Origin of the sequence: Corynebacterium sp., from assembly GCF_052107835.1 — a bacterium.
Classification (GTDB): Bacteria; Actinomycetota; Actinomycetes; order Mycobacteriales; family Mycobacteriaceae; genus Corynebacterium.
On the sequence record NZ_JBQEDF010000005.1, the window covers coordinates 1 to 55,866 of the forward strand.

The 55,866-nt window shown below is 67.1% G+C and carries 54 protein-coding genes (1 of these 54 only partly in view); 34 read left to right on the forward strand and 20 right to left on the reverse strand.

Annotated elements, in window-relative coordinates:
• Positions 1-113: 113 nt before the first annotated feature.
• A complete protein-coding gene (locus tag ACTIL2_RS02000) occupies positions 114-1,343 on the reverse strand; it encodes an MFS transporter (RefSeq protein ID WP_442335777.1) in 1,230 nt (409 codons plus the stop codon).
• A 174-nt stretch (positions 1,344-1,517) separates the two neighbouring features.
• Here ACTIL2_RS02000 and ACTIL2_RS02005 point away from each other — a divergent pair, with 174 nt between their 5' ends.
• Positions 1,518-2,813, forward strand: coding sequence for an acid phosphatase (locus tag ACTIL2_RS02005; protein WP_442335778.1), 1,296 nt, complete (start codon positions 1,518-1,520; stop codon positions 2,811-2,813).
• Positions 2,814-2,909: 96 nt separating this feature from the next.
• On the opposite strand, the gene ACTIL2_RS02010 is transcribed toward ACTIL2_RS02005, so the two are convergent.
• The 3 genes from ACTIL2_RS02010 to ACTIL2_RS02020 are packed head-to-tail and all read right to left on the reverse strand — an operon-like array spanning position 2,910 to position 6,852.
• Positions 2,910-5,051, reverse strand: coding sequence for a PTS fructose transporter subunit IIABC (locus ACTIL2_RS02010; RefSeq protein ID WP_442335779.1), 2,142 nt, complete (start codon positions 5,049-5,051; stop codon positions 2,910-2,912).
• Between the two features lie 2 nt (positions 5,052-5,053).
• Positions 5,054-6,076, reverse strand: coding sequence for a 1-phosphofructokinase family hexose kinase (locus tag ACTIL2_RS02015; protein ID WP_442335780.1), 1,023 nt, complete (start codon positions 6,074-6,076; stop codon positions 5,054-5,056).
• Entirely contained in the window at positions 6,073-6,852 is a 780-nt protein-coding gene (locus tag ACTIL2_RS02020) for a DeoR/GlpR family DNA-binding transcription regulator (protein ID WP_442335781.1), read from the reverse strand. The genes ACTIL2_RS02015 and ACTIL2_RS02020 overlap by 4 nt, the downstream gene beginning before the upstream one ends.
• 196 nt (positions 6,853-7,048) lie before the next feature.
• Here ACTIL2_RS02020 and ACTIL2_RS02025 point away from each other — a divergent pair, with 196 nt between their 5' ends.
• A complete protein-coding gene (locus tag ACTIL2_RS02025) occupies positions 7,049-7,897 on the forward strand; it encodes a S1 family peptidase (RefSeq protein WP_442335782.1) in 849 nt (282 codons plus the stop codon).
• A gap of 22 nt (positions 7,898-7,919) precedes the next feature.
• Here the strand turns inward: ACTIL2_RS02025 and ACTIL2_RS02030 are convergent, their stop codons facing one another.
• Positions 7,920-8,210, reverse strand: coding sequence for a chorismate mutase (locus ACTIL2_RS02030; RefSeq protein ID WP_442335783.1), 291 nt, complete (start codon positions 8,208-8,210; stop codon positions 7,920-7,922).
• Positions 8,211-8,556: 346 nt separating this feature from the next.
• On the opposite strand from ACTIL2_RS02030, the gene ACTIL2_RS02035 reads away from it, so the two are divergent.
• The 6 genes from ACTIL2_RS02035 (at position 8,557) to ACTIL2_RS02060 (ending at position 17,509) form a co-directional block, all read left to right on the forward strand.
• The gene (locus ACTIL2_RS02035; protein WP_442335861.1) at positions 8,557-11,001 is read left to right on the forward strand and encodes a UvrD-helicase domain-containing protein; all 2,445 of its coding nucleotides are present in this window, start codon (positions 8,557-8,559) and stop codon (positions 10,999-11,001) included.
• Positions 11,002-11,224: 223 nt separating this feature from the next.
• Positions 11,225-12,208 (forward strand): ABC transporter permease, encoded by a 984-nt coding sequence (locus tag ACTIL2_RS02040; RefSeq protein WP_442335784.1) that lies wholly within the window; start codon positions 11,225-11,227, stop codon positions 12,206-12,208.
• A gap of 1 nt (position 12,209) precedes the next feature.
• Positions 12,210-13,172 (forward strand): ABC transporter permease, encoded by a 963-nt coding sequence (locus tag ACTIL2_RS02045; protein ID WP_442335785.1) that lies wholly within the window; start codon positions 12,210-12,212, stop codon positions 13,170-13,172.
• Positions 13,169-15,103: a dipeptide ABC transporter ATP-binding protein gene (locus tag ACTIL2_RS02050; protein ID WP_442335786.1), complete on the forward strand. Its 1,935-nt coding sequence runs from the start codon at positions 13,169-13,171 to the stop codon at positions 15,101-15,103. Before ACTIL2_RS02045 ends, ACTIL2_RS02050 begins: the two co-directional genes overlap by 4 nt.
• 170 nt (positions 15,104-15,273) lie before the next feature.
• Positions 15,274-16,953, forward strand: a complete 1,680-nt coding sequence (locus ACTIL2_RS02055; protein WP_442335787.1) for an ABC transporter family substrate-binding protein — start codon at positions 15,274-15,276, stop codon at positions 16,951-16,953.
• 202 nt (positions 16,954-17,155) lie between these two features.
• Complete coding sequence (locus tag ACTIL2_RS02060) at positions 17,156-17,509, forward strand: VOC family protein (protein ID WP_442335788.1); 354 nt, start codon at positions 17,156-17,158, stop codon at positions 17,507-17,509.
• A 112-nt stretch (positions 17,510-17,621) separates the two neighbouring features.
• Here the strand turns inward: ACTIL2_RS02060 and ACTIL2_RS02065 are convergent, their stop codons facing one another.
• The gene (locus ACTIL2_RS02065; protein ID WP_442335789.1) at positions 17,622-18,371 is read right to left on the reverse strand and encodes a M23 family metallopeptidase; all 750 of its coding nucleotides are present in this window, start codon (positions 18,369-18,371) and stop codon (positions 17,622-17,624) included.
• 291 nt (positions 18,372-18,662) lie between these two features.
• On the opposite strand from ACTIL2_RS02065, the gene ACTIL2_RS02070 reads away from it, so the two are divergent.
• The 4 genes from ACTIL2_RS02070 (at position 18,663) to ACTIL2_RS02085 (ending at position 23,533) form a co-directional block, all read left to right on the forward strand.
• Positions 18,663-20,498, forward strand: coding sequence for a cell division protein PerM (locus tag ACTIL2_RS02070; protein WP_442335790.1), 1,836 nt, complete (start codon positions 18,663-18,665; stop codon positions 20,496-20,498).
• A gap of 134 nt (positions 20,499-20,632) precedes the next feature.
• Positions 20,633-21,262: a phosphoribosylglycinamide formyltransferase gene (gene purN / locus ACTIL2_RS02075; RefSeq protein ID WP_442335862.1), complete on the forward strand. Its 630-nt coding sequence runs from the start codon at positions 20,633-20,635 to the stop codon at positions 21,260-21,262.
• Positions 21,255-22,835 carry a bifunctional phosphoribosylaminoimidazolecarboxamide formyltransferase/IMP cyclohydrolase gene (gene purH / locus ACTIL2_RS02080; RefSeq protein WP_442335791.1) on the forward strand — a complete coding sequence of 527 codons (1,581 nt, stop codon included), beginning with the start codon at positions 21,255-21,257 and terminating at the stop codon, positions 22,833-22,835. The genes purN and purH overlap by 8 nt, the downstream gene beginning before the upstream one ends.
• 134 nt (positions 22,836-22,969) lie before the next feature.
• Entirely contained in the window at positions 22,970-23,533 is a 564-nt protein-coding gene (locus ACTIL2_RS02085) for a DUF4334 domain-containing protein (RefSeq protein WP_442335792.1), read from the forward strand.
• Here ACTIL2_RS02085 and ACTIL2_RS02090 read toward each other — a convergent pair.
• Positions 23,508-24,488, reverse strand: a complete 981-nt coding sequence (locus tag ACTIL2_RS02090; RefSeq protein WP_442335793.1) for a helix-turn-helix domain-containing protein — start codon at positions 24,486-24,488, stop codon at positions 23,508-23,510. The two genes, ACTIL2_RS02085 and ACTIL2_RS02090, sit on opposite strands and share 26 nt — an antisense overlap.
• Positions 24,485-25,057 (reverse strand): dihydrofolate reductase family protein, encoded by a 573-nt coding sequence (locus ACTIL2_RS02095; RefSeq protein ID WP_442335794.1) that lies wholly within the window; start codon positions 25,055-25,057, stop codon positions 24,485-24,487. Before ACTIL2_RS02095 ends, ACTIL2_RS02090 begins: the two co-directional genes overlap by 4 nt.
• 86 nt (positions 25,058-25,143) lie before the next feature.
• On the opposite strand from ACTIL2_RS02095, the gene ACTIL2_RS02100 reads away from it, so the two are divergent.
• Entirely contained in the window at positions 25,144-25,656 is a 513-nt protein-coding gene (locus ACTIL2_RS02100; protein WP_442335795.1) for a DUF3995 domain-containing protein, read from the forward strand.
• On the opposite strand, the gene ACTIL2_RS02105 is transcribed toward ACTIL2_RS02100, so the two are convergent.
• Positions 25,610-27,061, reverse strand: a complete 1,452-nt coding sequence (locus ACTIL2_RS02105) for a phytoene desaturase family protein (RefSeq protein ID WP_442335796.1) — start codon at positions 27,059-27,061, stop codon at positions 25,610-25,612. The genes ACTIL2_RS02100 and ACTIL2_RS02105 overlap by 47 nt on opposite strands.
• Positions 27,062-27,138: 77 nt before the next feature.
• Positions 27,139-27,747: a TetR/AcrR family transcriptional regulator gene (locus ACTIL2_RS02110; protein WP_442335797.1), complete on the reverse strand. Its 609-nt coding sequence runs from the start codon at positions 27,745-27,747 to the stop codon at positions 27,139-27,141.
• A 201-nt stretch (positions 27,748-27,948) separates the two neighbouring features.
• On the opposite strand from ACTIL2_RS02110, the gene ACTIL2_RS02115 reads away from it, so the two are divergent.
• From ACTIL2_RS02115 to ACTIL2_RS02160, 10 genes are all read left to right on the forward strand, one after another.
• Positions 27,949-29,598, forward strand: coding sequence for a carboxyl transferase domain-containing protein (locus tag ACTIL2_RS02115; protein ID WP_442335798.1), 1,650 nt, complete (start codon positions 27,949-27,951; stop codon positions 29,596-29,598).
• A 17-nt stretch (positions 29,599-29,615) separates the two neighbouring features.
• Positions 29,616-31,691 (forward strand): ATP-binding protein, encoded by a 2,076-nt coding sequence (locus tag ACTIL2_RS02120; protein ID WP_442335799.1) that lies wholly within the window; start codon positions 29,616-29,618, stop codon positions 31,689-31,691.
• 36 nt (positions 31,692-31,727) lie between these two features.
• The gene (locus ACTIL2_RS02125) at positions 31,728-32,918 is read left to right on the forward strand and encodes an acyl-CoA dehydrogenase family protein (protein WP_442335800.1); all 1,191 of its coding nucleotides are present in this window, start codon (positions 31,728-31,730) and stop codon (positions 32,916-32,918) included.
• Between the two features lie 6 nt (positions 32,919-32,924).
• Positions 32,925-33,422 (forward strand): MaoC family dehydratase, encoded by a 498-nt coding sequence (locus ACTIL2_RS02130; protein WP_442335801.1) that lies wholly within the window; start codon positions 32,925-32,927, stop codon positions 33,420-33,422.
• Positions 33,419-34,333, forward strand: a complete 915-nt coding sequence (locus tag ACTIL2_RS02135; protein WP_442335802.1) for an HpcH/HpaI aldolase/citrate lyase family protein — start codon at positions 33,419-33,421, stop codon at positions 34,331-34,333. Before ACTIL2_RS02130 ends, ACTIL2_RS02135 begins: the two co-directional genes overlap by 4 nt.
• Positions 34,334-34,339: 6 nt before the next feature.
• On the forward strand, positions 34,340-36,052 hold the full coding sequence (locus ACTIL2_RS02140; RefSeq protein WP_442335803.1) for an AMP-binding protein: 1,713 nt from the start codon (positions 34,340-34,342) through the stop codon (positions 36,050-36,052).
• Positions 36,052-36,816 carry a CoA transferase subunit A gene (locus tag ACTIL2_RS02145; protein WP_442335804.1) on the forward strand — a complete coding sequence of 255 codons (765 nt, stop codon included), beginning with the start codon at positions 36,052-36,054 and terminating at the stop codon, positions 36,814-36,816. Before ACTIL2_RS02140 ends, ACTIL2_RS02145 begins: the two co-directional genes overlap by 1 nt.
• Entirely contained in the window at positions 36,813-37,445 is a 633-nt protein-coding gene (locus ACTIL2_RS02150; protein WP_442335805.1) for a 3-oxoacid CoA-transferase subunit B, read from the forward strand. The genes ACTIL2_RS02145 and ACTIL2_RS02150 overlap by 4 nt, the downstream gene beginning before the upstream one ends.
• Positions 37,446-37,534: 89 nt before the next feature.
• Positions 37,535-38,737, forward strand: a complete 1,203-nt coding sequence (locus ACTIL2_RS02155; RefSeq protein ID WP_442335806.1) for an acetyl-CoA C-acetyltransferase — start codon at positions 37,535-37,537, stop codon at positions 38,735-38,737.
• Positions 38,738-38,774: 37 nt separating this feature from the next.
• Positions 38,775-39,143, forward strand: a complete 369-nt coding sequence (locus tag ACTIL2_RS02160; RefSeq protein ID WP_442335807.1) for a hypothetical protein — start codon at positions 38,775-38,777, stop codon at positions 39,141-39,143.
• A gap of 13 nt (positions 39,144-39,156) precedes the next feature.
• On the opposite strand, the gene ACTIL2_RS02165 is transcribed toward ACTIL2_RS02160, so the two are convergent.
• The 7 genes from ACTIL2_RS02165 to rpmB form a co-directional block, all read right to left on the reverse strand.
• Positions 39,157-40,137, reverse strand: coding sequence for an AEC family transporter (locus tag ACTIL2_RS02165; protein WP_442335808.1), 981 nt, complete (start codon positions 40,135-40,137; stop codon positions 39,157-39,159).
• A gap of 100 nt (positions 40,138-40,237) precedes the next feature.
• The gene (locus ACTIL2_RS02170) at positions 40,238-40,786 is read right to left on the reverse strand and encodes an RDD family protein (RefSeq protein WP_442335809.1); all 549 of its coding nucleotides are present in this window, start codon (positions 40,784-40,786) and stop codon (positions 40,238-40,240) included.
• A gap of 109 nt (positions 40,787-40,895) precedes the next feature.
• Positions 40,896-41,564: an RDD family protein gene (locus ACTIL2_RS02175; RefSeq protein WP_442335810.1), complete on the reverse strand. Its 669-nt coding sequence runs from the start codon at positions 41,562-41,564 to the stop codon at positions 40,896-40,898.
• Between the two features lie 251 nt (positions 41,565-41,815).
• Entirely contained in the window at positions 41,816-42,064 is a 249-nt protein-coding gene (rpsR, locus tag ACTIL2_RS02180; RefSeq protein ID WP_442335811.1) for a 30S ribosomal protein S18, read from the reverse strand.
• A 15-nt stretch (positions 42,065-42,079) separates the two neighbouring features.
• Complete coding sequence (rpsN, locus tag ACTIL2_RS02185) at positions 42,080-42,385, reverse strand: 30S ribosomal protein S14 (RefSeq protein ID WP_442335812.1); 306 nt, start codon at positions 42,383-42,385, stop codon at positions 42,080-42,082.
• A 3-nt stretch (positions 42,386-42,388) separates the two neighbouring features.
• On the reverse strand, positions 42,389-42,553 hold the full coding sequence (gene rpmG, locus ACTIL2_RS02190; RefSeq protein ID WP_442335813.1) for a 50S ribosomal protein L33: 165 nt from the start codon (positions 42,551-42,553) through the stop codon (positions 42,389-42,391).
• Positions 42,553-42,789, reverse strand: a complete 237-nt coding sequence (gene rpmB, locus ACTIL2_RS02195; protein ID WP_442335814.1) for a 50S ribosomal protein L28 — start codon at positions 42,787-42,789, stop codon at positions 42,553-42,555. Before rpmB ends, rpmG begins: the two co-directional genes overlap by 1 nt.
• A gap of 417 nt (positions 42,790-43,206) precedes the next feature.
• Between rpmB and ACTIL2_RS02200 the strand changes: the two genes are divergently transcribed.
• From ACTIL2_RS02200 to ACTIL2_RS02220, 5 genes are all read left to right on the forward strand, one after another.
• On the forward strand, positions 43,207-43,482 hold the full coding sequence (locus tag ACTIL2_RS02200) for a type B 50S ribosomal protein L31 (protein WP_442335815.1): 276 nt from the start codon (positions 43,207-43,209) through the stop codon (positions 43,480-43,482).
• A gap of 6 nt (positions 43,483-43,488) precedes the next feature.
• Positions 43,489-43,656, forward strand: coding sequence for a 50S ribosomal protein L32 (gene rpmF, locus ACTIL2_RS02205; protein ID WP_442335816.1), 168 nt, complete (start codon positions 43,489-43,491; stop codon positions 43,654-43,656).
• A gap of 123 nt (positions 43,657-43,779) precedes the next feature.
• Positions 43,780-44,475 carry a response regulator transcription factor gene (locus tag ACTIL2_RS02210; RefSeq protein WP_442335817.1) on the forward strand — a complete coding sequence of 232 codons (696 nt, stop codon included), beginning with the start codon at positions 43,780-43,782 and terminating at the stop codon, positions 44,473-44,475.
• A gap of 245 nt (positions 44,476-44,720) precedes the next feature.
• Positions 44,721-46,106 (forward strand): S1C family serine protease, encoded by a 1,386-nt coding sequence (locus ACTIL2_RS02215; protein WP_442335818.1) that lies wholly within the window; start codon positions 44,721-44,723, stop codon positions 46,104-46,106.
• A 96-nt stretch (positions 46,107-46,202) separates the two neighbouring features.
• Positions 46,203-46,871 (forward strand): MogA/MoaB family molybdenum cofactor biosynthesis protein, encoded by a 669-nt coding sequence (locus ACTIL2_RS02220; protein ID WP_442335819.1) that lies wholly within the window; start codon positions 46,203-46,205, stop codon positions 46,869-46,871.
• 253 nt (positions 46,872-47,124) lie between these two features.
• Here ACTIL2_RS02220 and ACTIL2_RS02225 read toward each other — a convergent pair whose 3' ends face one another.
• The 3 genes from ACTIL2_RS02225 to ACTIL2_RS02235 all read right to left on the reverse strand — a co-directional run bounded on the left by ACTIL2_RS02225 (position 47,125) and on the right by ACTIL2_RS02235 (position 50,786).
• Complete coding sequence (locus ACTIL2_RS02225) at positions 47,125-49,179, reverse strand: glucose PTS transporter subunit IIA (protein ID WP_442335820.1); 2,055 nt, start codon at positions 49,177-49,179, stop codon at positions 47,125-47,127.
• A gap of 440 nt (positions 49,180-49,619) precedes the next feature.
• The gene (gene mscL / locus ACTIL2_RS02230; RefSeq protein ID WP_442335821.1) at positions 49,620-50,096 is read right to left on the reverse strand and encodes a large conductance mechanosensitive channel protein MscL; all 477 of its coding nucleotides are present in this window, start codon (positions 50,094-50,096) and stop codon (positions 49,620-49,622) included.
• Between the two features lie 39 nt (positions 50,097-50,135).
• The gene (locus tag ACTIL2_RS02235; RefSeq protein WP_442335822.1) at positions 50,136-50,786 is read right to left on the reverse strand and encodes a 5-formyltetrahydrofolate cyclo-ligase; all 651 of its coding nucleotides are present in this window, start codon (positions 50,784-50,786) and stop codon (positions 50,136-50,138) included.
• Positions 50,787-50,886: 100 nt separating this feature from the next.
• Here ACTIL2_RS02235 and ACTIL2_RS02240 point away from each other — a divergent pair, with 100 nt between their 5' ends.
• The 6 genes from ACTIL2_RS02240 to ACTIL2_RS02265 form a co-directional block, all read left to right on the forward strand.
• A complete protein-coding gene (locus ACTIL2_RS02240; protein WP_442335823.1) occupies positions 50,887-51,843 on the forward strand; it encodes a UTP--glucose-1-phosphate uridylyltransferase in 957 nt (318 codons plus the stop codon).
• A gap of 117 nt (positions 51,844-51,960) precedes the next feature.
• Positions 51,961-53,211, forward strand: coding sequence for a molybdotransferase-like divisome protein Glp (gene glp / locus ACTIL2_RS02245; RefSeq protein ID WP_442335824.1), 1,251 nt, complete (start codon positions 51,961-51,963; stop codon positions 53,209-53,211).
• Complete coding sequence (locus ACTIL2_RS02250) at positions 53,208-53,882, forward strand: GNAT family N-acetyltransferase (RefSeq protein WP_442335825.1); 675 nt, start codon at positions 53,208-53,210, stop codon at positions 53,880-53,882. The genes glp and ACTIL2_RS02250 overlap by 4 nt, the downstream gene beginning before the upstream one ends.
• Positions 53,883-54,000: 118 nt before the next feature.
• Positions 54,001-55,401 carry a divisome protein SepX/GlpR gene (gene sepX, locus ACTIL2_RS02255; RefSeq protein ID WP_442335826.1) on the forward strand — a complete coding sequence of 467 codons (1,401 nt, stop codon included), beginning with the start codon at positions 54,001-54,003 and terminating at the stop codon, positions 55,399-55,401.
• 32 nt (positions 55,402-55,433) lie between these two features.
• Positions 55,434-55,844 (forward strand): DoxX family protein, encoded by a 411-nt coding sequence (locus tag ACTIL2_RS02260; protein WP_442335827.1) that lies wholly within the window; start codon positions 55,434-55,436, stop codon positions 55,842-55,844.
• An 8-nt stretch (positions 55,845-55,852) separates the two neighbouring features.
• On the forward strand, positions 55,853-55,866 hold the 5' end (the start) of the coding sequence (locus ACTIL2_RS02265) for a zf-HC2 domain-containing protein (protein WP_442335828.1). Its footprint extends 823 nt past the window's final position; only the first 14 of its 837 coding nucleotides appear in the window; it begins with the start codon at positions 55,853-55,855; its stop codon lies beyond the right edge, outside the window.

Genomic DNA, 55,866 nt, shown 5'->3' on the forward strand with positions numbered 1-55,866 from the left:
GGGGTGGCCTGCTGTGTAGTGCCGAACCCGGACACGCATTCTGACCATTAACCCCACTTCGCCACCCACTACGGTGCCCTTCCGCAGTCATCGCACCGCCGGGAATGTCCGTGCTACCCCTGCTCCCGTCCCCGCAGCACCCCAGAGAAGGCGAACACGGCGATACCGGCCACAGGGATCAGGAGCAGCCCGGCACGGAGACTGGTGGCGTCCGCGACCGCACCAATGATGGGTGGGGAGGCCAGGAATCCTATGCGCATCAGCCAGGACACCACCGCCAACCCCGTCCCGGGACGCAGGCCCGGCAGATTGCTCGCTTCCTGCATGGCGGAGGGGACGAGGGTCGCCACGCCGAACCCGGCCGCGGCCAGTCCCAGGACGGTCCCCGGCACGGAGGGGAATGCCAGTGCCAGCCCCATCCCCACGGCCAGCACCGCACCACCGGCACGGGCGACGGTGCGTCGGCCGTAGCGGTCGACGAGAGTGTCCCCGACGAGCCGTCCCACGAACTGCGCCGCCACAAGTGTGATGAACCCCGTGGCCGCTACCGCACCGGGAGCGCCGAGCGAGGAGAGGTAGAGCGTTGCCCAGGAGTTCCCGGCGTCCTCCACCACGGTGCCGGCAACCGCGACCACGACAAGTGCGGCGAGGATGAACGGAATGCGTGCGCCTGTTGTCCGGGGCTGGTCCGTCCCCGCCGCGTGGGTAGCAGGGTCGGTAGCGTGGTCGGCTCCGGAATCCGCTGTGGACACGTCCGCCTGTTCAGGACCCGGCAGACAGAACCGGTACGCCACGAGAGCGACCGCGGAGAACGCCACACCCGAGATCGCCAGGTGCACCCCCACACTGAGACCCGCCGCGATCGCACCCGCGGACATGGTGCCACCCAGCACGGCACCGAGGGACCATACCGCGTGGAAGGAGTTGATGATGGAGCGTCCGTAGCGGTCCTGGACCCGGAGAGCGTGGTGGTTCTGCGCCACGTCGGTGAAGGCGTCCATCGCGCCGGCCACGAAGAGCCCGGCGATGAGCAGGGGGAGTACCGGGGCGAGCCCAGCGGAGAACAGCCCGACGCTGGTCAGGACCGTCCCGAGCACGGCCACGCGTGCGGACCCGAACGTCCTGATGAGCGGCGCCGCGGCGAGCCCGGAGACGATGGCACCGATGGGGAAGGCTGTCACCGCGAGGCCGTAGATGGCGTTGTCCAGTCCCAGGTCCGCCTTGATGTCCGGGAAGCGGGGGACGATGTTGGCGAAGAGGGCACCATTGGTCAGGAAAAGTACGCAGACCGCGGCCCTGGCGCGCCTCTCGGTGGGGGACGCGGGGGACGGGGTGGCGGGCATGGGGACAGTCTAGTGACGGGAACCGGCGCCGGGACCGGCACCGCACCCCGAAACGGCCCCGGTCTGTTCTCCACCGGGATACGCTGTGTTCATGTGATGTACACCACGGTCGGTTAGCGTGAACGCGTCTGTGCAGTGACGATTCTGACGATTCTCCAGGAGACGAAACGCCCCATGAACATCAAGCTGTCCCGCCGCGCCGGATTCCGGTCCCTGATCCCGGTGACGGTCCTGGCACTGGTCCCCGCGCTCGCGGCGGGGACCGTCGTGGCCCCGGCCCAGGCACAGGTCCAGCCCCCGGAGATCGTGGGGGAGTACCTGCCCGCCACCCTGCCCCCGGTGCAGCATGACGGTGCCCCGGCCCCGCGGCCCTTCGGCCCGCAGGAGTACAACTGGTACCTCTCCGACCTGAGCTCCTACCAGGGCGGTATCTACTACGGTGTCGTCAGCGGTTTCGAGGACCTGCGGGCCAACCACCCCGGGGTCATGGACCAGAACCTCGACACGGTGGTGGAGGTTAACAACACCGCGGACCCGCAGACCGTCGGGCGCGCGCAGGTCGACGCCGCCGCCGATGACGCGGACCTGCTCACCGCGCTCTCCGATGCCTTCGGGGAGACCCTGGGGGACGAACTGCGCACTACCCTGGCGGAGAACCGCCTGCCGAAGACCCGCATGCTCCTCGACTCCGGCTACCTCTCCCGTGCCGGGGGCGTGGCGAGCTCCACCTTGATCGAGAAGGAGATCTTCGATTACGCGCGCCCCTTCGAGGCCGCGCCGGACCGCATCACCAAGCACACCGGAGGTGGGAACGAGGACCTCTACGAGTTGGGCAATGCGTCCTTCCCCTCCGGCCACACCAACCAGGCCACCTGGACCACCACGCTTCTGGCGGTGCTGCTGCCCGAGCTCGCTCCCCAGCTGATCGCCCGCGGTTCGGAGGCAGGGTACAACCGCATGGTCATGGGTGTCCACTACCCGCTGGACGTCATCGGTGGCCGGATGACGGGTCAGGCTGCCGCCGGTGACCGGTGGAACGATCCCCGGATGCGGAGCGTCCTGACGCAGGCGGGTGACGAGATCCGGAAGGAACTCGAGTGGCGCACGGGCACGCCGTTGGACGAGGCGATCGCGGGGGACTCCCCGTACCGCTCCACCGAGGCGGCGGTCGCCGAGTACACCGAGCGGATGACCTACAGTTTCGACACGGTCGGGGATCCGGACGCCCGGCTGACCGTCCCCCAGGGAGCACCGGAGCTGCTGTCCACCGCTTTCCCGGATCTGGACTGGGGGCAGCGCGCCCGGGTGCTCGCCGCAACGGCACTTCCGGCCGGTTACCCCCTGGACGACCAGTCCGCCGCCGGACGCGAGGCCGGGAACTGGCAGCGCATCAACCTCGCCGCCGCCTTCGCCGCGGACGTCACGGTCGGCGACGGTGGGATGTTGACCGTCAACGGCTCGCCCGCGTAGGCGTCAAAGATCTGAGTCCTCCCCCAGAACGATTCCCGGGTCAGAATCGTTCTGGGGGAGGACTCAGATCTGACTGGGCTCACACTGACGACGCGATTACGCCGCCGCCGTCTCCTTCGCGGCATCGGAGGACGGGTCGCCGGCGGAACCGGCCGCGGTCTCCGGCTTCTTCGCGGTCACCTGCTTGACGATGGTCACGGTGATCGCCGAGACGATCATGCCCGCGATCACCGCGATGATGAAGCCCCACCAGTTCTCCATCAGCGGCATCACGAAGATACCGCCGTGGGGAGCGCGGCTCTCCACCTCGAACAGCATGGTCAGCGCGCCGGCCACACCGCCACCGACCATCATCGAGGGGATGATGCGTAGCGGGTCGGCGGCCATGAACGGGATCGCACCCTCGGAGATGAAGGACGCGCCGAGCAGCCAGGCAGCCTTGCCGTTCTCGCGCTCCTCCTTGCTCCAGATCTTCGGGCGCAGGGCTGTGGACAGGGCCAGGGCCAGTGGCGGGACCATCCCGGCGGCCAGCACGGTGGCCATGATCTGGAAGGACGCGGCGTCGCCGGTGGACAGGCCTGCGGTGGCGAAGAGGTAGGCGGATTTGTTGACCGGTCCACCCAGGTCGAAGCACATCATCAGGCCGATGATCAGGCCCAGAAGCATGGCGGAGGACCCGGACATGTCGGTCAGCCAGTTCTGGAGGCCGTCCATGGCGGCGGCCAGGGGCCTGCCGAGGAGGAGGAACATCGACCCGGTGGTGATCAGTGTGGCCACCAGCGGAATGATGACCACCGGCATCAGGGAACCCAGCCAGCGCGGGACGTTCCAGGACTGGATCCACATGGCGACCAGCCCGGCGAGGATACCGGTGACCAGACCGCCGATGAAGCCGGCGCCGACCAACACGGCGACAGCGCCACCGACCATGCCGGGGACGATGCCCGGGCGGTCGGCCAGAGCGTAGGCGGTGTAACCCGACAGTGCCAGGACCAGGAAGTCCATCGCTGTTGTACCGCCACCGTAGAACACGGCGCCTAGGTAGAGAAGCAGTCCGGATCTGTCGGTGGTCTCTTCGCCGGCCCCGATGTCATAGGGAAGGCTGCCGGGCAGGTCCCACATGGAGTAGTCCGTGACGACCGTCTCCCAGACTTCGGAGACGTTGTAGCTTCCGATGATGAACCCGAGGGCCATGAGAAGCCCGCCGGCCGCCACGAAGGGCACCATGTAGGACACACCGGTCATCACGGCCTGTTGGATGCGGCGTCCCCAGCCGAGGCTGCCTTCGTCGTCGTCATCGTCGTCTCCGCCGGATTCCGCTCCGGAGCCGGACACCCGCTTGGGGTTGTCGGCCTTGGACGCGGCGACCGCCCGGTCGATCAGGGAGTCCGCCTCGGAGATCCCCTTGGCGACGGGCACATCGACCACCGGCTTGCCGGCGAAGCGGGCGATGTCACGGACACCGACCCCGTGGGCGAAGATGACCGCGTCGGCCTCCTCGATCTGGGACTTCTTCAGCTTGTCGCCGCCGGAGGAGCCCTGGGTCTCGATCGCGATCTCGACGTCGTCGCGTGCGTCCGCGGCGGCGACCAGGGCGTCGGCGGCCATGTAGGTGTGGGCGATGCCGGTGGGGCAGGACGTGATGCCCACCAGCTTCACGACACCGGCCGACTCCTCGGGTTCGGCGGCCGGCTCGGCCTCCGGCTCGCTGGCGGACGCAGCGGCGGGCGCGGCGGCGGTTGCGGCCGCGGGCTTCTTCGTCTTCTTCTTGTCCAGGATGTCGGTGACGAGGGTGACGATCTCCTCCTCGGACTCCGCCGACCGCAGTGCCGCCACGAAGTCCTTCTTCACCAGGGAACGGGCGAGGGTGCTCAGCACCTTCATGTGCTCGCTGCCGCCGCCCTCGGGTGCCAGGATCATGAAGACCAGGTCAGTCCCGTCGTCACCGGATCCGGCGCCGAAGTCGGTGGGTGTCCTGAGCCGGGCGAAGCCGAGCGACGGGGCGCTGACCGCGGTTGTCCGGCAGTGGGGGATGGCGATGCCGCCGGGCAGTCCGGTGGCAGCCTCCTCTTCTCGGGCGTGGATGTCGGCCAACAGTTGGGTGGTTTCGCTGGCGCGTCCGGCCTTGACCTGCAGTTCGGCAAGTTCGGTGAGGACGGCCTCCTTCTCTGCGGGGAGGTCTGCGTCGAGCGAGACCAGGTCGGTGGTGATCACCGGTCCGGTGTCTGGGCTGGTCATGATCATGCTCTCCTAGATTGTGGTGAAACGTCGGGAAGATCGTGTGGGGTGGGAAGTGTGGTTCCCGGGAGGGTGACCGCGGTCGACCCGTGTGTCACGGCGAGTGCGAGGCGGTCCGGGTCGGAGAGTCCCCGGACCGCGCCGATGACGTAGCCGGCCAGCGTGGAGTCGCCGGCTCCGACGGTGGAGACAGCCGTCACCGACGGACTGGGGCAGAACCAGGCGTCCGGGGCGTTGCCTGCGGACGTGCCGTCGTCGGCGCCCCCGTCATCCCTGGCGACCAGCAGGGCACCGGCCGCACCAAGGCTCACCAGGGCCGCCCCGAAACCCCGGCTGAGGAGCGCGGTGGCGGCGTCGACCACCGCGGCGAGGTCACCGTCGGCGGCCGCGTCCTCCATGGCGTCGCCGTTTCCGCCGACTATCTGCGCCAGCTCGTGGGAGTTCGGCTTGACCAGGTCGGGCGCGGCCGCGGGATTGCGGTCGGACAGGTCGACGAGGGCGGCGAGTGCCGCGTCCGAGGTGTCCACTGCCACGCGGAAGCCCAGCTCGTGGGCGGTGGCGGTGGTGCGGGCGTACCAGTCGTCGGGGAATCCGGGGGGAAGCGATCCGGCGAGCACCAGCCAGTGGGGTCCGGGGATCTTCTGGGCGGTGACGTCGGCCAGCGTGCGGGCGACGGCGTCGGACAGGTCGCGTCCGGTGGCCGCGGTGTCCCCGGGGGAGTTGATCTTGGTGGTCACCCCGTCCGGGTCGGTGATGGTGAGGTTGACGCGAACCGCGGCACCGCCGACGAAGCGTGCGGGAATGTCCCCGGCCCGCACCAGGTCGGCGAAGTCGCTGGACGCGTCGGCGGGGGCGATGGCCAGGACGTCCTCCCCGGCGTTGTGGACGACGGTGGCCACGTTCACGCCTTTGCCGCCGGCCTGGTCGGTCCCGGAGACGACCCGGTTGACACCCCCGACGTCCAGTGGTCCGGGCAGGTGCTGGGACCGGTCGATGCTGGGGTTCGGTGTGACGGTGATGATCACGCCTGGATCACGTCCATTCCTTGGTCTCGGAGTTCACGGAGGACCGGGTGGTCCGGTGACGCGTCAGTGATGAGCAGGTCGATGTCGGCCGCGGTGGCGAAGGAGCACAGCAGCTCCTCGCCGACCTTCGACTCGTCCACCAGGGCGATCCTGACCCGTGCGGCGCGGGTCATGGCCGTTTTGGCCTGGGCCTCCTGCGGATCGGGGGTGGAGAAGCCGAAGTCGGCGGTGATGCCGTTGGCACCCAGGAAGGCGACGTCGGCACGCATCCGCAGGAATTCCCCGACGGTTTCCGCGCCGACGACGGACTGGGTGATGCCGCGGACCTGACCGCCGACCAGGCGGATCCGGCGGTCGACGGCGGTCGGCGGCTGGACGGACAGCTGGTAGGACAGCAGGACCGAGTTGGTGACCACCGTGAGGTCGGGGCGGGCGAGCAGGTCGTCGCACAGCATCGCGGTGGTGGTCCCGGAATCGACGATGACCGAGCCGCCCGAGGCGGGCAGGTGTTCGACGGCGGCGTTGGCGATGCGGGACTTGGCGTCCCGCGCGGCCGTGGAGCGTACGGCCACGGGATTCTCCTCGCCGCTGTGCGCGCGGTGGGGGACGGCCCCGCCGTGGACCCGGGTGATCCGTTGCTGGCGCTCGAGGACGTCGAGGTCCCGGCGGATCGTCTCCGCGGACACCCGGTGAAGGTCGGCGAGGTCGGTCACCGACATGCCGCCGCGGGTGAGGATCTCCTCGGCGATGACGTCCTGCCGTTGTGGCGCGTACATACCCCCATTGTCTGTGGGAATGTGTGGTTGGTCAACGGTTATATCGTGATGTTTATGTGGTTCAGGCGTAAAACGGTCACAATCAGGCAGGGGTGCGGAAGTGCTGTCGTGCGCGAGAGCCCCTTTCAGGGGTGATGGCGGACTGTCCCCGTCGATTGTCCGGGGCGGACGGACAGTGGCAGCTAGGGTGAGGGCCATGTTGCGTCGCCGTCTCCCCGTTGCCGTTGCCGCTCTCGCCGCCATCGTGGTCGGCGCCTTCTCCGCTCCGGTGGCGACCGCGGCCCCCGGGGTTCCGGGCCTCCCGGACGCCGGGCAGGTGCAGCAGCAGGCGGAGCACGCCGTCGACACCGTTGTCGACGGCGCCCTCAACGCCACCGGCGAACCGGGCCCGCACCGCGTCCCGGGCCACTACTTCACCTCCCCGGGCGTCCCCCAGGAGGCGCAGGACGCCCGTCCGTCCGTGGTCGTCGGGCCGTCCACCCCGCTGATCGTCGGGCCGTCTGTGTGCACGGCCACCGCCGCCGGCTACGATGCCGCGGGCAATGCGGTGGCTGTCACCGCCGGGCACTGCGGTGCCCCCGGTGACCAGGTCAGCTCCGCCGATGACCCGGACGGCACCGTCATCGGCACCTACGAGCGCTCGGGGTCGGTGGACAACGGGATCATCCTGCTCAACGAGAATGCCCGGGTCACCAACACCTACAATGATGTCTCCCTCAGCGAGCTGGGTGGTCCGTTGCCCGGTGATTTCGGCGACGTCTGCAAGACGGGGATCACCACGGGGACGTCCTGCGGGCCGGTGTTCGCCACCGCCGACACCCAGTTCGCGATGCACCTCTGCGCGTCCCACGGGGACTCCGGTGCGCCGGTGTACGTCGGCGGCCGCCTGGTGGGCGTCCTCAGCGGCGGACTCGCGGACCTGCCCTCCTGCCAGCACCCCGCCCAGGGGCCCGTGCACTCCCCGGTGACGGGCGTGGGCTGGGACGTGGTCACCGCCGAGATGGACTACGCCGGCGGTGTCGGCGCCGGGTTCCACCTGGCGTAGGGCCGCGGGTGATCCGGCCCTTCTACCCCAGCCGGCCCCGGCCGAGCTGCAGCAGCGAGTTCGCGATGGCGATGCCCTCGGGCCCGAGTTCGTCGCGGAACTGGTTGAGGATCGCGGTTTCCCGCGAGTAGACCAGTTTCGTCCCGCCTGAGGCGGTGCGCGTCTTGCCGATCAGCCGCGAGATCTCCGTCCGGCGTTTCGCGGCGTCGATGATCGTGCGGTCGAGTTCGTTGATCTCCCTGCGGTAGCGCTGGATCTCGGCGTCCGACAACGGGTCATCGGTTCCGCTGGAGAACTCCTGCTCATTAGTCATGGTGAGGATTCTACGTCCGGACGGCGTTGTAGGGTGAACATGTCCCCACACCGATGAAGGAGAACACCCCACTGTGAGCACCGTGACGCACGACGAGATCCCCTTCCCGGAGGAGCCGTTCGAGCCGCCACCGGAGGAGGACGACGTCCCACCGGAGGACGCGGCGGCGGTGCTCGCGGACATGTCCGCGACCGCGTCCCACCTGGCACCTCTGCCGGACGTTACGGCTGCGGCGTCGACGTCGCCGTTCCACACGCGGGACGCTGCGGAAGGTGCGGGTGCCTCGGAAACTGCCCACGATGCCGCCGCCGCGGAGGAGTCCGTCGGCCCGGTCCCGGGCCGGGTGATGAGCACCCAGACCCGCGACCAGTTGCTCGAGGGGCTCAACCCCGCACAGCAGGAGGCGGTGAAGCACAGTGGCTCCCCGCTGCTCATCGTCGCTGGCGCAGGATCCGGCAAGACCAGTGTGCTCACCCGTCGGATCGCATGGCTGCTCGCCGGTGGGGTCGCACCGTGGCAGGTACTGGCGATCACCTTCACCAACAAGGCCGCCGCCGAGATGCGCGAGCGCATCGGTGAGCTCGTCGGCCCGGTCGCCGAGCGGATGTGGATCTCCACCTTCCACTCGGTGTGCGTGCGCATCCTCCGGGCGAATGCGGCCCTGGTCGAGGGGTTGAACTCCAACTTCACGATCTACGACTCCGACGACATGAAGCGCCTGGTCACCATGATCCTGCGTGACCGTGAGCTCGATGCCAAGGAGTTTGCGCCGCGGGCCGTGCTGTCGGTGATCTCGAACTGGAAGAATGAACTGCAGAGCCCCGCGGAGGCCCTGGCCGAGGCTCAGCAGGACGGTAACCACCACCGGGAGACGATCGCGCAGGTCTTCCGGGACTACCAGACCCGCCTGCGCCAGGCGAACGCCGTGGACTTCGACGACCTCATCGGGGAGGTCGTGGGACTGCTGCGCAACAACCCGGGGGTCGCCGACCACTACCGCCGCCGGTTCCGCCACATCCTCGTCGACGAGTACCAGGACACCAACCACGCCCAGTACGTGCTGGTGTCCACGCTGGTGGGGGAGGGGACCGCCGCCGCCGAACTGTGCGTGGTCGGTGATGCCGACCAGTCCATCTACGCCTTCCGCGGGGCGACGGTGCGCAATATCGAGGAGTTCGAGCGTGACTACCCGCACGCCCGCACGATCCTGCTGGAGCAGAACTACCGCTCCACCCAGAACATCCTGTCGGCGGCGAACGCGGTGATCTCGCGGAATTCGGGACGCCGCGACAAGAACCTCTGGACCGACTCCGGCGACGGATCCCTGATCGGTGGTTACGTCGCCGACAACGAGCACGACGAGGCACGCTTCATCGCCCAGACCATCGATGAGCTGGTCGACCACGGCGACGCCCGCTACGGCGACATCGCGGTGATGTACCGGACGAACAACTCCTCGCGCGTGGTCGAGGATATCCTGGTGCGCTCTGGCCTTCCGTACAAGGTCGTCGGCGGCACGCGTTTCTACGAGCGCCGCGAGATCCGCGACATCGTGGCCTACCTGAAGGTCCTCGACAACCCGGAGGACACGATGGGCCTGCGCCGGATCATCAACACCCCGCGCCGCGGCATCGGTGACCGTGCGCTGTCGCAGGTCACCGTGCACGCGCAGAACACCGGGGTGAGTTTCGCCCAGGGGCTGGTTGCGGCGGGACGTTCGGAGGTCCCGGGGCTGAGTTCGCGCGGACGCAACGCGATCGCCGGTTTCCTGGAGATGATGGATGGCCTGCGTGAGGAGACCGCGGGTGCGCTGATGCGGACCTCCGACGGGGAGTCCCTGGGCATCCCGGATGTCGGTGCGGTGGTGCGCGCGGTGCTGGATTTCACCGGCTACACCGCCGAGCTGGAGAAATCGAATGATCCGCAGGACGGATCCCGCCTGGACAATCTCAATGAGCTGGTGTCCGTCGGCCACGAGTTCTCGCAGGAGGCGGCGAACGTGGCCGCGTACGAGGCGATGCCGGGTGATGACGGGGCCGGCGGCGACGGTGCGTCCGACGCCGTTCTCGCCGAGGGCGAGCCGGAACCGGGCAGCCTGCAGGCGTTCCTGGAGCGGGTGAGCCTGGTCGCCGACGCCGACCAGATCCCCGCCGAGGAGCAGGACATGGTCACACTGATGACCCTGCACACCGCCAAGGGACTGGAATTCCCGGTGGTGTTCCTGGTCGGCTGGGAGGACGGCCAGTTCCCGCACATGCGGGCCCTGGGCGATCCGACGGAGCTGTCGGAGGAACGGCGTCTGGCGTACGTGGGGATCACCCGTGCCCGCGACCGGCTGTACCTGTCACGGGCGATGACCCGGTCAAACTGGGGGACACCGCAGAACAACCCGCCGTCGCGGTTCCTCGGTGAGATCCCGGACGACCTGGTCGACTGGATCCGGGAGGAGCCTGCCCCGGCGTGGGCCGGTGGCTCCGGCTCCTGGGCGGACGGGACGAGCTTCGGTGGCGGGTGGTCGTCCGGTTCGTCCTCCCCGTCCGCGCAGGGTTCGCAGCGGTCGCAGCGGTCCACGAAGAGCCCGGGTCCGTCGGCGTCCTCCGGGGCGCTGCGGAAGAACACGCAGCAGCTGGAACTGGAGGTCGGTGACCGCGTCAACCACGACAAATACGGCCTGGGCACGGTGAAGAGCGCGGACGGCAAGGGGGTCCGTGCCACCGTCACAATCGACTTCGGTGCCAACGGGACGGTGCGGCTGATGCTGATCGGCGGGATCCCGATGGAGAAGCTGTAGGGGGACGGGTAGGGGACAACCCCGGGGAATGTACTCCCGTCGGCAAAACAAGGGAGTATGGTTCACTGCAAGTTGATTGTGAACTGGGTCACGACACGTATTAGTAACCTAATCTTCACGCTCGGCACATCAGCCGCCGCTGTCGGGCTGGTACAAGTGAATCCATAACGAATCCCACACTGCGGGCGGTTGACCACCGCTCTGGAAAGACGTCCCTCTCCGAATGCTCAAGTACATAGCCAAGAAGACCGCAACATGGCTGGCGGTGATTTTCCTTGCGACGAATCTCGCGTACTTCCTGGCCGCTATCTTCCTGGACCCGAGATCGAATTACTTCGGCCGACGACCGCCGATGTCCGGGGAACAGATCGACAACATCCTCGAACCGCTCAATCTGAGCCGGAACACCCCTCTGCTGGAACGCTGGTGGAACTGGCTCTCCGGCATACTCCTCCACTGGGACTGGGGTGCCTCGCCGCTGGGGGACAGCGTCAACGAACAAGTCTCCTACCGCATCTGGGTTTCCGCCCAGCTGCTGCTGCTCGCCACCATCCTGTCGGTCATCATCGGGGTCGCCATCGGCGTGTACACCGCCTCGCGGCAGTACAAGCTCGGCGACCGGCTTTGGCAGGGGATCTCGATCGTCACCCTGAACACCCACGTCGTGGTTGCCTCACTGGCGGTCGTCGCCGTCGGGCTCTGGGTCAACGACCTGGCAGGGACCAGGGTCTTCTGGGTGACAGGGTCATCCAACCCGGACGTGGAGGGCTTCTTCCCACGGCTCGTGGACATAGCCCAGCACCTGGCGCTGCCCACGGCGTCCATCGTGATCATCTCCTACGCGAGCTACCACCTGCTGCAGCGCACACTGCTGCTGGACAACCTCAACGCGGACTACGTGCGCACCGCCCGTGCCAAGGGGCTGACCCGCAACCAGGCCGTCCGCAAGCACGCCCTGCGTACCTCGATGATCCCGGTGGCCACCAACGTGGCGTTCTCCATCCCGGCGATCTTCACCGGCGCGATCCTCACCGAGCAGATCTTCGCCTGGAACGGCATGGGCCAGTACTTCCTGCAGACCATGCAACGCAATGACGTCCACGGGGCCGTGGCCATCGCCGCCTTCGGTGCGGCGGTCACTGCGGTCTCGGCGGTCATCTCCGACATCGTCGTCGTCGCACTGGACCCGAGAGTGAGGGTGAACTGACATGACCATCCCGAACATGCAGGATGCGGCAGGTGCCGCTGAGCCGGTCGAGCCCGGTGTCGAGGAACTGGAGACCACCGCACCAACCGGCCGAGGGAAGAAGAAGGCGGGGACCAGCAAGCTCGGACTGTACTGGCGACGCTTCGCCCGCAACCGGATGGCCCTGGTGGGGCTGGTCATCTTCGTCCTGCTGACCCTGGCGGCCTTCATCGGGCCGACCTTCGTGCCCTGGGAGTACGACGAACCCGACTTCCTGAACCTGTCGAGCCCGCCCTCCCCGGAGCATTGGTTCGGCACGACGGACGTCGGCAACGACCTTTTCGCCCAGACCCTCCACGGACTCGGCCGGTCGCTGATGATCTCGGTCATCGCGGCGGTGTTCATCACGGTGATCTCCGCCATCCTCGGCGCCGCCGCAGCACTCTACGGGGGTTGGGCGGAGAGGATCATCCTGGGGCTGATCCACTTCCTGCTGGCCGTTCCCTCCCTGCTCCTGATTGCACTGCTGGTCAACGGATCGGGTGGCGACTGGAAACTCCTGACCTTCATGCTGGTCCTCTTCGGCTGGATGTTCACCGCCCGCGTGATCTGGTCGCTGGCGATGTCCGTCCGGGAGAACGACTACATCCGGGCCGCCCGCTACATGGGGGTCGGCAGGTTCACCATCGTGATGCGTCACATCATCCCGAACATCGGCTCGCTGATCATCATCCAGTTCGCCCTGGCCATCCCGTCCACCGTCGCGACCGAGACGGGCCTGTCCTTCATCGGTCTCGGCGTGAAACTGCCGGACGTCAGCCTCGGAACGCTGTTGTCCATCGGCTCGGCCACCACCACGTCCGCCCCCTGGCAGTTCTGGTTCCCCGCCGCTGCCCTCACCCTGCTCACCGTGTCCCTGGCCTTCATCGGCGACGGCCTGCGGGACGCCCTCGACCCCACCTCGAACGCTGGAGGACGCGCATGACCACCGCACACACTGGCATCACCGAACCGGTGCTCTCCGTCAAGGACCTCACCGTCTCCTTCCCGTCCGAGGCAGGTACCGTCTCCGCGGTCCGAGGTGTGGACTTCGATCTGCACCCGGGCAGGACGCTCTGCATTGTCGGTGAGTCCGGGTCCGGCAAGTCCGTGACCTCCATGGCCGTGATGGGACTGCTGCCGGATTACGCGAAGGTGGAGGGCTCCGTAATGCTGCAGGACCGCGAACTCCTGGGGCTGAGTGACAGGCAGATGTCCGGCATCCGTGGCCGGGACATCGGCATGATCTTCCAGGATCCGCTGACCGCCCTGACACCGGTCTTCACGATCGGCGACCAGATCGTCGAGGCGATCCTGTGCCACCAGAAGGTCTCGAAGAAGGCCGCCTGGAAACAGGCTGTGGAACTGCTGGACCTGGTGGGCATCCCCGAGCCCCACAAGCGGGTGAAGTCCTTCCCCCACGAGTTCTCGGGTGGCATGCGCCAACGCGCGGTCATCGCGATCGCGATCGCCAACAATCCCCGCGTCCTGATCGCGGACGAACCAACGACGGCCCTGGATGTGACGATCCAGGCCCAGGTGCTCGACGTCATCCGCCTCGCCCAGCGGGAGACCGGTGCGGCCACCATCCTGATCACCCACGACATGGGGGTCGTCGCCGGTATGGCGGACGATGTGATGGTGATGTACGCGGGACGCCCGGTGGAACGGGCTGAAGCGTCCGAGCTCTTCAGCACACCACGGATGCCCTACACGGTGGGCCTGCTGGGGTCGACACCACGCGTGGACCGGCCGTCCCGGGAGCCGTTGATCCCCATCGCCGGTACCCCGCCGCTGCTGGTGGACCTGCCACCGGGGTGCCCCTTCGCCGACCGCTGCCCCGCGGTCATCGACGACTGCCGTGTGGAGGAGCCGCGCCTGGAGATCGTCCCGGGGACCTCACCGGAGACCGGGACGCACCGGGCGTCCTGCATCCGCTCAGGGGAGATCGCGGACTCCCGGATCGACGGGGCCGAGCTGTACCCGGTCCCGGAGCTCGCCGAGGACGTCTACGCGGGCGTTCCACGGGAGGAGCGAGAGACGACGCTCGAGGTCACGAACCTGCACAAGGAGTTCCCGCTGACGAAGGGTTCGGTGATCAAACGCCGGATTGGCACGGTGGAGGCGGTCAAGGGACTGACCTTCGACATCCGGGCGGGGGAGTGCATGGCGATCGTCGGCGAGTCCGGTTCCGGCAAGACCACCACGCTGCTGGAGATCATGGAGCTCGAGCCGCAGGACGATACGACGATCACGCTCACCGGCCGTGACGCCGGATCGATGAGCAACCGCGAGCGGTTGACCGCGCGCCGGGACATCCAGATCGTGTTCCAGGATCCCATGGGGTCACTCGACCCACGCCAGACGGTGCGTGAGGTGATCTCCGAGCCGCTGAAGTCGCTCGGCTACGACGGTGACATCAGTGACCGTGTTGCTGAGCTGATGGACCTGGTCGGCCTGAACCCCAGCCACATCGACCGCTTCCCGGGACATTTCTCCGGGGGTCAACGCCAGCGCATCGGTCTGGCACGTGCGCTGGCCACGAACCCCAAACTCATCGTCCTCGATGAACCCGTGTCCGCGCTGGACGTCTCCATCCAGGCCGGCGTGATCAACCTGCTGGACGATCTGAAGCGTCGCCTGGGCATCTCCTACCTCTTCGTCGCCCACGACCTGTCGGTCATCCGGCACCTCTCGGACAAGGTCGCCGTGATGTACAAGGGGGATTTCGTGGAGCAGGGGGACACCGACGAGATCTTCGACAACCCGCGGCACGAGTACACGAAGAAACTACTGTCCGCGATCCCCGTCCCCGACCCGGCGGTTGAACGTGCCCGCCAGCAGCAGCGTGACAATGATGCGCGCCTGTCGTCCTGAATCCCGTCCATCCCACGAAGGGAACCACCGATGAATGACGGAACACTGACCCGCACTCCCGGACGTGGCCCGCCCCGTGCGCCAGTCCGGTGAGACCCCTCACGGTCCCGGTAGTTCATCTCCACCCCACTCTCCACTCTCCAGCCCCTGACGACATGAGGAGTAAGCCCATGAGAATCACGAAGCGAAGGAGCGCCCTGGCCGTGGTCACCACCGCCGCCCTGGTGCTCGCCGCCTGCTCGAGCGACGAGGACGGTGGCGGCGAAAGCTCGACCGCGGCCGACGCCAACGCCTCCGATATCAATGACACCGAACGCGATGAGATCGAGGACGGGGGTGAACTGACGCTGCCGATTACTGAGGTCGCGGAGCAGCAGAATACCTTCCACGCGGACGGCACCCTGTACACCCGTGATATCTGGAAGTGGTACAACCCCCAGATCGCTCTGTTCGATGCCGAGGGTGAGTTCCAGCCGAACCCGGACTACCTCGAGGACGTCTCCGAGGAAGAGGTGGACGGTAAGACCCAGGTGACCTACACGATCAACGAGGAGGCCGAGTACAACGATGGCACCCCGATCAACTGGGAGACCTTCGAGCACACCTGGAAGTTCAACAACGGTGAGGACGAGGAGCTGAACGTCAGCTCCACCGATGGTTACTCGCTCATCGAGTCGGTGGAGGAGGGCGAGAACGATAAGCAGGCCGTGGTGACCTTCACTCAGCCCTACGCCTGGTGGGAGGGGCTGTTCAACTACCTGTTGCCCACCCAGGTGGACACTCCGGAGAAGTTCAACGAGGGCTACTTGAAGGAGACGCCCAATGACTGGGGCGCCGGACCGTACAAGATTGAGTCCTCGGACTTCAACCGGCAGACCGTGACCTTTGTTCCGAACGAGAACTGGTGGGGGGAGGAGCCGAAGCTGGACACGTTCACCTACCGCCAGATGGAGGCCCAGGCCGCCATCAACGCTTTCGAGGCCGGGGAGATCGATGCCACCAGTGCCGCGACGGCGGACCGGCTCGCTACCGTGAGAGCGATGGGGGACGACGCGGATATCCGCACTGCGATGCGACCGGACAGCTTCCTGATCACCTTGAACTCTGAGGCACCCCTGTTGGAGGACGACGCAGTCCGCGAGGCGATCATGACCGGTGTTGACCGTGATCAGTTGGCTGAGATCCGCTTCAATGGGCTGGATTACACCGAGGACCTGCCCGGCTCCTTCATCCAGTTCCCGACCCAGGAGGGCTACGAGGACAACCTCGGCGAGGTCCTGGAGTACGACCCGGAGAAGGCGAAGTCGCTTCTGAACGAGGCTGGATGGGAAGAGGGCTCCGACGGCGTCCGCGAGAAGGACGGGGAGAAGCTCGCGCCGCGGTACGTGCTTACCGGGGATGATCCGCAGACGAAGGCCGAAGCCTCAGCTTTCCAGGCGATGATGCGAGATATCGGTGTTGATATGACGATCGATGAGCGCCCCTCTTCAGAGTTCGCGAACATTACTTCCCAGCGTGATTTCGACATCTTCCAAAGTGGCTTCAGTTCCTCGGATCCCTTCGGTGTCGCCTACTTCGACCAGATGTTCGGCTCGGATTCCGAGCTGAACAAGTCCGGTACGGGTACCGAAGAGTTCGACGAGAAGATCGCCGAACTGCAGAAGATCGGTGACGGCGATGAACAGATCGCCGAGGCCAATGAGCTGGAGAAGGAGATCCTGGGCACCTACGGCATCATGCCGACATACAATGGTCCGGATATTCAGGCCACCAAGCCCGGTCTCGCCAACTACGGCGCCTACGGCTTCGCCGACGTGCCGGTCGAGAACATCGGCTGGGAAGCCGAGTAATGGGCCCGTCTGGAACATCCGTGTAGAAACCGGCGTTCATTGACCTACCCACGAACCCGCGTTCTGCCCCTCCACCGAGGAGGGGCAGAACGCGGGTTCGTCCTGTTCTGTTCCTGCCGAATCGAGCGCCACCGGAGGTGTGTTGGCCCGGAGTAGCGTCGAAAGCAGTAACCACACCGCACGAGAAAAGGAGCACCCCACCATGAGCGAGCACCAGGTCCGGCAGGTCATCCTGTCCACGGAGAACCTCGACGAATCCATCAGGTTCTACACCGAGACACTCGGATTCCCCCTGAAGTTCCGCGACGGTGACCACTATGCCGCCATCGACGGCGGCAGCATCACGATCGCCCTGGCCACCGAGATCGACCACCCGATCCCGGGCAAGGTCGTGGTCGGCGTCAAGACTGACGACGTGGACGGTGACGCCAAGAAGGCGGAGGCGGATGGTGGCGGGTTCGTCACCGACCCCTACAACGACGCCCACGAGCGCCGTGCCGTGGTCTACGACAGCCAGGGCAACGGCATCGTGTTCTACTCCCCACTGCCGCAGTAGCCACAACACACGGGAAAAGCATTCACCCGGGCACGCTCTGAGAGGTTAGAGCGTACCCGGGTGAATGCTTTTTTCCACCGGAGTGGGCCGGAGGGCGATGCTGGCGGCTGTTCTAGAGCTCGATGCCACGCTCGCGGAGCCACGGCACCGGATCCACGGCCTGGTCCTCGGTGGGGTAGACCTCGAAGTGGACGTGGGAGCCGGTGGAGAAGCCCTCGGAGCCCATGCCGGCGATCTTCTGGCCGGCGTGGACCGGCTGGCCGACGGTCACGTCGATGGTGGACATGTGGCCGTAGACGGTGATGGTGCCGTCGGAGTGCTTGACGCGGACCCAGTTGCCGAAGCCGGAGGCCGGGCCGGCGTCGATCACGGTGCCGGACTGTGCGGCGAGGATCGGGGTGCCGATGGCGTTGGCGATGTCGATGCCGTTGTGCATGCTGCCCCAGCGCATCGCGAAGGGGGAGGTGTAGGAGCCCTCGGCCGGCTTGACGGTGCTGGGGGTGCGGTTCAGCAGGTCCTCGGCGGCGCGGGCGGCGTCGAACTCCAGTGCGCTGGACAGCTGCCCGGAGAGATCGTCGATCTGGGTGGACTGCGGCAGATCCAGGATCTGTGCCGCGGACCCGTCGACATCGCTGCCGGCGGCGCTTCCGTCGGACCCCTGGGCCAGCACCTCGGTGTTGGAGGTCAGGGCGATGTCGTTGTCGCCACCGCTCTGCTCGGAGGACTGGTGGACGGTGGCGGCACCGGCACCCGTGGCGCCAGCGGTGGCAACTCCGGTTGCTGCGATCGCGACAAACGCCATGCGGCGCTTGGCAGCTGTGTCGAGCTTGCGGTGTGCTCCGCCTCTCCGTGCCTCAGTCATCCTGTGTAACCCTCTCCGTTATCAATCTGTCATCCGACCGGTCGCTGTTTGTGACCGTATCGTTATCAACGAGTCGCAACTTTATAGGTCGGTAGGGCACTGGGCAAGCCAAATGGCGAAAAGATCACGATTTTGTATCGACGGAGTTGGAGGCGTAGGGGGTACTGAAATGGTATCGATTTGATAACGGGCAGGTCAAGGTGGGTGTGTTACTGGTGTGACGGGGGTGGGGGATATGTAACGCCGGGCCCCGGCGTGGCCTACAGATCACGACGTCCGACGTTGTGCACAATGGGACAGGTGAGTAACGAATCCCAGCGCCCCACCTCGAGACGACAGCGGACCCGCCGTGCTCCCGAGGCGCGCCGTCGCGAAGCGAGGGCGGCCGCGGAGTCCCGCCGCGCCGCCCGCAACAACCCCCGGAGTGCCGGTGAGGGTGCCGAGCGCTTCGTGGCCGGGGAACACGGAACCGCAGCGTCGCGCGACACCGGTGCAGCGAAGCGTCCGGCAACGGACGCCCCCCGACCCGGTTCCGGTGCGCGCAGCGGAGGGAGGCTCTCCCGTGTCTGGCACGGGTGGTGGTCGACCTGGGGTGAGCACATTCGCCGCTTCGCCCCCGTCGTCCTCGTCAACCATGCGGTCACGCTGGCCGTGACGATCGCCGTCGCGGTCATCATCGGTATCGGGGAGACCTTCACGGCGGTTCCGGCGATGGTCGGGTCGTTCTGGATGTTCGCCAACCTCGCGCCGGTCGGGTTCGCCGGGGCGGAGCTGGGTGTGGCCCCGCTCCTGCCCGCCGCATTGATTGTCCTGGCGCATTCGAGGCGTGTCCGGGCCGCCTGCGGTTCGCAGATCACCGTCCGTAATATCCGCGTCTTCGCGACACTCGCCGTGCTGGTCCCTGTGGTCCTCACGTGTCTGGCGTGGCTTGTGCTGTGGGATGCCTCTAAGGTCTTCGACATCGCCCCGCCCAACATCCTCGTCGCCGTCGCCTCCACGGCGGTGGTGAACGGATTGGCGTTCGTGGTGGGACTGGGGCCCAAGGTCTGGCGGGCGCTGCTGCTGCGCCGTGGGTGGCCGACGTGGCCGGTGGAGGGGGCCCGGCTCGCCGGACGCTTCGTGCGCTGGATGCTGCTCGCCGGTCTGCTGGCGGTTGTTGTCCAACTCCTCCTTAATATCGGTGCGCTGTCGGATGCCTACTCCATCGCCCCGGACGCCTGGGGACGCATCGGACTGACGGTGCTGAGCCTTCTGTACCTGCCGAACCTGGCTGTCGGGGCCAGCGGTGTGCTGATGGGCAGCGAGATGCACATCGGTGACGCATCGGCGTCACTGTTCGCCGTCACGAACGCGAACCTCCCGCCGATGCCCATTCTCGCCGCGATGCCGAACACGGACCTCCCGTACGGTGAGGCGCTGCTGGTGATTCCGGTAGCGGTCGCGGTGTTCACGGTGTACCGGTTCTTCGTCACCCGCTCCTTCATGGAGGCTCCGGTGTTCACCGCGTTGGCTGCGGGCGCGTTCGCCGCGGTGGCGGGACTGCTGGTGGCCTGGGCCGCCGGCGGCACACTGGGTCTCTACGGCTCGACCGGGCCGCTGTTGTGGCTGACGCCCCTGCTGTTCGCGTGCTGGATGGTGGTCCCGGCCCTGGTCGTCTTCATCTGGCTTGCCAGAGCGGGGCAGCGCGTCACGGAAACGGCGCAGGACGTTGAGGACTCCGGGTCCATCGACCCGGAGGCGGACGCTGAGGTGGAGTCCGACCAGGAATCCGATGCCGAGACCGACGCTGAGGCCGGTGCCGATGCAGGTGCCGAGGGGGAGGCTGACGCTGAGGACGAGTCCGAGGCGGATGGTGCGGCCGGGGAACCGGGTGACGATCCGGACTCTGAACCTGGTCCCGGGCCGGAGGGCGAACCAGTCCCGGCCGACGACACGGACGTCACTGACCCCGAGGAACCGGAGGCCCCGGAGGCGCCCGAGGAACCTGAGGACCCCGTGGAACCTGAGGACCCCGAGGAGACGGACGAGGTCGAACCCGATGAAGATCCTGGGGTCGATCCCGGGGATGGCACGGACCCTTCTGGAGCGGAAGAGGATGAACCCGGCACTGATGAGTCCCGTGCCTGAGCCCGGGGGCCGGACAGCTACCGCGTAGACAACCCCTCCGACGGCACCGGGGGAGGGGCGAGGAAGTAAGCTGGGGTGCCGTGAGTGACTCTGCAACCCCCGCGTCGACCCCGACGGCCCCGGCACCTGCACAGGTGGGTGTCGGACGCACAGGTGAGGCACTGCGTGTCGTGATCCTGGCGTCCGGCGAGGGGACCCTGCTGCAGTCGATGATCGACGGTCTCGGTCCGTCGGTGGATGTCGTCGCCGTCGGATCGGACCGCCCGTGCCGGGCGCTGGACCGGGCCGCGGACGCGCACCGTCCCACCTTCCTCGTCGAGTACAACCCCGACCGGGTCGAGGGCTACGACAGGGACGGCTGGAATGCCCTCCTCGCCGACGAGATCGGCCACCACGCCCCGGACGTCATCGTCAGCGCAGGCTTCATGCGCATCCTGGGGCATGCGGTGACCTCCCGGTTCGCCGGACGGATCATCAACACCCACCCCGCACTTCTCCCGTCCTTCGCCGGCGCCCATGCCGTGGAGGACGCCCTGGCGTACGGGGTCACGCTCACCGGATCCACCGTCCACATCGTCGATGACGGCGTGGACACCGGTCCGATTCTCGCGCAGCGCGCGGTCCCGGTGATCCGCGGGGACACGCGGGACACCCTCCACGAACGGATCAAGACGGTGGAAAGGGCACTGATCGTCGACGTGCTCCACCGCACGGCCGAACACGGCTACACCATCGAAGGACGAAAGGCCTGGATCAATGACTGAAACCACCCGACCCATCCGCCGCGCGCTGATCAGCGTCTACGACAAGACCGGTCTCGAGGAGCTCGCGACGGGCCTGGACAAGGCGGGGGTGGAGATCGTCTCCACCGGATCCACCGCAGCGAAGATCGCCGGCACCGGCATCCCGGTCACCCGTGTCGAGGAGCTCACCGGATTCCCGGAGTGTCTCGAGGGCCGTGTGAAGACCCTGCACCCGCGCGTCCACGCCGGCATCCTCGCCGACACCCGCAAGGACGACCATCTGCTGCAGCTGCGCGACCTCGGGGTGGAGCCCTTCGAGCTGGTCGTGGTGAACCTGTACCCGTTCACCGACACCGTCGCGTCCGGTGCGGACTACGACGCCTGCGTGGAGCAGATCGACATCGGCGGGCCCTCGATGGTGCGCGCCGCGGCGAAGAACCACCCGTCCGTCGCCGTGGTCACCGACCCGGGCGAGTACGGCAACGTCATCACCAAGGTGGCCGACGGTGGTTTCACCCTGCGTGAGCGGGCACTGCTGGCCACCCAGGCTTTCCGTCACACCGCGTCCTACGACGTTGCGGTGGCCAGCTGGTTGACCGGGCAGACCGCCGAAGGTGACGACGCCCAGTTCCCCGAGTGGATCGGTTCAGTCCACGAGCGCACCCACGAGCTGCGCTACGGCGAGAACCCGCACCAGGCCGCCGCGGTGTACTCCGCCCCGGGGCAGGACGGTGGCCTGGCCAACGCCGAGCAGTTCCACGGCAAGGCGATGAGCTACAACAACTACACCGACGCGGACGCCGCGTGGCGTGCCGCCTGGGACCACGAGCGTCCCTGCGTGGCCATCATCAAGCACGCGAACCCCTGCGGTATCGCCGTCGCCGACGATGTCGCCACCGCCCACCGCGCCGCCCACTCCTGCGACCCGGTGTCCGCCTACGGCGGAGTCATCGCGGTCAACCGTCCGGTGTCCGAGGCGCTGGCCCAGCAGGTCGCCGGCATCTTCACCGAGGTCATCATCGCGCCGGGCTACGAGGACGGTGCGGTGGACGTGCTGAGCCAGAAGAAGAACATCCGCATCCTGCAGACCACGCCTCCGGTGAAGGAGGGTGCGGTGGAGCACCGTGAGATCACCGGCGGACTGCTGGTGCAGGAACGCGACCTGGTCGACGCGTCCGGCGACGACACCGCCAACTGGACGCTCGCCGCCGGTGAGGCCGCCGACGACGCCACTCTTGCCGAGCTCGAGTTCGCGTGGCGGACCGTGCGTGCGGTGAAGTCCAACGCGATCCTGCTGACCAAGGACGGTGCCACGGTGGGCGTGGGCATGGGCCAGGTGAACCGTGTGGACTCGGCGAAGATCGCCGTGGAGCGGGCGAACACCCTGGCCGGGGACGAGAAGCGGTCCGAGGGTGCTGTTGCTGCCTCGGATGCGTTCTTCCCCTTCGCCGACGGGTTCGAGACCCTGGCCGAGGCCGGGGTGCGTGCCGTGGTGCAGCCCGGTGGGTCCGTGCGTGACCAGGAGGTCATTGATGCTGCGGTCGCTGCCGGTGTGACGATGTACCTGACCGGGGAGCGCCACTTCGCGCACTGATCGGTACCCTGTCCCTGCTCTCAGAAACTGGGGGCCGGCATCCCGGCACCCAGGGATGGCTTTTTCCGCTCAGAGCAACTCTGGATGCCGCGATGCCCGCCTGAGGGGCGGCGCATCCCTGTACGGTGCGAGATATGAGCATTATCGACAGTGAAACAACCACCGCTGCCACTCTCGCAGCCATGGAGTCTGAAGGTACCGACCTGGCCTCGGCACTGGAGTTCTACGACTCGCTCCCGCCCGTGGACGTGGAGCAGATGATCGGAGCCTGGCACGGCGCAGGGGTGGACACGGGCAATCCGTTGGACGGGCTGCTGGAGATGACCGGCTGGCACGGCAAACGCTACGTCACCGCTGACGACGCCCATCCGCTGGTCATGGATGGGAAGCGGGGGCAGTTCCCGATCAATCCGGCGCTGGTGCCGATGATGACCGCGATCAGGCTGCGTCCCCTCACAGAGAAGTTCGGCCTCGGCCCGGTGGTGAAGACGGCGATGCCGCTGCTGAAGACCCGGAAGCCTGCTGCCCGCCTGCGGATGGTCGGGTACCGGGGAGTGGTGAGCGGCACGATGGTCTACGACCGCCAGCCCATCAATGACCACTTCCGTCTGGTCGACGGCGACACTCTCCTGGGGGCCATGGACCACCGGGACCTGGACAACCCCTTCTTCTTCAGTCTCCACCGCGAAGCCACATGATCGGGTCGCCCTCGTCCCCGTCCGGAAGCACGCCCTCCTGCCGCAACGTGGAACGGACGAGGCCGCGGCGCTGGGCGTTGTAGGTCAGCACGTGCGCGACGATGCTGCCCAGGATGAAGCTCTCCGGTGGGTCGCACAGGGCATCGACGAGACGGTCACCCCAGGCACCACGGTGTTCCACATCGGTGAGCATCGACGACCAGCGGGGGCCGATCAGATCAAGGCGGTCCAGGAGATCGTCGGCGGAAGGCGTCGCGGAACCCCCGGAACTGTTCCCAGGCTCCGTGGGCGGCTGCTCCCGTCCCTCGATGGATGCCAGCCACACCTCGAACTGGGTGATGGCACGCTCCAGTAGGACGGCGATGGATTCCTCCGGTCCCGCCCATTCCAGCAGCAGCATTCCCGGATAGCGGGTCCGGGTCCACTCCTGTGGCTCCAACTCCCCCGCGGTGAGGAGAAGCGACCGGATGTCGTCGAGGTCGTGGTGGGCCATCAGTAAGGTCACCTGGTCGCTGCTCGGATCGGCGGTGATCCACAGTGACTCCGGAGCGTGGAAGTGGATGCCGTTCGGGGCCGGCAGCCAGTGGCCGGTCCGGCCGACCGGACCGGTCGGGGTGTCCGACGGCGGGTGACCGTAGGCACGACGGTACGCACGGGCGAAGCCCTCCACCGAGTCGTACCCGGCCTCCCACGCGGTCTCGGTGACGCTGCGGCCGGAGCGGAGGCCCCACGCCGCCCTCTCCAGGTCTACCCGTCGCCGCAGGGCCACCGGCGATTCCTTCGCGCCACTGCTGACCTGCCGGGCGAAATGGAAGCGTGAGGAGTGCGCCCGGTCCGCCATGCCGGTCAGGTCGTCCGCCGACTCATCCAGTACGGCGTCCAACAACTCGCGCAGCCGGTCCGGGCGACGACCGGCACCGGTGGACGCGGAGTTGTCATCAGGGGATTCGCTCACGACGTCCAGTCTGCCGCAGTCCGGGCGCCCTCGACCAGGTAACGGGCGGAGATGAAGTCACCGGCGACCTCCGTGGACTCCAACCTCAGCTGAAGTCGACGCGGCAGAAGGGGAGCCCCGGCGCCCAGGGTGACCGGTGCGTAGCTGACAACCATGTCATCGAGCAGTCCGGCGTCGGCCAACTGGCCCGCGACGTCGCCGCCGCCAACCACCCACAGAACACCGTCGGACGCTGGCGCGGTTGTCTGTATCTGCTTGACCACGTCGGCGATGTCTCCGGACGTGAAGTGCAGGTCAGCACCGTGGATGGGGTCGTGCTTCTGATGACTGAGGACCCATGTCGGCTGCTGGTGTGGCCAGTCCCCACCGTTCGACTCCATCTCCTGCCGCATCCATTCGAAGGTGGTACTGCCCATCAGGAGTGCCCGGGTACGGCTGGGCAGGGTGTCCATCCGGAGTTCGGGATCGGTGGGTTCGACGTGGTTCTGGGCGAAGAGCCAGGAGAGACTCTGTGACGGGTCGGCAAGATAGCCGTCGAGGCTGCTGGCGGTGTAGTAGATGATGCGCATGATTCACAGGCTAGGAGTGCGCCGGGTTCTGCGGCCCGACCGTTCTTGCTGTCTGTGCGTGTGCCCTGCCGCTACCCTGGAAAGGTATGGCCCGAAAAACCATTGCGTCGGTCATGCTCGCGGTCGCCGCCGTCACCGGTGTCATCCACGGCGGATTCAGCGTGTACTGGGGCTTAGGTGGAGAGTTCCTGGTCGGGACGCTGGGTTCTGACCTGGTGGAGCTGTGGGAGGAGAACGCGGTCCTGCTGCTGCCGGTGGGACTGCTGAAGATCGTCGCCGCGCTGCTGCCGATGGTGCTGGTGACTGCCTGGTTCCCCACCTGGCCGTGGTGGCTCCGGCGGCTGCTCCGCACGGTCAGCTGGCTTGGCGCGGTGTCCCTGGTTGTCTGGGGTGGGGTGAACACCGTCGTCGGAAACCTGGTTCTCAGCGGTGTGATTGAACCCGGGGACGGCTACGACCGGGACGGGATGATGGGCCACGCCTGGTACTGGGATCCGATGTTCCTGATCTGGGGAGCGGCGTTGGCGGCCGGGCTGTGGCTGAGCAGACGGATCACGGAACCTTCAGCGCACGCTTCGCGGCGTTCATCCCGCACATGAAGTGGACCCCACCCCCCGGGGCAGTCGACGACGAGCACAGGAACACCCCGTCCACGCCGGTGGAGTAGGGATCCGGTGACAGCCGGGGACGCGCCAGCAACTGCACCAGGTCATTCGCCCCGCCGGAGATCTCGCCTCCGGCATTGTTCCGGTTATGAGCCTCGACAGCCGCCGGGGGAGAGGCGGTCCAGTCGATGATGCGCTCCCGGAAACCGGGGGCGTCCTGTTCGATCTGGGCGGTGACCAGCTCGAAAGTCTCCCGCTCAGTGCCGTCCCACCCGGCGGGGACGTGGGAGTAGGCCCACAACGGGTTCAGCGTGCGACCGTCGACCACCGCCGAGCGGGACGGGTCGGCGAGGTACTGCTGGCCGACCAGGGTGAAGGGGCGGCCGGGGAGTCGTCCTGCCCAGCAGTCCTTCTCGGATGCCGCGATCTGCCCGGCGGTGCCGCCCAGGTGGACGGTGCCTGCGCGCCGGGCGTCCGTCGAGGACCACGGGACATCCCCGTCCAGGACGTAGTCCACTTTCGCGAGACCGGGGCCCCGGCGGAACCTGCTCCATGCCCTCGCTGTCCTGGAGGGCAGCCGGTCACCCAGAATCTGTGTGGCGATCTCCACGGAGGTGTCCAGCAGGACCAGGTCGGCGTCACGGACCTGTGCCAGGTCCGTGACGCGTGTTCCGGTGGTGACGGTGCCACCCATCGCGCGGAGTTCAGCGACCAGGGCATCCCCAATGGCCTGGGAGCCGCCGACGGCGACCGGCCAGCCGTGCTTGTGTCCGGCGACGGTCAGCAGCGATCCTGCGGCGGACGATCCAGGCCAGTGCAATGGGGTGAAGGCGTGCGCGGCAATACCGGCGAACAGGGCGCGGGCCTCCTCGCTGCGAAAACGGCGCCACGACCAGGAGGCGGGAAGCGCCGCATTCAGACCGAACCCGGCAAGAAGCAGCGGGTGCCGTGGGAGGTGCAGCAGGGGTTGGAGGAACTCCCCGGCGACCGTGTCGGCGCGGTTTCCCAGTGCGGAGAAGGACGCGCGCCAGGCAGTGGCGTCCTGCCCCGGGAGTGCGGACGCGGTGTCCTCCGGAGAGGTGTGCAGACTGGCGGAACGGTGCTGATCGAGAATGTGCACCATGTCCACGTCGGCGGTGGCGAACTGCAGTCCGTGGTCGGCGAGCCTGCCCCCGAATTCCCTGAAGAAGGGGCTTGCCTGCGCCAGTGGGTGGGCTGCGGAGCACAGGTCGTGGACCACCCCGGACTGCATCAACTCGGCGCTGCGCACGCCGCCACCGAACGTGTCCTCCGCTTCCACCACGGTGACCTGTAGTCCGGCGTGGGCGAGGACGAGTGCGGCAGCGAGTCCATTGGGGCCCGAGCCGACGACTGTGGCGGTGCGGGGGGAGCGGGGCATAACATCCCACCGTAGCGCCAAACTCAGCATTTTCTCCTGGACGCGGGTAGCTCGTCCCAGGTGCGGCCGGGGCCCAGTCAGCTGTTCCTGCGAATTCCCCCGTTCAGCATGGTCGACCATCGGTCGATAACCCTGCGGCGATGATCGGCATTGTCGATGAGTACTGCTCCGAGGCCGAGCCCACGGGCAAGATCCACTGTCATGCGCAGTAGCTCGCGGGTTGCAGTGTCCGTCAGGTCGGCGTCGAGGGCCAGGGCCATGAGTTGGTGGACCTCGCGTGCGTAACGGGAGTCGGAGGAAACGATGAGGTCCCGGAGCTCGCTCTCCGAGCCTGCGGCAGCGGACCACACGTGAAGTGCAGCACGGAATGAGTCACTGCTGAACGCATCGACAACCAGGCTGAGCACTTCCGTGGTGGGGGAATCCTGGGGCGTGGCGCCGAGGTCGGCGACGGCGCGGCGCAACTGCCTCGTGAGTCGCGAGTAGAACTCGGTCACTGTTTCCTCGATGAGCACGTCCCGGGTGAGGAAATGTCGCTGGGCGGCTCCGCGGGACATTCCTGCCCTGGTTGCGACGGCGCTGACCGTCGTAGCGGCAACGCCGCTGTCGGACAGGGTGGAGATGGCCGCATCCAGGAGCTTTCGCCGTGTCTCACGGCTGCGGTCCTGCTGTGGGGTGTGTGGCATGGCATCTCCGGTCGTGGGCTCCGCTGGTGAAATGTCGGATTCAGGGTATCAGTGTCCGGAGGCTGAGGGTGCAATTGCAGCCAAAAATGAATCATGCTTGACTCAACACTCTGAGTCCCATACTGTGTTGCGTATCACACCAGTACCCGTCCTGTTGGCCAGGACAACGAGCTCTCCGACCCCGAGGGAAAGGACCATGCCATGACGGCGCTGACTGACACCGCAGGCACCCTGGGTGCTCCAGAAGCCACGGATCCCCCCGGCGAACGGGACAACTTCCGCAGCCTCGTCGCCGAACTCGGCGAGCGGCTGAACCGGGCCCGCGCCGGCGGGGGAGACAAGGCCCGGGCCCGCCACATTTCCCGCGGGAAGATGCTTCCCCGCGACAGGGTGGACGCCCTGCTCGATCCGGGCAGTCCATTCCTGGAGGTTGCCCCGCTGGCCGCCGAGGACATGTACGACGGACGAGTCCCCGGCGCCGGTATCGTCGCCGGAGTAGGTCTGGTGGAGGGCCGCCTCTGCCTCATCGCTGCGAATGACGCCACCGTCTCCGGCGGCACCTACTACCCGGTCACGGTGAAGAAGCACCTGCGTGCCCAGGAGATCGCCGAAGCCAACCTGCTGCCCTGCATCTACCTCGTGGATTCCGGGGGAGCGATGCTGCTGCAGCAGGACGAGGTTTTCCCCGACCGGGACCACTTCGGCCGGATCTTCTACAACCAGGCACGTATGTCCGCGGCCGGAATCCCTCAGCTCTCCGCAGTGATGGGCTCCTGCACCGCTGGCGGCGCCTATGTCCCGGCGATCTCGGATGAGACGGTCATCGTTGACGGCCAGGGAACGATTTTCCTCGCCGGTCCACCGCTGGTGAAGGCGGCAACCGGAGAGGACGTCTCCGCCGAGGAACTCGGTGGTGGGGCGATGCACTCCCGAGTCTCGGGTGTCACAGACCACCTTGCCGCTGACGATGCCGACGCCATCCAGCGCATCCGCGACATCATCGCCACACTGCCGCCGGACGAGCCCGCAGCGCCGGTCACGTCCGCCACCGCTGACACCCCGTCCTCATCGCGTCCGCAGAGCGATCTCTATGACGTGGTTCCCACCGACCTGAAGACCCCCTACGATGCCCGCGAGGTCATCGACATCATTACCGACGCTGCATCGGTCCACGAGTTCAAGGCGGAGTACGACAACTCCGTGATCACTTCCTTCGCCCGGATAGAGGGACACCGGGTCGGGGTGATCGCCAACAACGGGGTGATTTTCGGTGACGGTGCGGTGAAGGCCGCCCACTTCATCGAACTGTGTGAGCAGCGCGGCACCCCACTGCTGTTCCTTCAGAACACCACCGGTTTCATGGTCGGCAAAGACTACGAGCAGGGGGGCATCGCCAAACACGGTGCCAAGATGGTCACCGCCGTGGCCACGGCCAGCGTCCCGAAACTCACCGTGATCACCGGTGGCGGGTTCGGAGCAGGCAACTACGCCATGTGTGGTCGCGCCTACTCGCCCCGGTTCCTGTGGACCTGGCCCAACGCGAAGGTCTCTGTGATGGGTGGACCACAGGCCGCCATGACACTGTCCACCGTGCGCGGGGCGAAGGTCACCCGCGAGGGCGGTACCTGGTCCGACGAGGACCGGGAGGAGTTCGAGAAGCCTATCCGGGACCTGTTCGAGGAGAAGTCGAGCTGCTGGTACGGCACCGCACGGCTCTGGGACGACGGTGTCATCGACCCGGCGGACACCCGCCGCATCCTGGCCATGGCACTCGGTATCTGTGCCCGGGTCCCCCGCGACGACAGCGCCAGCAGCCGTTCCGGAGCCGGTTTCGGCGTCTTCCGGATGTGAGAGAAGAGAGAAGAACCATGTTCGATACAGTCCTCGTCGCCAACCGTGGCGAAATCGCCTGCCGGGTCATCCGTTCGGTGCAGCAGGCGGGGCTGCGTGCCGTCGCGGTTTACTCAGATGCCGACACCGACGCCCCCCACGTCACCGCCGCGGATGCAGCGGTGCGGATCGGCCCCGCCGCTGCGTCCGAGTCGTACCTGAGCATCGGGAAGGTCATCGCGGCTGCGGTGGCCTCCGGCGCCGGTGCCATCCACCCCGGCTACGGGTTCCTCTCGGAGAACGCCGCCTTCGCCCGCGCCTGCGAGGAGGCCGGGATCGTGTTCATCGGCCCACCGGCGACGGCCATCGAGGGCATGGGCGACAAGATCACCGCCCGCTCCACCGTGGAATCCCGCGGTGTTCCCACGGTGCCCGGCATCTCCCGGCCGGGACTGACGGACGAAGAACTCATCGCCGGGGTCACCGGCACCGACGGAAGCGACGGAGTCGCCTTCCCTGTGCTCATCAAACCGTCCGCCGGCGGTGGTGGCAAGGGGATGCACGTTGTCGCGGACCCGGCGGACCTGCCGGAGACACTGGCTTCCGCACGGCGCGAGGCGGCGTCCTCCTTCGGGGACGACACTCTGTTCATCGAGCATTTCGTGGACACCCCGCGTCATATCGAGGTCCAGGTCATGGCTGACGCCCACGGCAACGTCATCCACCTCGGCGAGCGCGAATGCTCGCTGCAGCGCCGCCACCAGAAGGTGATCGAGGAGGCCCCGTCCGCACTGCTGGACGAGGCGACCCGGGCACGCATCGGTGAGGCGGCCTGCGACGCCGCGCGTTCCTGCGGATACCGGGGTGCGGGCACCGTGGAGTTCATCGTCTCGGCGAAGCAGCCCGACACCTTCTTCTTCATGGAGATGAACACCCGCCTGCAGGTCGAGCACCCCGTCACCGAACTGGTCACCGGGATTGACCTGGTCGACCTGCAGATCCTCGTCGCCCAGGGACAGCCGCTCCCGCTCACCCAGCAGGACGTGACGCTGACCGGGCACGCGGTGGAGGCACGGGTCTACGCAGAGGACCCTGCGAACGGTTTCCTGCCCACCGGCGGACGGATCACCGCGCTGCGGTGGCCGGACGGCCCGGGCGTGCGGGTGGATAGTGGCGTGGTCGAGGGCCAGGAGATCGGGTCGGACTACGACCCGATGCTGGCCAAGATCATCGCCTACGGTGCCGACCGTGACAAGGCGGTGCACCGCCTCGATGCGGCCCTGGGTGACACCCTGCTCGCCGGGCTGGGCACGAACATCAACTTCAACCGCTTCCTGCTGGGGTATCCGCAGGTCCGCGCCGGGGATCTGGACACCGGTCTGCTTGACCGCATCGTCGGTGATTACGTGGAGCCCCCTGCCCCAGGGGAAACCGTGTTGGCCGCCGTCCTGTCACTGCAGGACAGCGCTGCCAAGGCCTCTCACGACGCCGGGCACCGCGGCGTATGGGCCGCTGCGGACGGATGGCGGGCCGGGGCAGCGCCCGCACCCTTCCGCGTGCGCCTGTCCGTCCCCGGGTCGGGGCCGGTCGACGCCACCCTCGATACCGTCGTGGAGTCCATGACCCTGCGACAGTCACCGGTCGATCCCGAACACCCTGCTGTGGAATCAGTGACGGTCACCGAGATCGCCACCCTGGGTGAGGATGCTGGTGGCACGGATACAGTCCACGTCCTCGCCGGGGCGGGGGAGGCGGTTCCATCCCGCAGGTGGGTCACCAGACCCGTGCCCGCCGACGATGCCGGTGGTGAACAGGCCGTGGCGGTCTCCAGTCCCGAAGGTACCTGGGTGATCCAACGCCTGGGGCTGGGCAGGGATGCCGTCGAGGTCGCCGCCCGTGAGGATGACGTCCTCAGCCCGATGCCCGGGACCGTCGTCTCGGTACGGGTCGGTGACGGCGAGACCGTGAACGCGGGCCAGCCGCTCATTGTGCTGGAGGCGATGAAGATGGAGCACTCACTGACCGCATCCCACGACGGAACCGTCGACCTCGGCTGCGCGGTCGGCGACAAGGTCGGCGCGGGCACCGTGCTCGCCTCCGTCAGCGCCGAATAGCGACGAACAACCCCGAATGAACCGAAAGGACACACCATGACTTCGCCCACCACCTCCCGCTCCCGCTCATCCGCCGATGACGGACTGACCCCGGAACTCGCCGAACTGCGCCGTACCGTCGAGGAGTTCGCCAACGAGGTCGTCGACCCGCGGGCGGCCGAGAACTACCGCAACCACACCTTCGACTACGGGATCCAGTCCAGGATGGGAGAGCTCGGACTGTTCGGCCTGCCTTTCTCCGAGGAGTACGGCGGGATGGGCGGGGACTACTTCGCCCTGGGTGTCGCACTGGAGGAACTCGCCCGCGTGGACCAGTCGGTGGCAATCACCCTGGAGGCCGGCTGCTCCCTCGGGGCGATGCCGATCTACCGCTACGGTACACAGTCGCAGAAGGAACGCTGGTTGCCCGATCTGATCGCCGGCCGGTCCCTCGCCGGATTCGGACTCACCGAACCGGGGGCGGGTTCCGACGCCGGCGGCACGAAGACCACCGCGAAGCTCGACGGTGGCCACTGGGTCATCAACGGGTCCAAGCAATTCATCACGAACTCGGGGACGGACGTCACCTCACTGGTCACCACCACCGCGGTGACCGGCACCCGCGAGGACGGCCGCAAGGAGATCTCGGCGATCATCGTGCCCACGGACACCACCGGCTTCACCGCGGAGCCGGCCTACGACAAGGTCGGCTGGAACAGTTCCGACACCCACCCGTTGAGCTACGACGATGTCCGCGTCCCCGGGGAGAATCTCCTGGGTGAACGCGGCCGGGGTTTCGCCCAGTTCCTGTCGATCCTCGCCGAGGGCAGGGTCGCCATCGCCGCGCTGGCCACCGGCGCGGCACAGGGGTGTGTGGATGAAGCTGTGAGCTATGCGAGGCAGCGCACCTCCTTCGGGCATCCGATCGCCGAGTACCAGGGCATTTCCTTCAAGATCGCCCGCATGGAGGCCCGTGCCTGGTCCGCCCGTCAGGCCTGGCGTGCGGCGGCAACCAAGATGCTCACCGGGGCCGACTTCAGCAAGGAGGCATCGATCGCGAAGATGGTCGCCGGGGACGCTGCGATGGACAACGCCCGGGATGCCACGCAGGTCTTCGGCGGTGCCGGGTTCATGAACGAGACCCGGGTGGCACGCCACTACCGGGACTCCAAGATCCTCGAGATCGGGGAAGGCACCACCGAGGTCCAGCTCATGCTCATCGCCCGCTCGCTCGGGTTGGAGGGGTAGGACGCCATGGAAGAGAACACCGGGAACACCATTGAACAGCGGGGCCTGTGGCTCGAAGAGTTCACCGTGGGCACCACCTACCTGCACCGCCCCGGGCGCACTGTCACGGAGGCGGACAACACCCTGTTCACCACGCAGACAATGAACACCCAGCCACTGCACCTGGATGCTGCCTGGGCGGCCTCCCAACCGGGATTCCGCGGGGAACGCCTGGTGAACTCCATGTTCACGCTGTCCACGGTGGTGGGGTTGTCCGTCAACCAGCTGACCCTGGGCACCATCGTCGCCAACCTCGGATTCACCGAGGTGACGTTCCCCGCCCCCATGTTCCACGGTGACACCCTCTACGCCGAGACGACCTGCCTGTCGAAACGCGAGTCGAGGACCCGTCCGAACCAGGGCGTCGTGGAGCTCAGGCACGCCGGACGCAACCAACACGGGGACATCGTGTGCACCGCGGTGCGTTCCACCATGATGCAGAGCCGACCGGAGGATCCCTCATGACGCAGCCGATCTCCTCCCGCTGGACCCCACCGGGCGCCGCCCTGCTCTTCGCCCCCGCCGACCGCCCCGACAGGTTCGCGAAGGCCGCCGACCGCTCGGACGCGATCATCCTCGATCTGGAGGACGGCTGCCGCAGGGAGAACCGGGCCGCAGCGCGACAGCACATCATCGACGCCGGGCAGGACAGGTCCCTCGAACCGGCCCGGACCATCGTCCGGGTCAACGCACCGGGCACCCCGGACTTCGATGCGGACGTGCGTGCCGTCGCTGAATCCCCCTTCACCACTGTGATGCTGCCGAAGGTGGAGGGTGCGGAGACGCTGGACGCACTGTCGGAGGCGGTGCCGGACGCCGCGACCTGGAGGATCATCGCCCTCGTCGAGACGCCCCGGGGCGTCCTGTCCCTCTCCGAAATTGCGGACCACCCGCAGGTGGACGCCCTGTTCTGGGGTGCTGAGGACCTGACCGCCGCGCTCGGCGGAACGTCGTCACGTTATGGCGCCGGGGAGGTGCCGGCACCCGGCGGCGGAACGTCCGGGAACCCCGGCGGGTACCGCGAGGTTCCACGCCTGGCCCGGTCGCTGGTGCTGCTGCACGCGGCAGCGTCCGGCATCGTCGCGCTGGACTCCATCCATGCCGACACCACCGACACCGCCGGGGCGCACGCCGAAGCTGTCGATGCCGCCGCCAGTGGCTTCTCCGCCACGGTGTCCATCCACCCGGCACTGGTCCCGGTCATCCGGGACGCCTACCGGCCGACGCCGGAACAGGCGGAGTGGGCCCGGCGCGTCCTTGACGGCGCAGCGACAAACTCCGGGGCCTTCGCCGTCGACGGCCAGATGATCGACGCTCCACTGCGCCGGCAGGCAGAACTCATACACAACCGTATTCCTGACACACCCAGGAGCTGATTCCCCATGACCGCAACCCAACCCACACTTCGCCCGACCGCCCTGACCGCCCCCGATGACGTTGACCCCGCAGTATCCCACCAGGTGGGGCCGATCGACACACCCCTGCTGGAGGAGACTATCGGGCAGAGCCTCGCCCGGACGGTCGCAGCCTTCCCGGATAATGACGCACTCATCGACCTCTACGGCGATATTCAACTCACCTACCAGGAGTTCCACCGCAAGGTCCTACGCCTCGCCTCGGGACTGCACAACGCCGGCTACCGCAAGGGTGACCGCATCGGGATCTGGTCGCCGAACCGCTGGGAGTGGACCGTCCTCCAGTTCGCCACCGCCGAGATCGGTGCCATCCTGGTCTGCATCAACCCCACCTACCGCACCCGGGAACTGACCTACGCGGTGAACCAGTCCGGGATCAAGGCACTCTTCTCCGCGGGAAGGTTCAAGGACTCCAACTACCGGGCGATGGTCGGCACGGTGGAGCACACCTTCGACCGTCCCTACCGTGAGACCGTGTTCTTCGGTTCTGAGCGGTGGGATGAACTGTCCGGACACGCGATCCTCGACCTCAATGCGGTCCGGGACACCCTGGATCCCCACGACCCGATCAACATCCAGTACACCTCGGGAACCACCGGCATGGCGAAAGGGGCGACCCTGACCCACCACAACATCCTCAACAACGGATTCATGATCGGGGAACGCCTGAGCTACACGGACGCGGACCGGGTGGTGATACCCGTGCCGTTCTTCCACTGCTTCGGAATGGTCATCGGGATCCTTGCCGCAGTCACCCACGGGAGTGCCTCGATCATCCCGGGACCGGTGTTCACCCCGGAATCCACGTTGGAAGCGGCACACCACGGACAGGCCACCAGCCTGCTGGGTGTGCCGACGATGTTCATGGCCGAACTTCAGCTGCTGGAACAATGGAGGGAGAAGGGGAAGGATCTCGACCTGTCCCGTCTGCGCACCGGAGTGATGGCAGGGACCTCCTGCCCGACGAAGACCATGCGCGAGGTGATCGACGTCCTCGGAATCACCGAGATCGGGATCTGCTACGGAATGACCGAGACCTCACCGGTCAACCACCAGACCCTTCCGGACGATCCGGTGGTCAAGCGGGTCGAGACAGTGGGACGGGTCGGTCCGCACCTCGAGGTGAAGATCGTGGACCTCGACGGCAACACTGTTGCCCGCGAGGTCCAGGGTGAACTGCTCGTCCGTGGCTATTCTGTCATGCAGGCCTACTGGGACATGCCGGAGAAGACCGCCGAAGCCATCGACTCGGAGGGCTGGATGCACTCCGGTGATCTCGCGAAGATGGACACTGACGGCTACGTGCAGATCACCGGGCGGATCAAGGACATGATCATCCGGGGAGGGGAGAACATCTACCCGCGGGAGATCGAGGAGTTCCTCTACGAGCACCCGGACATCGCTGATGTCCAGGTGATCGGGGTGCCGGACGAGAAGTACGGCGAGGAGGTCATGGCGTGGATCATCATGGACGATCCCGACGGGGACAAGACCCCCATCACCGTCGAGGACATCCGCGGGTTCTGTGACGGGCAGCTCGCGAAGTTCAAGGTTCCGGCGTTCGTCCATGTCACCGATTCCTTCCCGATGACGATTTCCGGGAAGGTCCGCAAGGTCGAGATGCGGGAGAAGTCCATCGACATCCTCGGTCTGTACCAGAACGGCAACGGAGGCAAGTGATGACTGAGTTGACTACTGCAGCGGCAGCGGTCGCGGACATCCCCGACGGGGCGACTCTCGCGGTGGGTGGGTTCGGGGTGTGCGGAATCCCGCAGGTGCTGCTGACCGAACTCTCCCACCGCGACGCCGGGAGTTTCGAGGCTGTATCGAATAATGCGGGTCTTGACGGGCGAGGGCTCGGACTGCTGCTCGCGACCCGGCAACTGCGCCGGATCGTCGCCAGCTACGTCGGTGAGAACAAGGAGTTTGCGCGCCAGTACCTTGACGGCGAGCTGGAGGTCGAACTTGCACCGCAGGGCACACTCGCGGAACGGTTGCGTGCCGGTGGTTCCGGCATCGGGGCGTTCTACACCGCCAGCGGTGTAGGCACACCGGTCGCCGACGGCGGCATGATCTGGAGGTACGGCACGGGAGGCTCAGACTCTGCAGGGGATGGGGCCGTCGTATCACCGGCGAAGGAGACACGTCGGATCGCAGGACGGGACCAGGTTCTGGAGCATGCGATCATCGCCGACGTCGCGCTGGTCCGTGCCGAGGTAGCGGATACCTCCGGCAACCTGCGGTTCAACGAGACCGCACGCAACTTCAACCCCGTGGCGGCGATGTCGGGGAGGATCTGCATCGTGGAGGCGGAAAAGGTTGTCCCGGTCGGGGACCTCGCCCCGGATGACATCCATCTGCCTGGGGTCTACGTCCACCGGATCGTGGAACTCACCCCGGAGCAGGCCAGTGACAAGGTCATCGAGAAGGAGACAGTGCGATGAGTTGGGACAGGCAGGACATGGCAGCGCGCGCGGCGCAGGAACTGCAGGACGGGCAGTATGTCAACCTGGGGATCGGGTTGCCGACCCTGGTGCCGAATTACGTGCCCGACGGGGTCGACGTCACCCTGCAGAGTGAGAACGGCATGCTGGGTATCGGCCCCTACCCGCTGGCGGGAGAGGCGGATCCGGATCTGATCAATGCCGGCAAGGAGACGGTCACGGCGATGCCGGGAACCTCCTACTTTGATTCGGCGATGAGCTTCGGAATGATCCGGGGCGGCAAGATCGACGTTGCCATCCTCGGCGGGATGGAGGTCAACCACCGCGGTGACATCGCGAACTGGATCGTACCGGGCAAGATGGTCAAGGGCATGGGCGGTGCGATGGACCTCGTGGTCGGTGCCCGGAAGGTCGTGGTGCTGATGGAGCACACGACCCGTGACGGGGGACCGAAGATTGTGCAGGATATCTCGCTTCCGTTGACCGGGACCGGGGTGGTCGACCGCATCATCACCAACCTCGGTGTCATTGACCGCACGCCGGAGGGACTGGTTCTCGTCGAACGTGCTCCCGGAGTGTCGGAGCAGGAGGTTCGCGCCGCCACGGGGGCGCCTCTCGCAGTAGCGTAGAAACCAGCCACCCCGGACGACAATGTGCGCCATAATAGGTAGATACAGATTTACAGCTAGATCCGCGACGAAAGGTACGACGAACCACCATGGCAACCGCTGCACCCACCCCGTCCCCAGAGGACATTGTCATCGTCGGTGCCGCCCGCACCGCCCAGGGAAAGATGCTCGGTGCCCTGGCCTCGAAGAGCGCTGTCGATCTCGGCGCCACCGTGATCGGTGGTGCCCTGGAGCGTGCCGGGGTGGACACCAAGGACGTGGACTACGTCTATATGGGCCAGGTCATCCAGGCCGGGGCAGGGCAGAACCCGGCCAAGCAGGCTGCTGTCGCCGCCGGCCTGCCGATGTCGACACCGGCGGTGACCGTGAACAAGGTGTGCCTGTCGGGTCTGGACGCGGTGATCAACGCCTCGCGCATGCTCAGGGCCGGTGATGCCGAGATCATCGTCGCCGGCGGGCAGGAGTCGATGACCAACGCCCCACACCTGGCCGCCGGGGTGCGTGCCGGGTCGAAGTTCGGCTCCCTGGCGCTACAGGACTCCCTGGAACGTGACGGGTTGGCCGATCCGATCCACGGCACCGCAATGGGCGCGGAGACCGAGGCGGGAAACACTGACCGCGGCATCACCCGCGCCGAGCAGGACCACGTGGCCGCGCTGTCGAACCAGCGCGCCGAGGCGGCGATCGCGGACGGCACCTTCGCTGAGGAGATCATCGGTGTGGAGGTGACCAGGCGCAGGGAGACCGTGGTCGTCGACACGGACGAGGGTGTTCGCCCGGGCACCACCGAGGAGGGGTTGGGCACGCTGCGTCCGGCGTTCGCGAAGGACGGGACGATCACCGCGGCATCATCGTCGCAGATCTCCGATGGTGCGTCGGCGGTGGTACTGACCACACGTTCCCACGCCGAGGCCAGTGGTCTGACGGTGCTCGCTGCCCTGGGTGCGTCAGGGGAGACCGCGGGCCCGGACACCTACCTGCATTCCCAGCCGTCCCAGGCGGTGTCCGCCGCGCTGGGCAAGGCGGGGTGGAGTGCACAGGACCTGGATTTCCTGGAGGTCAATGAGGCGTTCGCCGCGGTGGTGGTGCAGTCGGCCAAGGATCTGGACTACCCGCTGGAGAAGACGAACATCCACGGTGGCGGGATCTCGTTGGGTCACCCGATCGGGGCGTCCGGTGCGCGGTTGGTGGTCGCTGCCGCGTACGAACTGGGACGTCGCGGGGCGGGACGTGCCGCGGTGTCGCTGTGCGGTGGCGGTGGGCAGGGCGATGCCCTGCTGCTGTGGCGCTGAGGGGGTCAGCGCCGTGACGGGGTTTCACCATGTCGAGGTGTGGATCGCCGACCTGGTGGAAGCCCGATGTGAGTGGGGTTGGCTGCTCCTTGAACTCGGCTTTGAGCGTGTGGACGAGTGGGCTGAAGGCGAATCCTGGGCTGCTGGCGGGGCTTATCTCACGTTGACGTTGTCCCCGAACCTGAGCGGGGAGACGCATGACCGTAGGTCTCCGGGAGTGAACCACCTCGCCTTCAAGGCAGGCTCAGCTGAAACGGTGGACACGATCATGTCGGCCGCCGGTGGCCACGGGTGGCGGCCGTTGTACCAGGACCGCTATCCGCATGCGGGTGGTCCGGACCACTATGCGGGGTGGTTGGAGAACACGGCCGGCTTCAAAGCGGAGATAGTCGCCGACGACGCGTGACAGGTCCTAGTCGTCATCCCAGCAGCAGCGCAATCACCATCGTGGAGGGGATCGCCAGCAGCGTGCTGATCACCGCGGTGTCGCGTGCCAGGACCAGGTTCGTCCCGAAGCGCTGCGAATAGGTGAACACGTTCTGCGCGGTGGGTAGGGCGGCGATGACCACCGCCACCAGTAGGGCTGGGCCGGACGCATCGAACAGGAACCTCGCCACCACGTAGGCGATCAGAGGGTGGCCGACGGTCTTCATCAGCGATGCCAGCCACACGCTCTTGCGCGGACTGGTGTCCTTGTTCAGGACGGTGACCTCCGCCATGGACAAGCCGAAGGCCACGAGGGCGGCGGGGACGGTGCCGGCGGCGAGCAGGCTGACCGGCTCGGACAGCATCTCCGGCAGCGTCCACCCGACGTTGGTGTTCAGCAGGGCCAGGACGATGCCGGTGACCGCGGCGATGATCAGCGGGTTGCGGACGATGCCGAGCACAAGCTCACGGATCAGGCGCACCGTGCCGCCGTTGCCACCGTTGCCGGAGTCCCCCTGTTCCCGCTGCCGCCGGGTCGTGACGTCCAGCAGCAGGACGGTCATCGGACCGTAGAGTGCGACCTGGAAGATGATCACCGGCAGTGAGGCGGTCGGATCGTCCAGGACGTGGGTGGCGATCGGGACTCCCAGGTTAGAGCCGTTGCAGTAGGAGCACGCGAGCATCGTCACCAGGCTGTCAGGTACCGGTCGGCGGGCCAGGAACCGGTAGCCGAGGAACCCGGTGATGCCGGCGAGGAGGGTGCTGATGACCACGACCGCGAGGTTCTCACCGAACACGGTGGCCAGGTCGGCCTCGCGCAGGAAGTTGATCAGCAGCGCGGGTGTGGCGAGGTAGAACACGAACATGTTCAGCGCGTAGACCGCGTTCGGCCCGAGCAGACGCTTGCGTCCCACCGCGTAGCCCAGGGCGATGATGATGAACACCACCATGAACCCGCTGAGTACGCCAACCATGTCCACTATTAGATCAGGCCGGTCCCCGTCCCGCTGATGCGGGGGAGGGACCGGCCCGTCCTTGCTGAGAGATCGCTCAGCGCGGGAGGATGCTCGGGGATTACGGGGTGCGAATCACCTTGGTGCCGCTGAACCTGTCATTGAAGGACTCCTTCTGCGGGCTGTTCGCGATGGTGACGATGATTCCGATTCCCAGTCCGAGCTGTATGAGAGCACCGACTATGGGAATGATCTGCGTGGCCACCCAGAGGTTCCTCTTGATCGACGCAACTGCATCGACACTACTTCCGTCAGAGGACACCACTTTCATCTTGAAAAGTCGTTTACCCGGGGTTCCGCCCCATGCAACGTCACTTCCCACGCGGGCCAGGAACCAGATGACGAGGACGATAGCCGACGATTTGAGTAGCTCGACGGTCTCGAGGGACCCGGTATTCACCCCGACAATCGAGGCGATGGCGGAGGAGATGACGCCGATAATCAGAGAGTCGACAAGGAAGCCGACGAACCGTCGGCCGGCCCCGGGGAGTTCATTGGCGGCGACGAACTGCTGGTCCGCGGAGTCAGGGAACTGGTTGTAGTCACCGTAGGACGGGAGGTCCCCGGAAGGCCGGTTGTTCTGTGGATTCTCGTTGTAGGGGTTGGTCATTTCAGCTCCGGATTCGAAGTGGTTAGTGAGGTCCACAGCGGAGGCTGAGAACCGGATGCTCCGATAGGCTACACGATTGGAGTAAACGGTACATGGAAAAGAGAGGCAACTAGCGGGCGTTGACCACGTACGCCTTTGCCCACTGGTCGCAGGTGTGCTGGTTGTGGGGGCTCCGGGAGATCAACACTCCGAGGACGATGTAGATGGCCAGCATCCCGATGGAGCCGATCATGGGGATGTTCGAGATGATCGCGACCACAAGGAACCAGGAGTTACGGACAAGGGAATCCCTGGCGGAGATGAGCTGGCCGTCCGCGTTGACGACCTTGATGCCCAGGGCCATCTTGCCCAGGGTCTGTCCCTTGCTGGTCTCCATGAGCACGCGGTACACGAACCAGAGGACCACGGAGAGGATCCCGACGAAGATGATGCTGCCCATCTCGAGCTCCGGTGCGGTGCCGTTCGCACCGTCGTCGACCCAGCTGTTGACGTCTTCCATGAACCGGTTGATGTCGTCGCCGGCGATGACCGACATCAGGATGACCGTGATGACGCCGAAGATCAGGCTGTCGATGATCAGGGCACCGAGTCGCTTGCCGGCGCCCGGGTAGCCGGCGCCGAGGTAGTTCTGGGACGGATCCTGCGGGAACTGGTCGTAGCCGGAGGCGTAGCTCTCGTTGTAGCCCTGGTTGTAGTCGCCGTAGGACGGGAGGCCGTTGGACGCGCCACCCTGGTTGTTCTCGGGGACGTCGGGGTTCTGGTTGTAGGGGTTGGTCATGGGACCTTTCGATTCGTTGTGCGGTTTCCGGCGGCACGGAGCCACTGCGGGGGCAAGGCCTGCCTGGGGCCTGGGGAGGTTACGGGGTTCACCGTACCGGACCGTGGTCCACGGTCCACCCCCGGATACACGACTGGACCCCGCCTCCGGCGGTGAAGCCGGGGACGGGGTCCAGGTGTCTTAGTCAAACGCGCGCTGCTGTGTGCGCTGGAGTGGCCGCTGACGGGAAGTCAGCGGACGGCCAGTGCGGATCAGCGGCTGTGGAACGGCAGGAGAGCCATCTCACGGGCGTTCTTGATCGCGGTGGCGACCTGACGCTGCTGCTGCGGGGTCAGACCGGTGACGCGACGGCCACGGATCTTGCCGCGGTCGGAGATGAACTTACGCAGCAGTGCGTAGTCCTTGTAGTCGACGGTCTCGATGCCCTCGGCCTTGAGCGGGTTCTTCTTCGGGCGGCGGGCCTGCTCGAGCCGCGCCTTCTTGTGATTGGTGCGCTTCACGGTAGTTGCTCCCTTTTACCAGCTGGACTTGCGAACGCCGGGCAGCTCACCGCGGTGAGCCATCTCGCGGACGCGGACACGGGACAGGCCGAACTTGCGGAGGTAGCCGCGGGGGCGACCGTCAGCGGCGTCGCGGTTGCGGATACGGGCGGGGGAGGCGTCGCGCGGCTGACGGTTCAGCTCGAACTGCGCCTCCTGGCGCTCGTCGTCGGTGGAGTTCGGGTTCTTGATGATCGCCTTGAGCTCGGCACGACGCTCGGCGAAGCGGGCGACGATTTCCTTGCGCTGCTCGTTCTTCGCGATCTTGGACTTCTTAGCCATAGATTATCGCTCCTCGCGGAAATCGACGTGCTTCCGGACGATCGGATCAAACTTCTTCAGCGTGATCCGGTCCGGGTTGTTCCGCTTGTTCTTGCGGGTCACATAGGTGTAACCGGTGCCCGCGGTGGACTTCAGCTTGATGATGGGGCGGATATCGTTACGTGCCACTAGATCTTCTCCCCACGTGCGCGGATCTTGGCGACGACGGACTCGATGCCGTCCCGGTCGATGGTCTTGAGGCCCTTGGTGGAGACGTTCAGGGTGACGGAGCGTCCCTCGGAGGGCAGGTAGAACGAACGGCGCTGGATATTCGGGTTCCAGCGGCGGCTCGTGCGGCGGTGCGAGTGCGAGACGGACTTGCCGAAACTCGGCGTCCGACCCGTGACCTGGCAAAATGCCGACATGGGTATCTTTCTCCTTCCGCCCGCGCAGTCGATCCCTGGTGCCGCACCGGCAGTGGAGACGCCACTGTGAAGCCCCACGGTCAGACATTCCGTGGGGTGGTTGGGGCACTGTGTGGGCCGATCGCGCGTGCGATGACGTTTACTAAGACAACAGCGGTGCACTACACTACAACAGACCGTCTGACGATCCTAATCTCGGCGTTCGCCCAGGCCGGGGCCACCGGTGATCCGGGGTCCGTTCGCGTGCTCCGTCCCCCGCGATTTCGTCCTGCCGCGCTCGGCGGGATAGGATGGTCCATCGTGTTGCGCTCCGGCGCATTCCGACCAAACACTCCAAACCCAACCCAGGCACGACCGTCCTGCCCGCCACGCGGGCAGCGGGGGACCGACCTGGAGCACAACCCTGAGGGATTGAGAATGAAGAACGATATCCACCCCGACTACCACCCGGTGGTCTTCAAGGACGCCAGCACTGGCCACCAGTTCCTGACGCGTTCCACCGCCACCTCCGAGCGCTCCGTGGAGTGGGAGGACGGCAATGAGTACCCGCTGATCGTCGTTGACGTCACCAGCGAGTCCCACCCCTTCTGGACCGGTGCACAGCGTGTCATGGACACCGCCGGCCGTGTCGAGAAGTTCCAGCGCCGTTACGGCAACCGCGTCCGCCGTACCAAGAAGAACCAGGAGGGTTAGAGAACAATGGCAGTTCCGAAGCGCCGCCTTTCCCGCGCAAACACCCACTCCCGCCGCTCGCAGTGGAAGTCCGACAACGCTGCCCTGCAGAGCGTCAAGATCGAGGGCCGTGAGGTCCAGATCCCCCGCCGCCTGGTCAAGGCTGCAGAGCTGGGCCTCGTCGATCTCGACTAGTTCCCGCTGAGTTCTGAGGTAGCCGCCCCCCACCTTTACAGGTGGGGGGCGGCTACCTGTCAGTTGACTGTGTGTGTGGCATTTCGGTGTCCAATCCCCGCAGTAATGATGCACAATAGCGGGATGAAGATTCTTGTTGTCGATGACGATCAGACGGTGCGGGACGCGCTGCGCCGTTCCCTGACGTTCAACGGATACGACGTGGCCGCTGCCGCGGACGGTGATGAAGCCTACGACCAGATCCGTCAGGAAACACCTGACCTGGTGATCCTCGACGTCGAAATGCCGAAGGTCGGTGGCCTGTCCGTGTGCCGCGAACTCCGGAGCAGCGGCAGTGACGTCCTGATCCTCATGATCGCCGAGAACGCTGAGGTGGCTGACCGCGTCGCCGGCCTCGATGCGGGGGCCGACGATTTCATGGGGAAGCCCTACGCGCTCGAGGAGGTCCTGGCCCGCGTTCGTTCCCTGCACCGTCGTTCGGTGCGTACCGCGGTGGCGCAGAACGCGGAACTCAAGCCGCTGGCCTTCGAGGACCTCAGCCTGAACCCGGAAACGCGCGAGGTGGCCCGCGGAGAGCGCCACATCAGTCTGACCCGGACGGAGTTCGCACTCCTCGAGTTGCTGATGAAGAACCAGCGCAAGGTGCTCAGTCGCACGAAGATCCTCGAGGAGGTCTGGGGCTACGACTTCCCGACCTCCGGGAACGCCCTCGAGGTGTACATCGGCTACCTCCGGCGCAAGACCGAGGAAGGTGGGGAGACCCGGCTGATCCACACCGTGCGCGGCGTGGGGTACGTCCTGCGCGACACGACGCCCTGAGCGGGCAGCCCCTCGCGCCGTTGCGACCGCGTGAGGGTTCGGTGCCGGGGGGCCGCCGGGGGCGGCTGGGGATTGCCTGAATGTATTCTGCTGGTCGACGGTGTGCCGCATGCACGTGGTTCCGACGGCACTGCCAGGTTCCGTCGATGGCGGACCAAGCCTCCGGTGTCACAATGGATCACATTGAGAAGCACGCAGCATGATCGTCGGACATGAACCGGCGATGTCGAGCGAAGGAGTGTCAGATGTCCGATGACAAGCGATCCGGTGAGGGATTCAGCGGAGAGTCCTGGGGAAGGAAGGGGGGAACCCCCGACGGGCAGCAGGGGCCCGAGCCCGACTTCACCGACTCCGCCGCCCAGCAGCGCCGCTGGGAGTCGCTGTCCGCGCAGTACCCGGGCCAGGGCCAGGGGCCGAACCAGAACCCCGACCAGGGTCCCGGTCAGAACCCGGGCCAGTTCCCCGGACAGCCGCCCCAGGGCGTGGCCACCGCACAGCGGACCGGCCAGGCCACGCCGCGGCGCTTCTCCACTCCCGCCGTGGCAGCGCTGCTGGTCGCCGTCGCCGTGGGCGCGTCGGCCGTGACCGCTGGCATCGTGCGCGACGGTGACGACAACTCGAACAGCGGCGCAACGACCTCCTTCAACCAGCAGAACTCCGGCGACCGTGAGAACACCGCCGCCGAACCTGATCCGGGCACCGTCGAGGACGTGGCCAACAAGGTCCTGCCGAGCGTCGTGTCGATCCAGACGCAGTCGGACCAGGGGGAGGCCGAGGGCTCGGGGTCGATCATCAGCCCCGACGGGCTCATCCTCACCAACAACCACGTCGTCGCCGGCGCGGAAGAGGGCGGCGGTGGCAGAGGCGGCGGCGGTGGCCTGGTCGTGAACACCAACGACGGGCGCCAGCTCGAGGCAGAGGTCGTGGCCACGGATCCGCAGACCGACCTTGCTGTGGTCAAGGCGGAGGGCGCCGACGACCTCCAGCCCATCGCCACCGGTGACTCGGAGTCAATGCAGGTCGGCGAGACCGTCGTCGCCGTCGGTTCCCCCCTGGGGCTGTCCTCGACGGTCACCACCGGTATCGTCTCGGCGAAGAACCGTCCGGTCCAGGCAGGCGGCGAGGACGGCGGCGAAGCGTCCCTGATCGACGCGATCCAGACGGACGCGGCGATCAACCCCGGCAACTCCGGCGGCGCCCTCGTCAACCTCGAGGGCGAGCTGGTGGGCATCCCCTCCGTCATCGCCACCCTGGGCGGCGGAATGGGCGGGGAGTCCGGCTCGATCGGCCTCGGTTTCGCCATCCCGTCGAACCAGGCGGAGAAGACCTCCCAGCAGCTCATCGACGACGGCAAGGCCACACATCCGGTCATCGGCGCCGAGGTCAACACCCAGTCCGCCGAAGTCGGTGCGGAGATCGTCAGCGTCACCGACGGCAGTCCGGCGGAAGAGGGCGGCCTGCGCGACGGGGACGTGGTCACCAAGGTCGGTGACCGGGTCGTGGACAGCGGGGTCAGCCTCATCGCGGCGATTCGTTCGCACAGTGTCGGGGACCAGGTGACGCTGACGGTGACCGACGGCGACGGCGGCGACGAACGCGAGCTGGACGTCACCCTGGACGAATCCGACTAGACCACCCCCAGATCTATACACAGCCCCTGTCGCCCGATACCGTGGAACACACCCGCACGCCGCCGGGGACCGAAGTAGCCGAGGAGCACACCACCTATGTCCCACGAATCGTTCGTCGACACCGACCGCGAACTCCGCAGCCTGATCAACGTGCCCGGGGTCGAGGACTTCTCCGCGACCGAGCAGGAGTCCTTCGATCGCCTCGATGCCCTGGACGCCGAGGTCACTGAGCCGGGGGATGAGGTCTTCCGCTCACTCGACCAGCAGGAGGAGCGCCGGGACGTCGGTAATCAGCGGCACTCCCTGCTGCACGCACTTGTGGTGATCGTCACGGACAACCCGGACTCCGAGGACCAGTCCGGCGAACTCGTCGCCGAGCTGCTGGCGGAGGAGGACTTCATGGTGGACGCGGTGCTCACCGTGGAGTCCGGCAAGGCGGCGGTGCGGCAGGCGCTCGAGACCGCGGTGGTCGGTGGCGCTGACCTGGTGATCACCGTCGGCGGCACCGGCGTGGGGCCGAGGGACAAGACCCCGGAGGCGACCAAGGGTGTGCTCGACAAGCGGCTCCAGGGGTTGTCCCAGGCGCTGCGTTCCTCGGCGCTGGCGTGCAACGCGACCGACGGCGGGCTCTCCCGCGGTGTGTCCGGGGTCTCCGGCTCCACGGTCGTGGTCAACCTGGCGGCGTCCCGTGCCGCGATCCGTGACGGCATGGCCACGCTGTGCCCTCTGGTGCGGTACGTGATCTCCGATCTCAACCGGGGCTGACACACAGGTGTCCGCCGGGGATGACGGGGCAGGGAGGGCGCAGGACGCGCCGCGTTCCCGTCGCCCCGGGCGCCGGACCCGGCGCAAGAGCGGCGTGATCGGCGGGGCACACGGGGAGACGGCTGACATTCCTTCCACCAGCGGTGGACGGTCGGACGGCGACGGGACGAACACGGAGGGGTTCGGGGACGACTTCTGGGAGGCCCAGAGACCTCCGCACTGGGGATGACGGACGATGGGCCAGCGGGGGCCGTCAGGCCGGTTCCCGTCGGCCGAGACGGACCTTCTTCACTTCACGCCCCTTGTCCACATCGGAGTCCTTGAAACCGAAGAACCAGGTCAGCACGAACGCGACGGACAACCCGACCGCCGAGGCGAGGAGGTAACCCCAGAAGCTCCCGTCCACACCGTCCGACGGGTTGACGAAGGAGGTGAAGCCGATCAGGGCCCCGGTGAAGCCCCACATGTTCACGTTGAGCATCCCGGTGAGCAGTCCACCGACGGCACCGCCGGCCGACGCCATGATGAACACCCGCCCGTACTTGAGGTTCACACCGTAGACCGCCGGCTCGGTGATACCGCAGAACGCGGAGATGGCCGCCGGACCGGCGAGGCCCTTGATCTTCTCGATCCTGGACTTGATGAACACCGCCAGGACCGCACCACCCTGGGCCACCATCGTCACGGAGATGATGGCGTTGAGGTAGGAGTTGCCGCTGGCCGCAAGGTCCTGTGCGACCAGGGGGATCACCGCCCAGTGGAGACCGAAGATCACCAGTGACTGGTAGAACGCGCCGATGATCGAGCCGGACACCGCCGGGGACAGGTCGTAGAGCCCCTGGATCGCATTGGCGATGCCGGTGGAGATGAACATCACCACCGGTCCCAGGATGAGCAGGATGGCCAGTGACACAACGACGACCTCGATCAACGGCACGAAGATCATGCGCACCATGTTCGGGATGACCCGCTTCAGCCACGGCTCGATGACCGACGCCAGCCAGGCGGCGACGATGATCGGGAAGATGGAGTAGGAGTACTCCGCCACGTGGACGGGGATACCGAAGAAGTCCGAGTTCAGGGACATGCCGAGCAGCTCCCGGTCGCCCTCGGACTCGGACATCTCCACCAGGCTCGGGTAGCAGAGCACGCCGCCGATGATCGAGACGATGATCGGGTCCGCACCGAGGCGTCGTGCCGCGGTGAAACCGACGAAGATCGGCAGGAAGAAGAACACCGCGTCGCTCATCGCGTAAATGATCTGGTAGGTGTTCGAGTCCTCGACGATGACGTCGAGGGTCAGCAGGAGCGACAGGACGCCCTTGATGATGCCCGCGGCCGCGAGCAGTCCGATCACCGGGATCATCGAGCCGGTGATCACACCGATCAATTCGGAGAACCCGTACTTCGCCCAGCCGACCACGGTCGTCGGGCGTTCGCGTTCCTCACCGTCGTCGGGGGATCCGGTGTCAGCACCGTCGCCTCCCGTGCCGAGCTGGTCGGCGACCGCGTCGTAGACGTCCTCCACGTCGGCGCCGATGACCACCTGGTACTGGCCGCCTGCCCGGATCACGTCGATCACACTGTCCAGGTCGGCGATGGTCTCGTCGTCGGCCCGGTCGGCGTCCTTCAGGTAGAAGCGCACCCGGGTGATGCAGTGGGTGACGCTGCGGACATTCTCCGCGCCGCCGATGTAGTGGACGATGTCCCAGGCTGTGGCGTCGAACCCGCTGAGTTCGGAGGGGCGCTGCTCCGACGGTGTCGCAGACTGCTCTGCAGCGTCCTTATCAGCAGAGTCCTCATCTGCAGTGTCCCCGACGTCGTCGCCGTCCGCCGCGTCCGGTGGTGCCAGGTACACCTGGGCGACCTCGTCGCCTAACGCCGCGTCCCCGGCGGTGACGTCGATGTGGTCGGCGAGCTTCTTCGAATTGGTCACGACCACGACGGTGGTGGTGGATTTGTCCGCCGAGACGATGTCGTCGACGTCCATCGTCGCGATCTTCTGCCCGGCGGTGACCCGGTCACCCTTCGCGACATCGACGGTGAAGGGGCGGCCCTCCAGCTCAACGGTGTCCAGCCCCAGGTGCACCAGGTACTGGAGACCGGAGTCCGTCGTGATGCCCACGGCGTGACCGGTCTTGGCGACCATGATCACTGTGCCGCTGACCGGTGAGCAGACATCACCTCCCGGAGTGTCGGTGATGCCGAAGCCGCCGCCCATCCCTTCCCTGGCGAAGACGGGGTCGGGGACCTCCGCCATCCTGATGATCGTTCCCGGGACAGGGGCGAGCACCTGCTCATGTTCCATGTCACGCTCCTTATCAATAGCGGTCGGCGAAGAACGTGCACCGTCGGGGACGGTGAACGCGGCCCAACGGTTGCAGATAGCACGGTTGCAGACCGCCGATGTCCGTCTGGGCACGGCGCTGAGTGTAGTTGCCCGGAAACTGCTGCCGCAGGTCGAGAATCGCGACGGAAGCACCACTGCGTCCCCGTGGGACCGAGAGGGGCGGGGCAGTTCCACCGGTGTCGATCCCCGAAACCCCGGTGCGCAGTCATTGCGCCGGCGGGCGGGAGCCGTCACGTTTTGGGCGATACGGTGGCACGGAGTGGCGGGATCCGTGATGAATCCCGCCACGCCGCGCGATAAAACCCCGGGCGGTGGATCAGATCGGGTGATCCACCGCCCGGGGTCAATGGCGCGGGCAGTGCGCGGGCAGTCCGGGGCTGGCTGCGGGTCGGCTCCAGCTAGTCGGCGGAGTGACGGCCCGACGAGGTGCCGGAGTCGGGCGTGTCGCCGTCCGGAATCTCGTCGGTCAGGGTGGCGACCCCGGACTGGGAGGCCAGCAGGTCGCGGATCTCGATCAGCAGGTCGGTCTCGGAGACCTCGGCCTCGTCGGGGTCGATGCCCTTGCGGCGGAGGTTCATCTCGTTGAGCTTGTTCATCGGGGCCACGAGGATGAAGTAGACCACGGCGGCGATGATGAGGAAGTTGATCACCGCGGTGATGATGGCGCCGAAGTCGATGGCGGTGCTGGCGTTTCCGTTCCGGATCTCCCAGGTCAGGCCGTCGACGTCCGTACCGCCGAAGGAATTGATGATTGGCTGGATCAGGAAGTCGGAGATGGCGGTGACGATCGCGGTGAATGCACCGCCGATGATGACCGCGATGGCGAGTTCCATCACGTTGCCCCGCATGATGAATTCCTTGAAGCCCTTGAACATTGTGTTCTCCTTATGTGAACGAGGGGAGGGTAAGTGTGGCTACGGTCCGATCCGGTGTACGCCCTTGTCGGTGATGACGGTCGCGACCGCGATGTCCAGGGTCGTCCGGGGGACGTCGACACCGAACTCCTCGTGGTCCACAATCGCTGTCACTGAGCCTAGTGTGCCACCTTTCGGCAGGTCGGCAATGGATCTGTCGTAGAATCCTCCGCCCTGGCCCAGCCGGACACCGTCGGCGTCGACGGCGAGGGCGGGCAGCACCAGGGTGTCAACACGGGTGAACAGCGACGATGACGGGGCGTCGGCCCCGTCCGGGCCGGTTGCCCGGGGTACCGGCTCCTGGATGCCGAAGCGTCCCGGGCGTGTCGTGCCGGGGCCGTGGTAGCGGCGCCAGACCAGCGGCGCCGCCGGTTGTGCGGTCACGGGGAGCCAGACCCGGAAGCCGGCGGCGTCCAGGGTCAGGGGCAGGTCGGGGCCGCCCGGCTCGCCGGGGAGTCCGTGGTAGGCGGCGACGGAGTCAACTCCGGCGTCCCCCAGGTACGCCAGCAGATTCGCGGTGATCGTGGCGTCCCGGCGCGAACGTTCGGTGGGGGACATCCCGTTCCTGACCGCACGGATCCGGGCCCGGAGTTCCTGCTTGGCCACCGCGGTCGGGGACGGTTCGGGGGTACGTTCCGGCTGCTGGTCCATACCGCAGAATGGTAGCCGGAGGGACGTACGGTGGGTGGCCTGCCGGGGGAGGGCCCGATTTCACCGGGACGCGCGCACGCCCCCACTGTAGGATTCGGGTATGACATCCACAGACACAACCTCACCCGCCGGCTCTCCCCAAGACGCCTCCGACGGCGCATCCACCGGTGGGATCAGAACTGTCGTTGTCCCCGCTGCAGGTCTGGGCACCAGATTCCTGCCGGCGACGAAGACCGTACCCAAGGAACTCCTCCCGGTCGTCGACACCCCAGGTATCGAACTGATCGCGAACGAGGCCGCGCAGGCCGGGGCAACCCGGCTGGCGGTCGTCACCGCCCCCCGCAAGCAGGGGGTCATGGCCTTCTTCGACCGTGACGAAATGCTCGAGGACACCCTCGAGGCACGGGGTAAGACCGAGCAGCTGAACAAGGTCCGCGCCGTCAACGAGATGATCACCGCGGTGTCGGTCAACCAGGACCGCCCGCTGGGTCTCGGCCACGCGATCGGCTGCGCCGAGGAGGCCCTCGACGGCGACGAGGACTGCTTCGCCGTCATGCTCCCCGACGACCTCGTCCTCCCGTTCGGGGTGATGAACGAGATGATCGAGGTCCGCAAGCGCTTCGGCGGCACCGTGCTGTGCGGTTTCGAGGTCCCGGAGGAGGACGTCTCGAACTACGGCGTCTTCGAACTCGCCGACGACCAGGGCGAGGCCGACGGTGACCCCAACGTGTTCCGGGTGACCGGGATGGTCGAGAAGCCCGACGCCGAGGACGCGCCGTCCAACATCGTCGCCACGGGACGTTACCTGCTGGACAGGGACATCTTCGACGCACTGCGCCGCACCGAGCCGGGCAAGGGCGGCGAGATCCAGGTCACCGACGCCATCGGCATCCTCATCGATGAGGGGCACCCGGTGCACGTCTACATCCACAAGGGGGGACGCCACGATCTCGGCAACCCCGGAGGCTTCATCCGCGCGTGCGTGGACTTCGCACTGGACAGCGACACCTACGGGGCGCCGCTGGAGAAGTGGCTGAAGAACCGTCTGGACGGTTAACCGGCGGCCCGTCGGCGGGGTTCACCGGATTTCTTCCCGGCAGGCGGTAGGATCTTCACGCGTAGGATCTCCTGCGTTGACCGATCACCGACCCACCGACCTGTGAGGACACACCACGTGAGAACTGTTGAGGAGCAGCTGGCGACGATCAGCGCCGCGGCAGTGACACCGGAACCGGTGCGTACCGCCATCTCCGAGACCCTGGGGCTACGGTGCGCCGAGCAGGTTGAGTCGGACGTCTCCGTCCCCGGGTTCGACCAGGCTGCCGTCGACGGCTACGCCGTGCGGGCGGTGGACGTCCGGCACGCCGGAAGCGGTGACCCGGATGTCCCCTCGGCACGGCTGCCCGTGGTTGGCGAGGTCAGCGCCGGTTCCCACCGTCCCGTGCGCCTGCAGCCCCGCCAGGCGGTGCACGTCCAGGCGGGTGCCCCCGTCCCGACACTGGCCGATGCCGTCGTCCCGCTCGACTGGGCGGTGGACGACGGGCGCCGGACCGAGGCACTGCGGTCGGTGTCCTCCGGTGAATTCGTCCACCGCGAGGGCGCTGACGTGCAGCCCGGCGACGTGGTCGTGGAGCAGGGCGCCGTCATCGGCGCCGCCCAGGTCGGCCTGCTGGCCGCGATCGGACGGTCGAAGGTGCTGGTGTACCCGCGCCCGCGGATGTCCGTCCTCTCCTTCGGCCCGGAACTGGTCGACATCGACCGCGAGCCGGGTCTCGGCCAGGTCCACGACGTCAACTCCTATGCGTTGTCCGCCGCCGGACGCGAATCCGGGGCGGACGTCAACCGGCTCGGCATCGTCGGCGGCGAGGACCGCCGCCTCCGCGACATCATCGAGGGGCAGCTGATCCGGTCGGAGATGCTGGTGATCTCCGGCGGCGTCGGTGGGGCGGCCAGCGACCGTCTCCGCGGGATCCTGGAGGAGCTCGGTGAACTCGACGTGACGCGCGTGGCGATGCACCCGGGATCGGTCCAGGGGTTCGGTCTGCTCGGCGCCGACCGCGTGCCGACGTTCCTGCTTCCGTCGAACCCCAGCGCCGCGCTGGTGGCCTTCGAGGTCATGGTCCGGCCCCTGGTGCAGATCCTGCGCGGGCAGCGCCAGACCACACGTCGTGTGGTGCAGGCCAGGACCATCGCGGGCCTGGACTCCGCACCCGACCGCCGCGGGTTCATCCGTGCCCAGCTCATGCGTGACCGGGAGACCCGTGAATTCCTCGTGGACCCGCTGGGCGCGGCGTCCGGCGGGGAGCCAACGCACCTGCTCGGGAGTCACGGCCAGGCCAACTGCCTGATCGTGGTCCCGGGCGACAAGACGCACATCGGCCCCGGCGAGGTCGTTGACGCCATGTTCCTGACCAACCGCGCGTGACCTCCGTCGTGCGTGGGTTCCTGACGCCGAACCGTCACCCGGGGTGGCCGGCGAAGTCCCCGGTACTGTCCGTCGGTGCGGGACGGGTGCGGCTCCGTCCGCTGACCCGCAGGGACGGAAGAACATGGGCGGAGTACCGCAACGCCGACGAACACCTGCTGCGGCCGGTGGAGCCCACGGTGCCCGGGCCGTGGTGGGAGGCGCACACCCGGCCGGTGTGGCGCCGTAATGTCAGCGGGCTGCTGGCGATGGCCGACGAGGGGCAGATCCTGCCGTTCGCCATCGAGGTTGACGGTGACTTCGCCGGCCAGCTGACCCTGGGCAATGTCCAGCATGGTGTGGTGTGCAGCTGCTGGATCGGGTACTGGGTGTACTCCGGTTTCTCCGGCCGCGGGGTGGCGACCGCCGCCGTCGCGCTGGGTGTGGACCACGCCATGACCCAGGTCGGCCTGCACCGGGTGGAGGCCACGGTCCTGGAGAGCAATGTGGCGTCCCGGCGGGTGCTGGCGAAGATCGGCTTCCGCGAGGAGGGTGTGCTGAAACGCAACCTGCACATCAACGGGCAGTGGCGCGACCACCTGCTGGTGGGGCTGACCGCGGAGGAGCTCCCCGGCGGTGCGGCTGCGGTCCTGGGACGGGGCACGGGACGGGATGCGGGACGCGGAGTCTGACACGCGGCGCGCCTGACAGGATTGTGAGACCACGGCACGTATCGTCGTGTGCACTGTCAGACTCCGCCCCTGACCCAGCACGACCCCAGATTGCCGTCGGCGAAAGGAAAGGCCGCCCGTGTCCAGCTCCCTCAGCTCTCTGATCCTGATTGCCGTTGTCTGGCTGCTGCTGCTCGCGCCCCTGTTCCTGCGCAACCAGTCCCCGGTGCGCAAGACCACGAAGGTGCTGTCGGAGACCCGCGTCCTGCATGAGGGCGGCACCGGGATCGGTCGGCGGCGCAAGCGTCCGCTCCCCGCCGAGAGCCTGTACCACGCGGACGTGGAAGAGGAAATCGAGCTGGTCGAGGCGGAGCCGGTGGACGTGGTCATCGACGACACCGGGCGGGAGTCGAAGCGGACGGTGCGCCGGCGTGCTGCCGCTCAGGCGAGGGACGCCCAGGCACGGGACGCGGAGGCACCGGACACGGACGCACTGGACGGCTCTGACGCCCCCGACCGCGCTGACGGGCAGGTGCCTGTCGCGGATGTGATCACGGACCCGCGGCTGGTCCGCACCCCCGGCGTCATCGAGGGCGAGATTGTCGGCTACCGTCCGCTGGACGACGAGGACACCGGGGAGTTCGCCCCGGTCGACCCGGATGCCGCGGTGGACGACTCCGACGCCCCCGAGGACGTGGGCCGCGTGGTCGCGGCCGAGGACACCAGGTTCACCTCCATCGCCCTGGATACCGGGGACGATGACACTGACGCAGACACAGACTCGGCGACAGTCGCAGAGACTGTCGCTGATGCGGATGCTGACACCGAGGATGCCGATGCCGACGCCGACGCCGTTCGGCCCACCGGCCGCCGGTTCTCCCCGGTGCCGGACGCCTACATCCGGGGTGGCGACATCGACGTCTCCGTGGGGACCGGTGAGGATGTCGCCGAGGAGGCCGACAGGGAGAACCCGGGTGTCGTCGCCGACGATGATTCCGTGGACTCCTCCGATGCCGTGGAACTCACCGACGAGGAGATCGACTACGCGTCGGCCCGGCGTGGGCGCGGGTTCTACGACCCGGTGGCCTCCCAGCACCTCGCCGACATGCGGCAGACCCGGCGCAAGCGGGTGCTCTCCGTGCTGGCCGCCCTGTGTGTCGTGGCCGTCGTCGCCGCGGTCGTCCTGGGCGGCGCCATGTGGCTCGCGGTCGTGGCGTCACTCGGCCTGTCCGGCGTGTACCTCTACTACCTGCGTCGCCAGGTGGTCGAGGAGGCCAGGCTGCGCCGCCGCCGGATCGCCCGCATGCGCCGCGCCCGCCAGGGTGTCCGCAGCACCGATGACCGTGAACTCGGCGTTCCCGACCGCCTCCTGCGCCCGGGGGCGGTGGTCCTGGAGAGTGACGACGCCGACCCGGAGTTCGCCGACCTCGACTACGCGGACCACGGGTACGACAGCTACCGCTACGACGCCGCGGCCTACGACGACTACATCACCCCGGACGACGGCTACGATCACGCCGGGCACATCCGTGCGGTGTGACCCGTGGGCCGGGGAGGTAAGCTGACCCCACCATGAACAACCCCGCCTTCCGTGATGCCGCCCTGCTGCTGCTCCGCGTCGCATTGGGGGTCGTCTTCATCGCGCACGGCTGGGACAAGGCCTTCCAGACCGGGATCGATGAGACCGCCCGCATGTGGTCCGGTATGCAGATCCCCCAGCCGACCCTGTCGGTGTGGGTCGTCTCCATCGTGGAAATGCTCGGTGGGGCGTTGCTCGCCCTCGGTTTCCTGACGCCCGCCGCGGCCGGTGTGCTGGCGCTCGACATGGTCGCCGCATTCTACTTCGTGCATCTGGGCAACGGACTGTTCGTCGCCGACGGTGGAGGGGAACTGGTGGTCGTCCTGTTCGCCGCCTGCCTCGTCCTCGTCGTCTTCGGCGCCGGACGCGCCAGCCTGGACAAGGCACTGTCCCGGTTCGGGTGATCACTCCCGTGGACAGTGACAA

Excerpts from the sequence above, each read along its gene's own strand:
- ACTIL2_RS02000 (WP_442335777.1), bottom strand. The coding sequence starts at position 1,343 with ATGCCCGCCACCCCGTCCCCCGCGTCCCCCACCGAGAGGCGCGCCAGG.
- ACTIL2_RS02005 (WP_442335778.1), top strand. The coding sequence starts at position 1,518 with ATGAACATCAAGCTGTCCCGCCGCGCCGGATTCCGGTCCCTGATCCCG.
- ACTIL2_RS02010 (WP_442335779.1), bottom strand. The coding sequence starts at position 5,051 with ATGACCAGCCCAGACACCGGACCGGTGATCACCACCGACCTGGTCTCG.
- ACTIL2_RS02020 (WP_442335781.1), bottom strand. The coding sequence starts at position 6,852 with ATGTACGCGCCACAACGGCAGGACGTCATCGCCGAGGAGATCCTCACC.
- ACTIL2_RS02025 (WP_442335782.1), top strand. The coding sequence starts at position 7,049 with ATGTTGCGTCGCCGTCTCCCCGTTGCCGTTGCCGCTCTCGCCGCCATC.
- ACTIL2_RS02030 (WP_442335783.1), bottom strand. The coding sequence starts at position 8,210 with ATGACTAATGAGCAGGAGTTCTCCAGCGGAACCGATGACCCGTTGTCG.
- ACTIL2_RS02035 (WP_442335861.1), top strand. The coding sequence starts at position 8,557 with ATGAGCACCCAGACCCGCGACCAGTTGCTCGAGGGGCTCAACCCCGCA.
- ACTIL2_RS02040 (WP_442335784.1), top strand. The coding sequence starts at position 11,225 with ATGCTCAAGTACATAGCCAAGAAGACCGCAACATGGCTGGCGGTGATT.
- ACTIL2_RS02045 (WP_442335785.1), top strand. The coding sequence starts at position 12,210 with ATGACCATCCCGAACATGCAGGATGCGGCAGGTGCCGCTGAGCCGGTC.
- ACTIL2_RS02050 (WP_442335786.1), top strand. The coding sequence starts at position 13,169 with ATGACCACCGCACACACTGGCATCACCGAACCGGTGCTCTCCGTCAAG.
- ACTIL2_RS02055 (WP_442335787.1), top strand. The coding sequence starts at position 15,274 with ATGAGAATCACGAAGCGAAGGAGCGCCCTGGCCGTGGTCACCACCGCC.
- ACTIL2_RS02060 (WP_442335788.1), top strand. The coding sequence starts at position 17,156 with ATGAGCGAGCACCAGGTCCGGCAGGTCATCCTGTCCACGGAGAACCTC.
- ACTIL2_RS02065 (WP_442335789.1), bottom strand. The coding sequence starts at position 18,371 with ATGACTGAGGCACGGAGAGGCGGAGCACACCGCAAGCTCGACACAGCT.
- ACTIL2_RS02070 (WP_442335790.1), top strand. The coding sequence starts at position 18,663 with ATGGGACAGGTGAGTAACGAATCCCAGCGCCCCACCTCGAGACGACAG.
- purH (WP_442335791.1), top strand. The coding sequence starts at position 21,255 with ATGACTGAAACCACCCGACCCATCCGCCGCGCGCTGATCAGCGTCTAC.
- ACTIL2_RS02085 (WP_442335792.1), top strand. The coding sequence starts at position 22,970 with ATGAGCATTATCGACAGTGAAACAACCACCGCTGCCACTCTCGCAGCC.
- ACTIL2_RS02095 (WP_442335794.1), bottom strand. The coding sequence starts at position 25,057 with ATGCGCATCATCTACTACACCGCCAGCAGCCTCGACGGCTATCTTGCC.
- ACTIL2_RS02100 (WP_442335795.1), top strand. The coding sequence starts at position 25,144 with ATGGCCCGAAAAACCATTGCGTCGGTCATGCTCGCGGTCGCCGCCGTC.
- ACTIL2_RS02105 (WP_442335796.1), bottom strand. The coding sequence starts at position 27,061 with ATGCCCCGCTCCCCCCGCACCGCCACAGTCGTCGGCTCGGGCCCCAAT.
- ACTIL2_RS02110 (WP_442335797.1), bottom strand. The coding sequence starts at position 27,747 with ATGCCACACACCCCACAGCAGGACCGCAGCCGTGAGACACGGCGAAAG.
- ACTIL2_RS02115 (WP_442335798.1), top strand. The coding sequence starts at position 27,949 with ATGACGGCGCTGACTGACACCGCAGGCACCCTGGGTGCTCCAGAAGCC.
- ACTIL2_RS02120 (WP_442335799.1), top strand. The coding sequence starts at position 29,616 with ATGTTCGATACAGTCCTCGTCGCCAACCGTGGCGAAATCGCCTGCCGG.
- ACTIL2_RS02125 (WP_442335800.1), top strand. The coding sequence starts at position 31,728 with ATGACTTCGCCCACCACCTCCCGCTCCCGCTCATCCGCCGATGACGGA.
- ACTIL2_RS02130 (WP_442335801.1), top strand. The coding sequence starts at position 32,925 with ATGGAAGAGAACACCGGGAACACCATTGAACAGCGGGGCCTGTGGCTC.
- ACTIL2_RS02135 (WP_442335802.1), top strand. The coding sequence starts at position 33,419 with ATGACGCAGCCGATCTCCTCCCGCTGGACCCCACCGGGCGCCGCCCTG.
- ACTIL2_RS02140 (WP_442335803.1), top strand. The coding sequence starts at position 34,340 with ATGACCGCAACCCAACCCACACTTCGCCCGACCGCCCTGACCGCCCCC.
- ACTIL2_RS02145 (WP_442335804.1), top strand. The coding sequence starts at position 36,052 with ATGACTGAGTTGACTACTGCAGCGGCAGCGGTCGCGGACATCCCCGAC.
- ACTIL2_RS02150 (WP_442335805.1), top strand. The coding sequence starts at position 36,813 with ATGAGTTGGGACAGGCAGGACATGGCAGCGCGCGCGGCGCAGGAACTG.
- ACTIL2_RS02155 (WP_442335806.1), top strand. The coding sequence starts at position 37,535 with ATGGCAACCGCTGCACCCACCCCGTCCCCAGAGGACATTGTCATCGTC.
- ACTIL2_RS02165 (WP_442335808.1), bottom strand. The coding sequence starts at position 40,137 with ATGGTTGGCGTACTCAGCGGGTTCATGGTGGTGTTCATCATCATCGCC.
- ACTIL2_RS02170 (WP_442335809.1), bottom strand. The coding sequence starts at position 40,786 with ATGACCAACCCCTACAACGAGAATCCACAGAACAACCGGCCTTCCGGG.
- ACTIL2_RS02175 (WP_442335810.1), bottom strand. The coding sequence starts at position 41,564 with ATGACCAACCCCTACAACCAGAACCCCGACGTCCCCGAGAACAACCAG.
- rpsN (WP_442335812.1), bottom strand. The coding sequence starts at position 42,385 with ATGGCTAAGAAGTCCAAGATCGCGAAGAACGAGCAGCGCAAGGAAATC.
- rpmB (WP_442335814.1), bottom strand. The coding sequence starts at position 42,789 with ATGTCGGCATTTTGCCAGGTCACGGGTCGGACGCCGAGTTTCGGCAAG.
- ACTIL2_RS02200 (WP_442335815.1), top strand. The coding sequence starts at position 43,207 with ATGAAGAACGATATCCACCCCGACTACCACCCGGTGGTCTTCAAGGAC.
- rpmF (WP_442335816.1), top strand. The coding sequence starts at position 43,489 with ATGGCAGTTCCGAAGCGCCGCCTTTCCCGCGCAAACACCCACTCCCGC.
- ACTIL2_RS02210 (WP_442335817.1), top strand. The coding sequence starts at position 43,780 with ATGAAGATTCTTGTTGTCGATGACGATCAGACGGTGCGGGACGCGCTG.
- ACTIL2_RS02215 (WP_442335818.1), top strand. The coding sequence starts at position 44,721 with ATGTCCGATGACAAGCGATCCGGTGAGGGATTCAGCGGAGAGTCCTGG.
- ACTIL2_RS02220 (WP_442335819.1), top strand. The coding sequence starts at position 46,203 with ATGTCCCACGAATCGTTCGTCGACACCGACCGCGAACTCCGCAGCCTG.
- ACTIL2_RS02225 (WP_442335820.1), bottom strand. The coding sequence starts at position 49,179 with ATGGAACATGAGCAGGTGCTCGCCCCTGTCCCGGGAACGATCATCAGG.
- mscL (WP_442335821.1), bottom strand. The coding sequence starts at position 50,096 with ATGTTCAAGGGCTTCAAGGAATTCATCATGCGGGGCAACGTGATGGAA.
- ACTIL2_RS02235 (WP_442335822.1), bottom strand. The coding sequence starts at position 50,786 with ATGGACCAGCAGCCGGAACGTACCCCCGAACCGTCCCCGACCGCGGTG.
- ACTIL2_RS02240 (WP_442335823.1), top strand. The coding sequence starts at position 50,887 with ATGACATCCACAGACACAACCTCACCCGCCGGCTCTCCCCAAGACGCC.
- ACTIL2_RS02260 (WP_442335827.1), top strand. The coding sequence starts at position 55,434 with ATGAACAACCCCGCCTTCCGTGATGCCGCCCTGCTGCTGCTCCGCGTC.